45 protein-coding genes and 1 tRNA gene are annotated in these 45,453 nt (G+C 68.0%); 17 read left to right on the plus strand and 29 right to left on the minus strand.

Translation table 11 applies throughout. The features are described 5' to 3' along the window. Positions 1 to 142 precede the first annotated feature (142 nt). The 4 genes from OXK16_15115 to eno form a co-directional block, all read right to left on the minus strand. Positions 143 to 227: transfer RNA gene (locus tag OXK16_15115), tRNA-Leu, on the minus strand. Positions 228 to 321: 94 nt separating this feature from the next. After that, positions 322 to 843 (minus strand): DUF501 domain-containing protein, encoded by a 522-nt coding sequence (locus tag OXK16_15120; GenBank protein MDE0377272.1) that lies wholly within the window; start codon positions 841 to 843, stop codon positions 322 to 324. Then, positions 836 to 1,231 carry a septum formation initiator family protein gene (locus OXK16_15125; protein MDE0377273.1) on the minus strand — a complete coding sequence of 132 codons (396 nt, stop codon included), beginning with the start codon at positions 1,229 to 1,231 and terminating at the stop codon, positions 836 to 838. Before OXK16_15125 ends, OXK16_15120 begins: the two co-directional genes overlap by 8 nt. A gap of 1 nt (position 1,232) precedes the next feature. Further along, positions 1,233 to 2,507 (minus strand): phosphopyruvate hydratase, encoded by a 1,275-nt coding sequence (gene eno, locus OXK16_15130; protein MDE0377274.1) that lies wholly within the window; start codon positions 2,505 to 2,507, stop codon positions 1,233 to 1,235. A 171-nt stretch (positions 2,508 to 2,678) separates the two neighbouring features. Between eno and OXK16_15135 the strand changes: the two genes are divergently transcribed. Continuing rightward, entirely contained in the window at positions 2,679 to 4,040 is a 1,362-nt protein-coding gene (locus OXK16_15135; GenBank protein MDE0377275.1) for an HNH endonuclease signature motif containing protein, read from the plus strand. Between the two features lie 489 nt (positions 4,041 to 4,529). On the opposite strand, the gene mazG is transcribed toward OXK16_15135, so the two are convergent. The 17 genes from mazG to modA form a co-directional block, all read right to left on the minus strand. Beyond that, on the minus strand, positions 4,530 to 6,035 hold the full coding sequence (gene mazG, locus OXK16_15140; protein MDE0377276.1) for a nucleoside triphosphate pyrophosphohydrolase: 1,506 nt from the start codon (positions 6,033 to 6,035) through the stop codon (positions 4,530 to 4,532). After that, positions 5,990 to 6,937: a peptidylprolyl isomerase gene (locus OXK16_15145; protein ID MDE0377277.1), complete on the minus strand. Its 948-nt coding sequence runs from the start codon at positions 6,935 to 6,937 to the stop codon at positions 5,990 to 5,992. Before OXK16_15145 ends, mazG begins: the two co-directional genes overlap by 46 nt. A gap of 250 nt (positions 6,938 to 7,187) precedes the next feature. After that, complete coding sequence (gene mfd, locus OXK16_15150) at positions 7,188 to 10,571, minus strand: transcription-repair coupling factor (protein MDE0377278.1); 3,384 nt, start codon at positions 10,569 to 10,571, stop codon at positions 7,188 to 7,190. A 60-nt stretch (positions 10,572 to 10,631) separates the two neighbouring features. Beyond that, positions 10,632 to 11,603, minus strand: a complete 972-nt coding sequence (locus tag OXK16_15155) for an NAD-dependent epimerase/dehydratase family protein (GenBank protein ID MDE0377279.1) — start codon at positions 11,601 to 11,603, stop codon at positions 10,632 to 10,634. After that, a complete protein-coding gene (gene pgsA / locus OXK16_15160; protein ID MDE0377280.1) occupies positions 11,600 to 12,187 on the minus strand; it encodes a CDP-diacylglycerol--glycerol-3-phosphate 3-phosphatidyltransferase in 588 nt (195 codons plus the stop codon). The genes OXK16_15155 and pgsA overlap by 4 nt, the downstream gene beginning before the upstream one ends. A 109-nt stretch (positions 12,188 to 12,296) precedes the next feature. Further along, entirely contained in the window at positions 12,297 to 13,793 is a 1,497-nt protein-coding gene (glpK, locus tag OXK16_15165) for a glycerol kinase GlpK (GenBank protein MDE0377281.1), read from the minus strand. A 56-nt stretch (positions 13,794 to 13,849) separates the two neighbouring features. Next, positions 13,850 to 14,422, minus strand: coding sequence for an aminoacyl-tRNA hydrolase (gene pth, locus OXK16_15170; protein ID MDE0377282.1), 573 nt, complete (start codon positions 14,420 to 14,422; stop codon positions 13,850 to 13,852). 138 nt (positions 14,423 to 14,560) lie between these two features. Next, a complete protein-coding gene (locus OXK16_15175; protein ID MDE0377283.1) occupies positions 14,561 to 15,217 on the minus strand; it encodes a 50S ribosomal protein L25 in 657 nt (218 codons plus the stop codon). A 118-nt stretch (positions 15,218 to 15,335) separates the two neighbouring features. Further along, positions 15,336 to 16,355: an adenosine deaminase gene (locus OXK16_15180; protein ID MDE0377284.1), complete on the minus strand. Its 1,020-nt coding sequence runs from the start codon at positions 16,353 to 16,355 to the stop codon at positions 15,336 to 15,338. A gap of 67 nt (positions 16,356 to 16,422) precedes the next feature. Further along, the gene (locus OXK16_15185; protein MDE0377285.1) at positions 16,423 to 17,748 is read right to left on the minus strand and encodes an NCS2 family permease; all 1,326 of its coding nucleotides are present in this window, start codon (positions 17,746 to 17,748) and stop codon (positions 16,423 to 16,425) included. A 198-nt stretch (positions 17,749 to 17,946) separates the two neighbouring features. Next, positions 17,947 to 19,134, minus strand: a complete 1,188-nt coding sequence (ugpC, locus tag OXK16_15190; protein ID MDE0377286.1) for a sn-glycerol-3-phosphate ABC transporter ATP-binding protein UgpC — start codon at positions 19,132 to 19,134, stop codon at positions 17,947 to 17,949. Positions 19,135 to 19,310: 176 nt separating this feature from the next. Beyond that, the gene (locus OXK16_15195) at positions 19,311 to 20,528 is read right to left on the minus strand and encodes an NAD(P)/FAD-dependent oxidoreductase (GenBank protein MDE0377287.1); all 1,218 of its coding nucleotides are present in this window, start codon (positions 20,526 to 20,528) and stop codon (positions 19,311 to 19,313) included. Between the two features lie 208 nt (positions 20,529 to 20,736). After that, on the minus strand, positions 20,737 to 21,222 hold the full coding sequence (locus OXK16_15200; GenBank protein MDE0377288.1) for a DUF6036 family nucleotidyltransferase: 486 nt from the start codon (positions 21,220 to 21,222) through the stop codon (positions 20,737 to 20,739). Next, positions 21,204 to 21,614 (minus strand): hypothetical protein, encoded by a 411-nt coding sequence (locus OXK16_15205; protein ID MDE0377289.1) that lies wholly within the window; start codon positions 21,612 to 21,614, stop codon positions 21,204 to 21,206. The genes OXK16_15200 and OXK16_15205 overlap by 19 nt, the downstream gene beginning before the upstream one ends. 247 nt (positions 21,615 to 21,861) lie before the next feature. Further along, positions 21,862 to 22,917 carry an ATP-binding cassette domain-containing protein gene (locus OXK16_15210; GenBank protein MDE0377290.1) on the minus strand — a complete coding sequence of 352 codons (1,056 nt, stop codon included), beginning with the start codon at positions 22,915 to 22,917 and terminating at the stop codon, positions 21,862 to 21,864. Further along, the gene (locus tag OXK16_15215; protein ID MDE0377291.1) at positions 22,914 to 23,765 is read right to left on the minus strand and encodes an ABC transporter permease; all 852 of its coding nucleotides are present in this window, start codon (positions 23,763 to 23,765) and stop codon (positions 22,914 to 22,916) included. The genes OXK16_15210 and OXK16_15215 overlap by 4 nt, the downstream gene beginning before the upstream one ends. 48 nt (positions 23,766 to 23,813) lie before the next feature. Further along, positions 23,814 to 24,566 (minus strand): molybdate ABC transporter substrate-binding protein, encoded by a 753-nt coding sequence (modA, locus tag OXK16_15220; protein ID MDE0377292.1) that lies wholly within the window; start codon positions 24,564 to 24,566, stop codon positions 23,814 to 23,816. Between the two features lie 77 nt (positions 24,567 to 24,643). Here modA and OXK16_15225 point away from each other — a divergent pair, with 77 nt between their 5' ends. After that, on the plus strand, positions 24,644 to 25,423 hold the full coding sequence (locus OXK16_15225; protein ID MDE0377293.1) for a 5-formyltetrahydrofolate cyclo-ligase: 780 nt from the start codon (positions 24,644 to 24,646) through the stop codon (positions 25,421 to 25,423). A 22-nt stretch (positions 25,424 to 25,445) separates the two neighbouring features. Here OXK16_15225 and OXK16_15230 read toward each other — a convergent pair whose 3' ends face one another. After that, positions 25,446 to 25,736 (minus strand): hypothetical protein, encoded by a 291-nt coding sequence (locus tag OXK16_15230; GenBank protein ID MDE0377294.1) that lies wholly within the window; start codon positions 25,734 to 25,736, stop codon positions 25,446 to 25,448. On the opposite strand from OXK16_15230, the gene OXK16_15235 reads away from it, so the two are divergent. The 6 genes from OXK16_15235 (at position 25,711) to dnaB (ending at position 30,071) form a co-directional block, all read left to right on the plus strand. Continuing rightward, a complete protein-coding gene (locus tag OXK16_15235; GenBank protein MDE0377295.1) occupies positions 25,711 to 26,421 on the plus strand; it encodes a glutaminyl-peptide cyclotransferase in 711 nt (236 codons plus the stop codon). The two genes, OXK16_15230 and OXK16_15235, sit on opposite strands and share 26 nt — an antisense overlap. A 312-nt stretch (positions 26,422 to 26,733) precedes the next feature. Further along, the gene (gene rpsF / locus OXK16_15240; protein MDE0377296.1) at positions 26,734 to 27,096 is read left to right on the plus strand and encodes a 30S ribosomal protein S6; all 363 of its coding nucleotides are present in this window, start codon (positions 26,734 to 26,736) and stop codon (positions 27,094 to 27,096) included. Positions 27,097 to 27,164: 68 nt separating this feature from the next. After that, the gene (ssb, locus tag OXK16_15245) at positions 27,165 to 27,623 is read left to right on the plus strand and encodes a single-stranded DNA-binding protein (protein ID MDE0377297.1); all 459 of its coding nucleotides are present in this window, start codon (positions 27,165 to 27,167) and stop codon (positions 27,621 to 27,623) included. 16 nt (positions 27,624 to 27,639) lie between these two features. After that, positions 27,640 to 27,924, plus strand: a complete 285-nt coding sequence (rpsR, locus tag OXK16_15250; GenBank protein ID MDE0377298.1) for a 30S ribosomal protein S18 — start codon at positions 27,640 to 27,642, stop codon at positions 27,922 to 27,924. Continuing rightward, positions 27,921 to 28,373, plus strand: a complete 453-nt coding sequence (rplI, locus tag OXK16_15255; protein MDE0377299.1) for a 50S ribosomal protein L9 — start codon at positions 27,921 to 27,923, stop codon at positions 28,371 to 28,373. Before rpsR ends, rplI begins: the two co-directional genes overlap by 4 nt. 321 nt (positions 28,374 to 28,694) lie before the next feature. Further along, positions 28,695 to 30,071: a replicative DNA helicase gene (gene dnaB, locus OXK16_15260; GenBank protein MDE0377300.1), complete on the plus strand. Its 1,377-nt coding sequence runs from the start codon at positions 28,695 to 28,697 to the stop codon at positions 30,069 to 30,071. A 181-nt stretch (positions 30,072 to 30,252) separates the two neighbouring features. Here the strand turns inward: dnaB and OXK16_15265 are convergent, their stop codons facing one another. After that, entirely contained in the window at positions 30,253 to 31,257 is a 1,005-nt protein-coding gene (locus OXK16_15265; GenBank protein ID MDE0377301.1) for a 50S ribosome-binding GTPase, read from the minus strand. 65 nt (positions 31,258 to 31,322) lie between these two features. Here OXK16_15265 and OXK16_15270 point away from each other — a divergent pair, with 65 nt between their 5' ends. The 3 genes from OXK16_15270 (at position 31,323) to OXK16_15280 (ending at position 32,895) form a co-directional block, all read left to right on the plus strand. Further along, positions 31,323 to 32,123, plus strand: a complete 801-nt coding sequence (locus tag OXK16_15270) for an MBL fold metallo-hydrolase (GenBank protein ID MDE0377302.1) — start codon at positions 31,323 to 31,325, stop codon at positions 32,121 to 32,123. Positions 32,124 to 32,233: 110 nt separating this feature from the next. Next, positions 32,234 to 32,491: a hypothetical protein gene (locus OXK16_15275; GenBank protein ID MDE0377303.1), complete on the plus strand. Its 258-nt coding sequence runs from the start codon at positions 32,234 to 32,236 to the stop codon at positions 32,489 to 32,491. A 20-nt stretch (positions 32,492 to 32,511) separates the two neighbouring features. Further along, positions 32,512 to 32,895: a retroviral-like aspartic protease family protein gene (locus OXK16_15280; GenBank protein MDE0377304.1), complete on the plus strand. Its 384-nt coding sequence runs from the start codon at positions 32,512 to 32,514 to the stop codon at positions 32,893 to 32,895. Positions 32,896 to 32,971: 76 nt separating this feature from the next. On the opposite strand, the gene OXK16_15285 is transcribed toward OXK16_15280, so the two are convergent. Genes OXK16_15285 through lnt form a run of 3 tightly spaced genes read right to left on the minus strand, consistent with a single transcriptional unit; the run spans position 32,972 to position 36,097 of the window. Beyond that, complete coding sequence (locus OXK16_15285) at positions 32,972 to 33,697, minus strand: DUF5668 domain-containing protein (GenBank protein MDE0377305.1); 726 nt, start codon at positions 33,695 to 33,697, stop codon at positions 32,972 to 32,974. A gap of 10 nt (positions 33,698 to 33,707) precedes the next feature. After that, a complete protein-coding gene (locus tag OXK16_15290; protein MDE0377306.1) occupies positions 33,708 to 34,622 on the minus strand; it encodes an ROK family protein in 915 nt (304 codons plus the stop codon). Beyond that, positions 34,619 to 36,097 carry an apolipoprotein N-acyltransferase gene (lnt, locus tag OXK16_15295; GenBank protein ID MDE0377307.1) on the minus strand — a complete coding sequence of 493 codons (1,479 nt, stop codon included), beginning with the start codon at positions 36,095 to 36,097 and terminating at the stop codon, positions 34,619 to 34,621. The genes OXK16_15290 and lnt overlap by 4 nt, the downstream gene beginning before the upstream one ends. A 224-nt stretch (positions 36,098 to 36,321) precedes the next feature. Here lnt and OXK16_15300 point away from each other — a divergent pair, with 224 nt between their 5' ends. The 3 genes from OXK16_15300 to OXK16_15310 are packed head-to-tail and all read left to right on the plus strand — an operon-like array spanning position 36,322 to position 40,108. Next, the gene (locus OXK16_15300; GenBank protein ID MDE0377308.1) at positions 36,322 to 37,149 is read left to right on the plus strand and encodes an inositol monophosphatase family protein; all 828 of its coding nucleotides are present in this window, start codon (positions 36,322 to 36,324) and stop codon (positions 37,147 to 37,149) included. 28 nt (positions 37,150 to 37,177) lie between these two features. Next, positions 37,178 to 38,137, plus strand: a complete 960-nt coding sequence (locus OXK16_15305; GenBank protein ID MDE0377309.1) for a hypothetical protein — start codon at positions 37,178 to 37,180, stop codon at positions 38,135 to 38,137. Then, positions 38,138 to 40,108, plus strand: a complete 1,971-nt coding sequence (locus OXK16_15310) for a Zn-dependent oligopeptidase (GenBank protein ID MDE0377310.1) — start codon at positions 38,138 to 38,140, stop codon at positions 40,106 to 40,108. A 35-nt stretch (positions 40,109 to 40,143) separates the two neighbouring features. Here the strand turns inward: OXK16_15310 and OXK16_15315 are convergent, their stop codons facing one another. Beyond that, a complete protein-coding gene (locus OXK16_15315; protein MDE0377311.1) occupies positions 40,144 to 40,341 on the minus strand; it encodes a hypothetical protein in 198 nt (65 codons plus the stop codon). A 225-nt stretch (positions 40,342 to 40,566) separates the two neighbouring features. Between OXK16_15315 and OXK16_15320 the strand changes: the two genes are divergently transcribed. From OXK16_15320 to OXK16_15330, 3 genes are read left to right on the plus strand one after another with little or no spacing between them, the layout of a single operon-like run. Continuing rightward, the gene (locus OXK16_15320) at positions 40,567 to 40,827 is read left to right on the plus strand and encodes a cation transporter (GenBank protein MDE0377312.1); all 261 of its coding nucleotides are present in this window, start codon (positions 40,567 to 40,569) and stop codon (positions 40,825 to 40,827) included. Continuing rightward, on the plus strand, positions 40,824 to 42,998 hold the full coding sequence (locus tag OXK16_15325; protein ID MDE0377313.1) for a heavy metal translocating P-type ATPase: 2,175 nt from the start codon (positions 40,824 to 40,826) through the stop codon (positions 42,996 to 42,998). Before OXK16_15320 ends, OXK16_15325 begins: the two co-directional genes overlap by 4 nt. A 44-nt stretch (positions 42,999 to 43,042) precedes the next feature. Next, a complete protein-coding gene (locus tag OXK16_15330) occupies positions 43,043 to 43,888 on the plus strand; it encodes a PAC2 family protein (GenBank protein MDE0377314.1) in 846 nt (281 codons plus the stop codon). Between the two features lie 98 nt (positions 43,889 to 43,986). On the opposite strand, the gene OXK16_15335 is transcribed toward OXK16_15330, so the two are convergent. Both OXK16_15335 and OXK16_15340 read right to left on the minus strand, forming a co-directional pair. Further along, positions 43,987 to 44,169, minus strand: coding sequence for a hypothetical protein (locus OXK16_15335; protein MDE0377315.1), 183 nt, complete (start codon positions 44,167 to 44,169; stop codon positions 43,987 to 43,989). 135 nt (positions 44,170 to 44,304) lie between these two features. Next, complete coding sequence (locus OXK16_15340) at positions 44,305 to 44,598, minus strand: undecaprenyl-diphosphate phosphatase (GenBank protein MDE0377316.1); 294 nt, start codon at positions 44,596 to 44,598, stop codon at positions 44,305 to 44,307. Between the last annotated feature and the right edge of the window lie 855 nt (positions 44,599 to 45,453).

The following is a 45,453-nucleotide window of genomic DNA, read 5'->3' on the forward strand; positions in this document are numbered from 1 at the left end:
ACGGGACGGGTTGTCAAGGAACAACCGACGCCGTGCCAACGCACGTGACTCGGTGGGTGGAAGTTTCAGGAATTACCTGTGACCTGGTGCTTTGAGTGGTTCTGAAACAATCAGAAACCAACAGAACCACTAGGGAACCAAGTGCCCGGGGTGGGATTCGAACCCACACGCCCCTTAGGGGCAGCGGAGTTTAAGTCCGCCACGTCTACCGATTCCGTCACCCGGGCCAAGGGGGAGCGCGCTTTGTCTGTCCGTGCGCCTTCCCGGTTCCCATTCTCGCACCGATCCGGCGGCTCGGGCGGGTCCCTTTCGGTTGATCGCTCAGCGGGGCTCGATCCAGCCGGGGTTCCTGGCGGCTTTGCCCTCGGATTCGATCACGCAGGGAACGGGGCAGTCGAGCGGCTCCACCCAGGGAGATGCCAGCTCGCCCACCGGGTTGGCGTTGCCGGCTCGGGTGTCGGCGTAGTGGGCATGCAGGCACTTGACCCCGCTGGTGGCGCCGGCTACTCCTCCCCGGGGTTGCAGTTCAGTGCCCTCGGGCAATAAGGCGTCCCGCTGGGCGGCGTAACGGGCGTGGGCTGCATCCAGCGCGGCGCCGAAGGCAGCGACCCGGTCCGCCCGCCGGTCCAGCGCCTTGACCCCGCCGCCGCTCTCGAGACGGCTGATCCGCTTCACGGCCAGGGGACACGTCAACCAGTACAGGGTCGGGAAGGGTGTGCCGTCCTCCAGTACCGGGGGCACCCGGACGACAACCGGGAGGTCGAGGTGGCAACGGGAGAGGGTGGTGATCTCGGCTCTCGATGGCCGGCCGATCTGTGCCGCTACGACCTGACGCTCATCCATTGCTCATGTCGCGGCCGGTGAGGAAGTCCCAGAGCGCTTCCCAGAAGCCGCCGGACTCGGGCACCACCTCGCCCGACCCGCCCTGCAAAGGCTCGTGGTTGAGTGGCTCGTCGCTCATGATGACCACGTAGCTGGTCTCTCCGGGATTCACGTAACCGAAGTCGGCGCGGGCGATGCGCTCGATCTCGGTGGGGGAGTGCAGCAGCTCGACCTCCCGCTCCAGCTGAGCGTTTTGATCCTGGATCTCGGCCAGTTGCACGCGGAGATCCGCGGCCTCACCGTTCAGCGCCACCAACTGGCGTATCGGGAACACGTCCACGGCCGCAACCAGCACTATCCCCAGCATTATCAGGGGAAGGAGGACGCCGCGGCGCTGGCGGGCCTCCACCTCAGCCGCCTCCGTAGAGCGACAGGCCCGGGTAGCGGGCCTGGCTTCCCAGCCGCTCCTCGATACGGAGCAGCTCGTTGTACTTGGCGGTTCGTTCCGAGCGGGCCGGGGCTCCGGTCTTGATCTGTCCGGCATTGGTGGCCACGGCCAGGTGGGCGATGAAGGTGTCCTCGGTCTCTCCGGAGCGGTGCGAGACCACCCTGCCGTATCCGGCGCCCCGGGCTATCTCCATGGTGTGGAGGGTCTCGGAGAGCGACCCGATCTGGTTGACCTTGACGAGAACCGCGTTCGCCACGCCCCGGTCGATGCCCTGGCGCAGGATCAGGCGGTTGGTGACGAAGATGTCGTCCCCGACCAGTTGGCAACGGCTCCCCAGCCGCTCGGTCAGCAGGCTCCAGCCTTCCCAGTCGTCCTCGGACAGTCCATCCTCGATGGACACGATCGGGTAGGTATCCACCAGTTCCTCGTAGAAGTCGACCATACCGGTCGCGTCCAGGGAACGTCCCTCCAACTGGTAGGCGCCATCGCGGTGGAACTCGGTGGCGGCCACGTCCAGAGCCAGTGCGATCTCCTCACCCGGCCGGTACCCGGCCCGTTCGATGGAGGTCATCAGCAGGTCCAGAGCCTCCCGGCTGTCGGACAGGTTGGGCGCGAACCCTCCCTCGTCGCCCACGTTGGTGCTCAAGCCCCGGGTGGAAAGGACCTTCTTGAGCGTCTGGTAGACCTCGACGCCGGCTCGGAGAGCGGCGGAGAACGAGGGCAGGCCGGCCGGGACCACCATGAACTCCTGGACGTCCAGCGGGTTGGCGGCGTGGGCGCCTCCGTTGAGCACGTTGAGCAGGGGAACCGGTAGATCCTGGGCGGAGGGGCCGCCCAGATAACGGAACAGCGGTATCTCCAACTGGATGGCGGCGGCGCGGGCGCAGGCGAGTGACACCGCCAGGATGGCGTTGGCGCCCATCCGACCCTTGTTGGTGGTGGCGTCGAGATCGATCATGACCTGGTCGATGAGCGGCTGCTCGGTGGCGTCGTGCCCGATCACCGCCGGTCCCAGGATGTCGTTGACGTTCGATACGGCTCGGGCCACGCCCTTCCCGGCGTAGGCAGCGTCCCCGTCCCGCAGCTCGACCGCCTCGAGGGTCCCGGTGGAGGCGCCGGAGGGAACGGCGGCCCGACCCACGGCGCCACCGGTAAGGCCCACCTCGGCCTCAACGGTCGGGTTTCCGCGTGAATCGAGAATCTGCCTAGCACGGACCGTAGTGATGGTCGTGGCCACCGATGCTCCCTTGAGACTGGCCCGTTAACTTATCACGATAAGCCGCCAACTCCGTGCATCTATGGCTGGCGCCGCCTCTATATCAGAATCGCGGCAAGAAGCCACAGCTACATACTTCTTAGCATGGTTCCAGCTGGTTTATGTCACACCCATGGTGTATGATACGAACATATGTTCGATTACTTGCTCGACTACCCCGAGGCCGACCCGGCCCAAGCAAACCCCGCGGTCACCGCCGACGTCCGAGGATCGCATGCCGGCATGTTCATGACCCGCTACCAGAAGGAGCGGCAGGACGCCTATGACCGCGCTCGCCACATGGTCGAGGGCCGTGGCCATCTAACTCCCGATGTCGAGGACGCCAAGGCCGAAGCTGCGTTGGTTCGGGAGCAGGCCGCAGTCAGCCGGGCCAGAGGTGGTCAGCTGGGCTGGGTCAAGAGCATGCTGCGGCGCTACAGCGCGGCCCGACTCGGGTACGGCAACCCGGTCGATCTGGTGGCTTCACGCATGGATGTCCATCGCTCCACCGCCCGTGACCTGGTCTACCTGGCCCAGCGGCTGGACACCAGCGACATCGATCGGATACGCCGGGGCGAGGTCTCCTACGTCCGTGTCCTGGAGGAGACCCGCCTGCGGGAGGCCGGAGCATCGGCTGAGGAGATAGCCCGGACCCGGGACCTGGACCTCAACTCGGTCGGACGGATCGTCCAGCAGATGCGAAAGATCACCCGCGATGACGAGCGGCGGATCTTCGAGGGCCAGTACGTAGCGTTCCAGCCCTCCCTGGATGGCTCCCACGTACGCATGAACGGCCGCCTCGGATCCTTCGAGGCGGAGATATGCCGAGAGGCCCTCAACCGCAGGGGCGAGGCGCTCGTCCCGGCCGGTGAGGAACGGCCTGACCCAGGGCAACGCAGGGCGTTGGCCCTCACCACCCTATGCCAGGACGAACTGGACAAGCACCCCCAGGTCGCTCCGGCGGCCGTGCCCGGCACCCCATCGCCGCGCAGCCGGCGCGAACCCCTGCTCATGGTCGTGGCCAACAATCCCATCGCCGAGGCGTCGGGCTTCGAGCAAGGCGTCTCCGTCCTGGCAGGAGGCCGGGTCGGTCCCGGCACCGTGGACCTGATCCAGTGTTCCGGCCGCATCGAGAACATCACGGTGACCGGACAGGACATCAACCGTCACGGATCCACCTCGACCATCCGGCCCGGTCTGCGGCGGGCTGTCCTCGCCCGCGACGATGGATGCACCATCGACGGGTGCAGCTCCACCTACCGGCTGGATGTTCACCACATCCTCGAGCGATCCAGAGGCGGTGATAACTCTCCCGAGAACCTCACCACCCTGTGCTGGTGGCACCACCACGTGGCTGTCCATCGCCGAGGCATGCGGATCGATCCCCAATCCCCACCGCGCCGCAGGCGCCTGCTACCCGAGCGCAGGGCCTGTGGCTACCGGCCACCACCCCCCGACCCCTACACCCTCGCCGCACTTCGGGCCCTCGCCAAGATCAACCGAGCCCCACCGTGACCCCCAGACTCTCCGATTCGCATCACCCACGCGACGAATCACGATCGCCCGCGCCGAGTGGAGTCCATTCTTGTGGTGTACGGGGGCGGAGGGGGTGGAGTTATGCTTGAGGGGATTGCGGTGAGCGCAAGGTAGCGGAATCGAACCGCAACGCTAGGGTCTGCTAGCGTTCGAGGGTCCCTGAAACCCTGTCCTGTCCAACAGGCAATACCTTCCAAACGGTACGACAGGCGACGGTAAGCTCCGTCGCCTGTCGGCATTTCATTCTAGGCTCACCGCTGAGCGTGCCGTGCCTACCTGCGGTATCGGATCGTCAACACGCTATAACGGGAGTCATGCTCGTTTCCCGGGTCAGTGTGTTCGGTGGACGGTCGCGCCACGGGTGGGAGAGCCGGCCGGATTCGTAGGCCTGGCGGGAGGAATGTTCCTGACACAGGACAGAGGTGCAAACGATTCGGTCCCCCTGAGCCTCCGATGGTTACCCGACGGCTAGTGGCGTTCCTCTTGTTTGGCCTTTTCCCACAGGGCGTCGAGGCGGTTCAGGTCGGCGGCGGCTAGGTCGTCTAGTTCCTCCATGCGGCGGAAACGGGTCTCGAAGCGGTTGACGGCCTTGCGGAGTGCCAGCTCAGGTGGCACGCCTAGGTGCCGGGCCAGGTTGGTCACCGCGAACAACACGTCGCCCAGCTCGTGGTCGGCGTCCTCCGGGCGAGCTTCCTCGCCCTGGTCTATCACCTCGACCAGCTCGGCGATCTCCTCCTCCACGTCGCCTACCACCGAACGGGCGTCTGGCCAGTCGAACCCCACCCGGGCGGCTCGCTTCTGGAGCTTGACCGCCCGGTCCAATCCGGGAAGAGCGCTCGGCACGCCGTCCATCAGCGATTCACGATGCTTCTCGCCCGCCTTGATCTCCACCCAGTTGGCGATCACCTCCTCGGCGTCCTGGACCCCGAGGGTGCCGAACACGTGAGGATGGCGGCGCACCAGCTTGCGCCGGAGGGTCTCGGCCACGTCCTCGACGTCGAACGCCCCCGTCTCCGAGGCGAGGTTGGAATGGAAGATCACCTGCAGGAGGACGTCGCCTAGTTCCTCCTCCACGTCGTGGTAGGCCACGTAGTCGATCTCATCCCCGCCGGGGGCGCCGTGAGGGAGCCGGCCGATGGCCTCCAGTAGCTCGAAGGTCTCCTCCAGGGCGTATGGAGTGAGCGAGTAGTGGGTCTGCCGCCGGTCCCATGGACACTCCGTCCTCAGCCGGCGCATCGCCCGGATGGCCCCGACGAGGCCGGTCTCGGGAGGGTCGAGGAACAGGCTGGTGCGCGCACCAGCCGCATCGGCGGGGACGTCGCCGATCGGGTAGGTACGGACCAGGGCTTTCTCGGTGCCGAGGTCCGACAGCACGGTTACCGGGGTGCCTTCGGGGAGGGTGCGTCCGAGCCGGCGCAGCGCCTCGTCGAGAACCGGTCCGGTGTCCACCTGGAACACCACCGTCGGCAGGTGCAACATCAGGGGATCCGGCAGGTCCCGGCCGTCCAGTACCGTGAAGCCGCGCTCGGTTGGGTCCAGCTGAAGGGCGGAGAACACCTCGTCGAGGAACGAGGGGGCATGTAGCAATTCGACCGGCCGGCCCGCGGCCCGGCAGCGCGCTCTCAGTTCGGCGACGGTGCGTTCCCCGTAGAGCGGGCTACCCGGCGTCGCGTAGATCACGGGGCCCGTCTCCGCCGCCGCCAGCACCCTCGACACGATGGCCTCGTACACCTCGTCGAACGTCTCGCCGGCGTCATAGAGGTCGTCACAGGTGGTCACCCGGCGCCTCTGCGCCAACTGGGCGGCGGCGGGGTGCTGCCCGGTGCGGAGGATCACCCGGCGATCGGGATCCAGTAATGCCGCCCGGACCCCGGCGGGAGTCCGGGAGAGATCTCCGGCCCCGAGGCCGGCGACGAACAGGGCTTCGTTCAGGATTCCGGCGGGATGATGTTGGGGCTCGGGTCGGTCGTCCACGTTCCGTACTCGGGTTCTACGGTGACTTCTGCTTCCGTGAGGACATTGGTCAGCCACTCCACCCATCGCCGGTTACCGTCCGACAGCCGCAGGTCCTCGGCCAGCCCTTCCCGGACATCCTCGAATGCGGGAACAGTCCGCGCGTTCACCAGGATCACGTGCCAACCGAAGTTGGATTGGACCGGTCCGAACGGGATGCCCACCTCGGCCTCGAGGGTGGCGGCGGCGAACTCGGCAACGTACGTAGCAGGGGAGGAGCACCCCAGGTCGCCCCCGTTGGGGCCGCTCGGCCCGGTTGACAACTCCATCGCCAAGGCGCCGAAGTCCTCTCCTGCCACGGCGCGGTCGTAGGCGGCGTTGCCTTCCTCCTCGGTCTCGAGGAGGATATGGGCGGCGCAGACCTGGCTGAGCTCACCGAGCGACGCCTCGTAGATCGCCATCAGCTCCTCTTCGGCGGGGGGACCGGCGCCGGCCACGAGTTCCTGCGCCACCTGCTCGGCGGTGACTTCCTGTGCCGCGATGAGACGGAGCGAGGCCTCGGTCAGGCCGTAGGTCTCGTAGATCTGCTCGGCGGTGAGGCCGGTTTGCAGGAGCAGTTCTCCAAGCTTGGCGTCGATCTGCTGCTCGGTCCGGACCACGCCGAACTGTTGCTCGGCCTGCGAGGACATCACCCGGTCGGCCACCACCAGCATCAGCGAGTTGGCGAAGCGGGCGACGTCAACCGTGTCGCCCGCATCGGGGATCAAGACGGACACCTCGTCGAAGGTGATCGGTTCGCCGTCAACCGTGGCCACCTCGCCGGTGCTCCCGCACGCTACGAGGAGAGCCGCTGCCAACGACGCGAACGCGAGGAAGGCCGGACGGACCCGGGTTCCCCGGCGTCCGGTGATGAGGTTTAGCAACCTTGTCTCCTTCCTAAGGACGCAATCCGGTTCCGGCGCCCAGGCGGTTAGTAGTGGTCTGTCTGCGAAACAGCCGGGTGCTCTGGCGGTCATCGACGTCCCGTCGCTGCGTTCCGCTTCCTTGACGTACCGCTGCGGGTACGCCTTCGTCAGCGGGCCTTGCGAGGAACGCCGCTGCCATCGCCATACCACGCCGCCGTTGCGCAGACAGACCACTAACGATGGTAGCCCTGATTCTCCGGACGCATTTCTAGGACCGCCCGTCCTCGGTATCGGCGGGCGGGGGCCACATCCTCGTGAGGAAGGCCAGCAGGAAGGGCAGGGCATCCACATACCCGGGCTTGGGCAGGAACAGCTTCTCCTCGGTGGCGTTCAGGATGGCTTCCGGCGCCAGGCGGTCGAGCCGGATCTCCTGCGACTGGCTGAGGCGAACCGGGCCAAGGCGGACCTCCCTGCGGAACTGGACGATCTCGTCGATCCCCACCCTGATGGCCTCGACCCGCAGGCGGGCCATGTCGAGCAGCCGCTCCGCCTCATCGGGGAGCGGGCCGTAGCGGTCGCGCCATTCCAGCGCCACGTCGGCCACGTCCTCCTGGGACACGGCCACCGCCAGGGTGCGGTACGCCTCGAGCCTCGCATGCTGGTCGGATACGTAGTCCTCGGGTAGATGCGCGTCGACCGGCAGATCGATCCGGACTTCCTTGATGGCCTCGGTGGCGGGCTCGGTGCCCATCCTCTCGGCGACCGCCTCCGAGACCAGCTCCACGTACATGTCGAAGCCCACCGCCGCGATATGGCCCGACTGCACCTCGCCCAGGATCGAGCCCGCTCCCCGGATCTCCAGGTCGCGCAGCGCGAGTTGGAGCCCTGATCCGAGATCGCTGGATTCACCCACGGCTTCCAGGCGGCGGTAGGCGGTCTCCGAAAGCGTGGTCTCGGGATGGAACAGGTAGGCGTAGGCCCGCCTTCCCGATCGTCCCACCCGGCCTCGGAGCTGGTGGAGCTGGGCTAGGCCCAGCTGGTCGGCCCGCTCCACGATCAGGGTGTTGACCTGGGGCAGGTCGAGTCCCGACTCGATGATGGTGGTGGCGACCAGCACGTCGTAGCGGTGGTCCCAGAAGTCGAGCATCATCTGCTCGAGGGTGCCTTCGTTCATCTGGCCGTGGGCCACTCCGTAACGGGCATTGGGTACCAACTCCCGGAGCCGGGCCACGGCGTGGTCGATCGAGCGCACCCGGTTGTGGACGTAGAAGACCTGGCCGTCGCGGAGCATTTCCCGGCGGATCGCCGCCGACACCACCCGCGGGTCATAGGGGCCCACGAAGGTGAGGATCGGGTGCCGATCCTCGGGTGGGGTGCGGATGTGGCTCACGTCCCGGATCCCGGTGAGGGCCATCTCCAAGGTACGGGGAATGGGGGTGGCGGTCAGCGTGATCACGTCCACGTCCGTCCTCATGGCCTTGATGCGGTCCTTGGCCTTGACGCCGAAGCGATGCTCCTCGTCCACGACCAGGAGGCCCAGCCTGCGGAACCTCACCCGGTCGGACAGCAGCCCGTGCGTCCCGATCACGATGTCCACCTGCCCGCTCTCGAGGCCGTTCACCACCCGGCGTGCCTGGGCGGGGGTGAGGAAACGGCTCAGCATCTCGACCCGGAGGGGGTAGGCGGCGAAGCGCTCCGAGAAGGTCTGGAAATGCTGCTGGACGAGGAGCGTGGTGGGACACAGCATGGCAACCTGGTACCCGTCCGCCACCGCCTTGAAGGCGGCCCGCAGGGCGACCTCGGTCTTTCCGAAGCCTACGTCGCCGAAGATGAGGCGGTCCATGGGGAGCGGGGACTCCATGTCCCTCTTGACGTCCTCGATAGCGGTCAACTGGTCGGCCGTCTCCTCGAAGGGGAAAGCGGCCTCGATCTCGCGCTGCCAGGGAGTGTCGGCGGCGAAGGCATGGCCCTTGGCCGCGGCCCGGGCCCGGTGGACCGCCACCACGTGGTCGGCCAGGACCGAGGCTTCACGCCGCACCTTGTTCCGGGTGGCCGCCCAGTCGCGCCCTCCCATCCGGCTGAGACGGGGGGACTCCCCGCCGGTGTACTTGCGAACCGCCGTCAACTGGTCGGTGGGCACGTACAGACGGTCATCCCTGGCGTAGACGATCAGGAGGTAGTCCCGCTCCACCCCGGCGATGGTCCGGCTGATCAGCCCGTCGAAGCGCCCGATCCCGTGGTGGCGGTGGACCACGTAGTCGCCGGGCTCGAGGTCTTCATATCCGGAGGCGGTCCGGCGGCGGGCGACGGGGCGGCGATGGGCTCGGCGGCGACCCAGTATCTCCCGCTCGCCCAGCACGGCCAGCTTCAGGGATGGAAGCACGACTCCGGTGTGGATGCCCTCGGCGAGGATTCCCGAGCGGACCGGCCCGGTCACCCGCTCGATGACCGGCAGGTCCAGGCCGTTCTCCCTCAGGACGTCCGCCACCCGGTTGGCGGCCGGGGCGCCGTCCATGGCCAGTACCACGTCCGTACCGGCGAGCCGTAGGCGTAACAGCCCGGCGGTGACCGATTCCCGATCACCGGGTTGAGCCTCCCAGTGGCCCACCGTGATGCCTCGGTCAGCCGGGGAGGCGGCCAGGGGAGGGCACTCCAGCACCTTGCCGGGGAGGGAGCGGTCGAGGTCTAGGAACAGGGCCGGCCGGTCCTGGTCGACCGGGAAGCCCTCTCCCCAGGTTCCGGCAAGGGCCTCGGCCAGGTCCTGCTCCTCCTCGGCGAGGTCCGTGGCCCGGGCTCTCATCCGGACCGGGTCGAGGAGGACGGTGGTGGCCGCAGGTGGGATCTCGTCCAGGAAGCAGCGGGCTGGGGCCAGCCACGGGAGCCAGGACTCCATCCCGGCGAACCGGAGCCCCTGCGCGAACCGATCCCATATCGAGGCCGCCCACGGGAGGCGGTGGTAGAGGTCCCGGGCTGCCTCCCGAACCTCGGGGTCGGGGCGGAGCTCGCGGGCCGGATAGGCCCGTAACTCGTCGACCGAATCGGTGGAGCGCTGGGACCCGATCGAGAACACCCGGATCTCGTCGACCTGATCACCCCAGAAGTCGAGCCGGACGGGTAGTTCGGCCTGCGCCGGGAAGACGTCGAGGATGCCGCCCCGCACGGCGAACTCTCCTCGCGCCTCGACCCGGTCGGTGCGGGTGTAGCCGTTGGCGTCGAGGCGGCTGACCAGGGGCTCGAACGCCACCTCGGTCCCCGATCTCACCACGACCGGGCCGGTGGAGCACCCGCTGACCCGCTGGATGACGGATCGCACCGAGGCGACCACCACCAGGCCGCGAGGACCACCCGACAGCCGGTCCCGGACCTCCGACCGCGAGGCCATGGTGGACAGGTTGGGGGAGACGTGCTCGAAGGGCAGGGTCTCCCAGGACGGGAACAGGAGTACGTCGTCGGTAAACAGCCGGAGGTCGGACGCGAGGTTCTCGGCTTCCGGATCGGATGGAACGACCACCACGACCGGCCCCCGGGCCGATCCGGCCAGCCCGGCGACGGTGATGGCCCGGGCTGCCACCGGCACCACCAACCGGTCGGGAGGCCGGGGTAGGTGGGCGTGGCGCCAGCGATCCAGGAGCGTGGAAAGGGGTGCGCGCACGACCGACCATCGTACCCGGCCCGTGTTCCGGAGGGGAGGCCGGCTCGTTACCGGGCCGGGTCAGGCGTCGGTGAGACCGGCCTCCCGGTACGAGTCGAGCGCACCCGCGAAGGTCTGGCGGGCGGATCGATACTCCAATCCCAGCTCCCGGGCGGCGAGGGAACCGTCGTAGCTGGCGCCGTAGCGCATCAGATGCACGGTCTCCCGGCAGATGGGAACCGAACGGACCCGCCGCCCGATGAGGTCGGCCATAGGGCCCAGCGGAACCAGCAAGGGCCTGGGCAGGAACGTGACCGGGTGACGACGCCCGGTCAGCTCGCTGAGCAGATCCCAGGCCTGGCGGAGGGTGATGGTGAAACCGCTCAGCACGTAGCGCCGGCCGGCGACTCCTCGCTGCTCGGCGGCGATGTGGCCCCGGGCGCAATCCTCGGTGTCGACGATCGAGATGGGGGTGTCCACCAGGAACCTGAGGCGCCCGTTCACCGCCTGGAGCAGCAGGTTGCCGGTACCGGTCGTCCGACCCCCGCCCTGGACGGAGGATGGGTTGACCACCACCACCTCCATGTCCCCCGCCTCGGCGCGCGCCACCAACTCTCCCTGGTGCTTGGACCGGGCATAGTGGCTGGCGTAGCGACCGGTGTGCTGCGTGGACTCGTCCCCGACCGTTCCCGGTCTCTCTCCCAGGGCCGCCACCGAAGAAGTGTGGATCAGACGCCTGACTCCGGCCCGGCGGGCAGCCCTCACCACGTTCCGGGTGCCCTCGACGTTGATCCGGTAGAGGGCGGCCGGATCAGCCGGGCAGAAGGACACCAGCCCGGCGATGTCGTACACCACCTCGCAACCCGACATGGCCCGGACCAGGGAATCAGGGTCCTCGATGTCGCCCGCCGACGGTTCGGCGCCCAGTCCTTCCACAACCGACGCCGCCTTCTCCGAGCGGGCCAGACCCCTCACCTCCCGGCCGGATTCCACCAGCCGGCGGATCACCGGCTGCCCGACCACGCCGGTGCCGCCGGTGACCAGGACGGTCACGAATCCGCGGTTCGTCCGGCGTGGCGGATCGCCTGCCGGAACTTGACGGCATAGTCCCAGCCCGAAGCGAACGTCACCGTGCCGGCGAACCACATCCAGTACTCGTCGAAGTAGAGCGGTCCCCACGGGTCGGGGAATCGCATCATCGCGAACCCGAGCGCGAAGAACTGGACGGCGGCCTTGGTCTTGCCGGCCACCGACGCCGGAACCAGCGTTCCGTCGATGGCGACCACGCTCCGGATGGCCATCACCACGAACTCGCGGGTCATGATGATGACCGTCACCCACACCGATGCCCGGTCCACGGAGACCAGGGCGATCAGCACGCCGCTTACCAGGATCTTGTCGGCGGTGGTGTCCAGGAAGGCGCCGATTGTGGAGGAGATGCCCTGGCGCCGGGCGATGTAGCCGTCGAGGGCGTCACTGAGACCGGCGAGGATGACCAGCACGGTGGCGATGCCGAAGAGGTACCGACCGGTGGTGTGCTCGGTGGCCAGCACCAGGCCGATGATGGCGGGAACGCACATGACCCGGAAGAGAGCGAGCAGGTCAGGAATCGAAATAGGACTACCTCCCCGCGGCAACACTACACCGCGCCAGTGGTCTGTCTGTGGAACGGGTGTGGTATGGCGTCGGCAGCGACGGGACGCCGATGGCAGCCAGAGCACGCCTGGCTGTTTCGCAGACAGACCATTAACCCGCCCAGTCCAGCGAGCGTTCCAGCGCTTGGCGCCATCTGTCGTACAGCATCTCTCGTTCTGCGGTGGTCATGTCGGGCTGCCACCGGTTGGCCTCGCGCCAACGGGACCGCAGATCGTCGAGATCACGCCAGAAGCCCTCGGCCAGCCCGGCCCCGTAGGCGGCGCCGAGAACGGTGGTCTCGTCCGTTCCGGGACGCACCACCGGGACATCGAGCATGTCGGCCTGGAACTGCATCAGCAGGTTGTTGACCACCATGCCCCCGTCGACCCGGAGTTCCCTCAGCGTCACGCCCGAGTCGGTCTGCATCGCCTCCAGCACCTCCCGGGTCTGGTAGGCCACCGCCTCGAGGGCGGCGCGGGCTATGTGCGACCGGGTCGAGAAGCGGGTCAGGCCGGTGATCACCCCTCGGGCGTCCGAGCGCCAGTGGGGCGCGAACAGGCCCGAGAAGGCGGGCACGAAGTACACGTCGCCGTTGTCCTCCACCGAGGCGGCCAGGGTCTCCACCTCGCCCGCGGTCGAGATCATGCCGAGGTTGTCGCGTAGCCATTGCACCACCGCGCCGGCGATCGCGACGGAGCCCTCCAGCGCGTACACAGGTGCTTCCCCGGCGATCTGGTACCCGATCGTGGTGAGCAGTCCGTGGGTCGAGGGGACCATCGTCTCGCCGGTGTTCATCAGCAGGAAGCAGCCGGTCCCGTAGGTGTTCTTGGCCTCGCCCGGGAGGAAGCATGTCTGCCCGAACAGGGCGGCGTGCTGGTCGCCCAGGATGGCCGATATGGGAACCCCCTCGAGGACCCCTGTTCCGAGCCCGACCCTGCCGATGGAGGGAACGATCTCGGCCATCATGGCGCGCGGGATCCTCATGGCGGCGAGCAACTCGTCGCTCCAGGTCAGGGTGTCGAGGTCCATCAGCATGGTCCGCGAGGCGTTGGAGACGTCGGTGACGTGCCGGCCGTCGGCGACACCGCCGGTGAGGTTCCACAGCAGCCATGAGTCGATGGTTCCCATCGCCGCCCGTCCCGAGGCGGCCTGCTCCGCCAGCCCGTCCACATGGTCGAGGAGCCACCTGGCCTTGGGGCCGCTGAAGTAGGTGGCGAGAGGGAGGCCTGTGGCGGCCCGGAAGCGGTCCATGCCGTGGCCGGCCTCCAGTTCCCGGCAAAGCCGAGCTGTCCTCGTGTCCTGCCAGACGATGGCGTTGGCGAGGGGTGTGCCCGTGGAGCGGTCCCAGACCACCGTGGTCTCCCGCTGGTTGGTGATCCCGACCGCCACCAGGTCCCGGGTCGCCACGCCCGCCTGGGAGAGGGCCCGAGTGACCACGCTCTCCACGGAGGCGAGGATCTCCGCCGGGTCGTGCTCCACCCAGCCGGGCCGGGGGTAGATCTGCTCGAACTCCTCCTGGGCGGACGCCACTACCGCACCGTCGTGGTCGAAGACCATGAAGCGGGTGCTCGTGGTCCCCTGGTCGATAGCCCCCACCAATCGCACCATGTGCTTACCTCCTTACCCTGGCCCGAGTGGATGGAACCGCCAATGCCGCATCCGGGTCAGGGCCGCCTGCCGCCGGCGAGTTCCATGGCTCTTTCGGGATCGGTCATGAACTTCTCCACCACGTCGGCGGCATCGGCCACCAGATGGTCGACATCCTCGCGTTCTACGGCGGAGAACCGGCTCAGAACGTAGGCGGCCGGGTCCATGCGTCCGGGCGGGCGCCCGAGGCCGAGCTTGAGACGCCAGAAGTCGGTGGTTCCGAGCGATCCGACTATCGACCGCACCCCGTTGTGGCCGCCGTGGCTACGGCCCGGCCGTAGCCGGAGCCGGCCGAAGGGCAGATCGATGTCGTCATGGATGACCAGCAGATCCTGCGGCTTCACCTTGTAGTAGCTGAGTAATGCCCGGACAGGTGGCCCGGTCACGTTCATCGAGGCGTTCGGGAGGGCCAGCAACGCGGGCTCGGTTCCGATGCGCGCCCGGGCCACCCGGCACCGGACCCGCCGGGGTCCCCGTCGCAGCCGGCTCTCCGACCGCCGCGCCAGGACGGCGACCACCTCGGCCCCGACGTTGTGGCGCGTGCCGGAGTAGGCAGGCTCAGGGTTATGGAGCCCCACGATCACCGGCATTGCTGTCGCTCACGGCGGTACAAGGGCCTGACCGGTGGGAGGGTGCTGAAAGAGACGGGGATGGGCCGGCCCGCGATACGTCTACCTGGGATTTCGTTTCCGACTATCGGGCCAACCGGACATTCTTCAGTACCTCCGTCAGGCTTCCTGTTCGGTACCGGCCTCCGTGCCTTCGCCATCCTCGCCGACCAGCAGGAGACCCTCGTCTTCCTCCTCGTCCTCTTCCTCGGTCTGGGCGATGGCCGGGAGGCTGACCACCAGGATCGGTTGGTCCGGATCGTCCAGGTACTCGACCCCGCTCGGAGTGGGAAGGTCCGACACGCGCAGGGTGTCGCCTACTCCCAGGCCGGAGATGTCGGCATGGATCGACTCCGGGATGGCGGTCACGAGCGCCCGAACGGTCACCGTGTTGGCGATCGTCTCGAGGATGCCTCCTCCCTCCCGGATCGCGGCCTGATCCCCGATCAGCTCGATGGCCACCACGGCCTCGACCTCGTCGGTGAGGGATATCTTGAGGAAGTCCAGGTGGATGATGTCTCCCCTGGTGGGATGGCGCTGGAGCTGGCGGGCCAGGGAGGTGTGGGTCTCCTCTCCGATCTGGAGGTTGATCACCGCGTTTAGTCCGGCCTCCGTGGTCAGCGCCGAGCGGAGGTCACGGGCGCTCACCGCCACCGAGAGAGCGTCCGAGCCCCGACCGTAGAACGTGGCGGGCACCATGCCCCGGCTCCTCAACCTGCGGGAGCTTCTCGTACCGGTTTCGCGGCCGGTCTCGGCGCGCAGTTTGACGTTGGACATGGCAACTCCTCGAGAACACGGATGGGGGCGGGCAACCGCCGGACCGGGCCCGCCATGAAAACACACGCCCTGGACGGGCGGCAGGCATGCTAAGGATAGCGGTGGTGGTGGTCTGTCATCAAAGGCTCGCCGAATCGGCGCTGACGTAGGCGGTGATCTCATCCTGGAGGGTCGCCTTGCGGTCGTCCGGAAGGAAGGTTGCCTCGATCGAGTTCCTGGCCAGCCGGACCATGTCCGTCCGGGTCAACCCGAGGGCTTCGGCGATCGCGAGGTAGTTGTCGCCCACGTAGCCGCCGAAGTAGGCCGGATCGTCCGAGTTCACCGTCACCAGCACCCCTGCGTCCATGAAGCGTTTGAGGGGGTGCCTGCGGAGGTCGGGGAATACCTGGAGCCGTTGGTTCGACAGGGGGCAGATGGTCAGGGGTACCCGCTCCCGGACGAGGCGATCCACCAGTTCCGGGTCATCGCCGGCCCTCACGCCGTGGTCGATTCGCCGGGCGCCCAGGACGTCCAGGGCCGAGCGGATGTATCCGGCCGGACCTTCCTCACCGGCGTGGGCGACCGGGATGAGCCCGGCCGCGACCGCCATGCGGTAGGGCTCGGCGAACAGTTCCGGCGGGTTGCCCTTCTCGCCGGAGTCGAGGCCCACACCCTGGACGTGCTCGAGGTAGGGCCGGGCCGCCTCCAGGGCTTCGACCGCCGCCTCGGCGGGCAGGTGCCGGAGGAAGCACAGGATCAGCGTGGAGGTGATGTCCGGTGCGGCGTCCCGCTGGGCGCTCACGAATCCCCGGATCACCGTCCCCATGTCGATGCCCCGTTCGGTGTGGGTCTGGGGGTCGAAGAAGATCTCGGCGTGGCGTACCCCGTCGGCCACCGCCCGGGCCAGGTAGGCGGCCATCAGATCGGCGAAGTCGGCCTCGGTCCGGAGCACCGCGGCGGCCTCGTAGTAGATGTCGAGGAAGGACTGCAGGTCCGCGAACGCGTAGGCCGCCTCGACCTCCTCGATCGAGCCGTACGGCAAGGTCACCCCGTTGCGTCGGGCCAGGTCGAACATCATCCGCGCCTCGAGGGTGCCCTCGATGTGGATGTGCAGCTCCGACTTCGGTAGCCCCCGGACGAACCGCTCCATATCTGTCATGACCCGACCCCCGGGAACAGGGAGAGGGCGCCTGACGGCGCCCTCTCCGGAGTCAAAGGTGGGTGGATCAGAGGTAGGCGCCGAGCCAGTCCTGGAGGAAGTAGATCAGGCACGCAGCGGAGACGATCCACATCAGGACATGGACCTGGGCGGCCTTGCCCTTCACGACCTTGATCAGGGTGTGCGTCAGGAACCCTGCCGCGATTCCCACCGTGATCGAATAGGTCAGCGGCATCAGGATGACGGCCAGCAACGCCGGCAGCCCTTCTTCCATATCCGTGAAATCGATCTTCTTCAACAGCCCGACCATGAGGAATCCGATCAGGATCAGAACCGGAGCCGTGGCCTGGCTGGGTACCAGCAGTGCCAGGGGCGACAGGACGATGGCTACAAGGAACAGCACGCCCGTAACCACCGACGTCAGGCCGGTCCTTCCTCCCTCGGCTACTCCCGCAGAGCTCTCGATGTAGCTGGTGTTGGAGCTGACCCCGCACAGTCCACCGAGTGCTGCGCCCAGCGAGTCCACCAAGAGCAGCTCGCGGAGCTTGGGAATCCGGCCTTCCTTATCGGTCAGTCCGGCTTGCTCGGAGACCGCGGTGGCGGTTCCCATCGTGTCGAAGAAGTCGGTCAGCATGAAGGTGAAGATCGTGAGAATGGCCGCTAGCGCGCCCATCTCAGCGAACACGTTCCCCATGTCCACAGCACCGATCGTCGAGAAGCTGACACTGGCCGACAGGTTGGAGGGCAGGTCGATCACGTTCAGGATCAACGCCACGATGGTGGTGAGGATGATCGTGATGATCATCGCACCCTTCACCTTACGGGCCATCAACACCAAGGCGATCAGGACCCCGACCAGCGTGGTGCCGGCGGAGTACGAGTTCGGGAACACGAACTCCACGATGGCGCCGCCCTGGCGTACCAGGCCTCCGTTGACCAGGCCGATGAAGAGGATGAACAGGCCGATCCCCACCCCGATGGAGTACTTCAGGCTGTCGGGGATGGCGGCCATCACCGCCTCCCGCAGGCCGAGCACGACCAGGATGGTGACGAGGATGCCCTCCCACAGGATCACGCCCATGGCGCCTTCCGCGGTCAACCCGTCGGTCAGCACCAGGCCGAACGCCACTGCAGCGTTGATTCCCAGCCCTGCAGCCAGCGCAATCGGATGGTTGGCGATCACCCCCATTGCGATGGACAGGATTCCGGCCACCAGGGCCGTTCCGGCGGCTACCGCAACCGGATCGAGGCCGGTGGCGCCGAGAATGTCGGCGTTGACGAACAGGATGTAGGCCATTACCAGGAAAGTGGTGACTCCTGCCCGGACCTCCGTGCCTACTGAGGATCCGCGTTCGGAGACCTTGAAGTAACTGTCAAGTCCCGTTTGGGCCATTTCTCCTCCCTTCAGAGTCAGGTCGATGCTCGACCTGACCTCCTCTCCAGGTTAGTGCAAGCACTCGCAGCGCGCCGGGGAAAACGCTAATGATCCCGGCGAGGCGACACCTATCACCCGCGCGCGGGCACTGGATTATCCGGAGGAAGAAGGCCGCGAGGGAGGGCTCCGGCCAGCGGCCGGGAGTGTCCGTTCTCCCTACAGGGCGTCGCCCGTTTCCGGATCGAAGAAGTGCAGCTTGGTGGTGTCGACCACCAACTCGGCGGACTCTCCGACGCGGGGAGCGTGGTCGGGGTTGACCCGGGCGGTGAACTTGGTCTCGTCGCCCAACGCATCGGCATCCGTACCCTCTTCGGCCAGCAAGGCCTCGATGTCGGCGGTGACCACCGGCCGGACCGGCACCGCGAAGTGGACGTACGCCTCGGAGCCGAGTTGTTCCACGAGGGAAGCGGTGACGGTCATAGCGCTCCCGCCCGCCCCGGCCGCCGACCTGATCTCGAAGGCCTCGGGTCGCACCCCGACCACGATCTCGCGCCCGGACGACTGCGCCAGTCCGTCAGGAAGGTCGCCGGAGTCCACGGCCAGGCTGTGGCCGTCGAAGTCGAGCGTGGTGGCGGTCCCGTCGGAGCCCACCGTCGCGTAGACGAAGTTCATGGCGGGCGAGCCGATGAATCCGGCCACGAACAGGTTGCGGGGATGGTCGTAGAGCTCCCGCGGGGACGCTATCTGCTGGAGGTTGGTCTCGGTGCCCGTGATCGCCTTCAGCACCGCCACCCGGTCGCCCATGGTCATGGCCTCCACCTGGTCGTGGGTCACGTAGAGGGTGGTGGTGCCGAGGCGGGAGTGCAGGAGGCCGAGTTCCGAGCGCATCTGGACCCGCAGCTTGGCGTCCAGGTTGGAGAGGGGCTCGTCCATCAGGAAGGCGGCCGGCTCCCGCACGATGGCCCGGCCCATGGCCACCCGCTGCCGCTGGCCGCCGGACAGGGCCTTGGGCTTGCGGTCCAGGTAGTCGGTGATCTCGAGGATGCGGGCCGCCTCGCCGACCCGTTCCTCGATCTCCTTCTTGGGGGTCTTTCTCAGCTTCAGGCCGAAGGCCATGTTGTCCCGCACCGTCATGTGCGGGTAGAGGGCGTAGTTCTGGAAGACCATGGCTATGTCCCGGTCCTTGGGAGCCACGTCGTTGACCACCCGGTCGCCGATCAGGATCTTGCCCTCGGTTATGTCCTCGAGACCGGCCACCATCCGTAACAGGGTGGACTTGCCGCAACCGGATGGTCCCACGAGCACCACGAACTCGCCGTCGGCAATGTCGATGGACACGTCCGCAATGGCCCGCGTCTCGCCGCCATAGATCTTGCCGACCGCATCGAATGTGATTCCCGCCATCTCCGGTCCTCTCGTGAGCGCCTTCGACCATACCACCCACCCGGTCAGCAAGGTGCGGGAACAGGACTCGGAACCCGGAGTCACCCCTGAAGTGGTCAGTGGTCAGTGGCCAGTGGCCGGTGTTCTGGATTCCTGGTTGGTGGATCCCGGTTAGATCGTCTTGTCATAACTGGCAGCTAGCGCTGTGCTCGCGTTCTCCTGAGCAACGGCTCGGCCAGCGCCAGGATCCGGTCGGTGGCGCCCAGCACCCTTCCCGCCGCGCCCGGCGTCTCCGAATCCACCAGGTTGCCCATGACCCGCAAGGTGATGCGGGCGATGGCCTGGGTGCCGACCGCTACCCGCAACCCGGCGTTGAGGATGGCGGGATGCCCGATCAGCAGGGAGAACCGCCGGCCGGTGCGCAGGAAGGCGTCGAAGCGTTCGCCCACCACCCGGTCGTACCGCTCGGGCGCCGAGACCGGGTCCTCCACGAACAGGTCGGCGGCGAGGATGCCCGATTCCAGCCCGTAGTCGATGCCCTCGCCGTTCATCGGGTTGACGAGTCCGGCCGCGTCGCCCACCGCCACCCATCCCGGACCGTGCCTGCGGACGGAACTCATCGGAAGGCGCCAGGCCCGCGGGCGCTCCAGGTAGGGCCCGAGCGCCCAGGCATCCTGCACCTGCGCGTGGTAGGAGTCGAGCAGGGAGTTCAGGTTGAGGCGGCTGAAGTGCTTCATCGTGGATAGCGACCCGGCGCCGATGTTGACCGTCCCGTCTCCGGCCGGGAAGATCCAGCCGTATCCAGGCACCGCGTTGCCGTCGGGGTCGCGCATGGTCAGGCAGGCTTCGATGTAGCGCTCGGCGTGACGGGGGGAGGCCGCATAGCTGCGGATCGCCACCCCGTAGGGCTCGCCGGCCACCCGGGTGGCGCCCAGCAGCCGGGCGGCGGCGCCGGGCGCCCCGGTGGCGGCCACCACCATTCCCGCCCTCCAGAGGCGCCCGCCGGCTTCGACCCCCACCACTCCGTCACCCTCGAAAACGGGTAGGGCCTCGGTATCCCAGACCACGCGAGCGCCCGCTTCGGTGGCGGCGTCCACCAGGGCGGCGTCCAGCTTGCGGCGGGGCAGAACCGCTCCGTGAGCCGGGAAGCGGCTGGTCTCGGGCCAGCGCAGCATCCGCTCGGTCTTTCCGGCGATCATCCGCAGGCCTTCGACGGGGTGGAAGGCGCCGAGGTCGATGCCCAGCTCTTCGAGGGCGCCCACGGCCCGGGGGGTGAGCCCATCGCCGCACACCTTGTCGCGGCCGTAGGGAGCGCGGTCGAAGACCACCGTCCTGACACCTTGGCGGGCGGCCCGGATGGCCGTGGCGGCGCCTGCGGGTCCGGCCCCGATGATGACGAGATCCACCGTGTTCATGTCGGTGGAGGATGCTAGGAGGTGCCGGAGGAGGGGTGGTGCCCTGGTGTGCTGGTTCGGGTGTGTTCTGCCGTAGGGGTGCTAGCTGCCGCCAACGGCCGTCACGGTCGGGAGACTTCGCCGTGCCAGCCGGCCTGCTCGTCGGTGCGGGACCACACATTGCGGTTCCGGTGTCTGGGTCAGTGACGCTGGGACGCTATCCGCTCTATCAGATACTGGACAGATACCGGAATCCGCTGATGCGGGTACGCGTTCTGCACCAACCGCAGCAGCTCGTCCCGTGTGACAGCCCTGTTTCTCCCATAAGGAACCGGATGTCGCCCATGTCATCGTCCCGGCCGGAAACAAGTTTCATCGCCAGGATGTACTCGGCGCTAGGGCTGTACACGCTTAGGCGGTTGCCGATGAACGCCGGCTGCGATGCGGCGGGAAGGCGCGGAGCGAAACCTTTGGCGCCGTCGTTTAGCCAGTCCGCGCCCACACCGCGTCTCTCGCCGACCCGCGCCACCGCCCGCCGTACTTCAGGGGTCAGGTCGTCGGACACAGCGTCGATGTCGCTGGTGCGGCGCACGCCCCACCGTATCGCCAGGGCTGCGCCGCCTGCGATCAGGATGCTGACGGGCGTGTCCAGTTCTGCGTCGAGTTCGGCCAGCAGGTCCAGCAGTTCGGCGCCGGTCAGATCCTTGGCAGCCACTGTCGGTCAGTGCCTTTGTCGAGGAAGCGGCTGTCGAAGAACACCCTGTGGTATTCGCTTTCGGGGGGTGCGTTGGAGCGGACCCACCGACCGAAGGGGTTGTCAAGTCCGTTGTCGAGTTCATGGTCGAACATGGCGACATCTTCGACCGCTCGATGCTCATGCACCCAGTCGGGTACAGGCTCTCCGTCGCGGGCGGCTAACGCGTGGACAATCGCCGCTATGGCGGGCAGCACAATGTCGCCGCCGATGTGCGCGGGCGGGTCTTCTATCAGCCCGGCCCGGTCGGTGGAGCGGTTCCAGTCCATGACGAACTGGGCGAGCGGCACCCGGAACGGCCCCCGGGGGCATGGGACGGTCATCAGCTCGGGGAGGTCAGCGGCGGTCAGCATCGTTCCCTTCCTAGTGGACCGTCCGTAGGGCTAGGTTAGTGACACTTCCCTCGATAAAGTGTCCGCCTGTCTACGGGCACGAAGTGGTGTCGGGTTGCCTTGCGCCAGATCGACCGGTGGGCATACTTCGTCCCTACGGAATGTGGAAGTCCCCCCTCTGACGATGTGGAAGTCCTCGTGAGGATGGTCGCATAGGCGCAGGTCAGGGCCGGTGGCGAACATCCCAACATGAGGGTCCGTCAGATGGTCAGCCGGCGTCTACCTGTATCTCGGTGGCCTTGACCGACAACCACACCTCCGATCCGGGCGCGAGGTTCAAGCCCGTCTGGGCGTCAGGGGTGATCTCGGCGGTGACCGGCAGGGGAGGACCGGTCTGGACGCGGACCCGGTCGGCGTGGTGATCGATCCGCTCGATCCTGGTCCGCCAGGAGTTGCGCGGGCTTCCCCCCGGCCGGTCGAGGTGGATGGAGATGGCACGCGGATGGATGGTGGCGATGACCCGGCCCGACGCCGCTTCGGCAACCACCAGCCGGTGGTTACCGATGGTCAGGACCTTTCCCGAGGCGGCTCCGACCAACAGGTTGACCCCGGCCAGGTCGGCCGCGTAGGGGCTGGCGGGACGGAGCCGGATCTGATCGGCGCTGCCCTCCTGGGCAACCGAGCCGTTCTCGAGTATCACCAGCCGGTCGGCCAGCAGGAAGGCCTCGGTGGGGTCGTGGGTAATCAGCAGGCTCGGTCCCGGGAACCCGGCCAGGTGGTCCTGGAGGAGCCGGCGCAGTCCGGCCCGTGAGCTGACGTCGAGGGCGGAGAACGGCTCGTCCAGCAGCAGCATGGCGGGCTCGGTTATCAACGCCCGGGCCAGGGCCACCCGCTGCCGCTGGCCTCCCGACAGCCGATCGGGGCGCCGGCCCGAGAGCGCGCCGAGGCCCACCGCTTCCAGCCATCCGGCCGCGCGCCGGCGCGCCTCGCGGCGGGGCACCCGGCGGGAGCGGAGCCCGAACGCCACGTTCTCCAGAGCGCTCAGGTGGGGGAAGAGCACCCCGTCCTGGAACATGACGCCGATCCGGCGCTCCGCCGGTCCCACGAGGGTGCCGGTGGCCGCATCCTCGAGGACCCGGTCACCGAGCCGTACGTAACCCCCGTCGAGCGGTAGCAGGCCGGCCAGCGCCCCTACCACGGTGGTCTTGCCCGCTCCGTTCGGGCCCAGCAGGGCGACCGTCTGTCCGGGATCGATGCCCAGAGCCACATCCAGATGGAAGCCCTCTCGCCGCATCACCAGGCGTGAGTCGAGACCGGTTCTCATCTGCTGCGCCACCAGTGGTCCCTGAGAGCCACGAGTACGGCCAGCGAGACGATCACCATCACCAGGCTGAGCGCCAGGGCCGCGTCCCGGTCGCTCTCCAGGGCGACGAACACCGCCAAGGGCAGCGTCTGCGTACGTCCCTCGAGGTTGCCGGCGAAGGTCAGGGTCGCTCCGAACTCACCGAGCGCGCGAGCCCAGGTGAGGGCGGTGCCGGCAACGACCGACGGGGCGATCATGGGGATCGTCACCCGGCGGAGCACGGTCCACCGTCCGGCGCCGAGCGTCTCGGCCGCCCGCTCGAAGCGGTGATCCAGGCTCCGGAGCCCGCCTTCGACGGTGAGCACCATCAGGGGCATCGCCACGAACACCCCCGCCAGGATCACCCCGCCGGTCGAGAACGGCAGGACGAGCCCGGTGGCCTCGTACAGGGGGGATCCCACCAGGCCGCGGCGGCCCAGGGCGAACAGCAGGGCCGCCCCTCCCACCACGGGCGGCAGGACCATCGGAAGCAGCACGAGGCCTCGCAGGAGGGAGCGCCCCGGGAAGTCGTAGCGGCACAGCGTCCAGGCCACGGGCACGCCGAGCAGCAAGGAGATGACCGCCGCGCTGGCAGAGGAGATCGCCGACAGCCGGAGGGCCTCCAGCGCCAGATCGGAGCCGAGCAGGGTCGGGAGCCGCCTCCATGGAGCGCGGCCCAGGAGCCCCAGCACCGGCAGCGCGAACAGCGCCAGCCCGATGATGGCGGGGATGGCGATGAACGCGGGCGGCCGGCGCGGCCGGTGGACCGTCCTGGACCGGCCACTACTCAGGCGGGAGGCCTTCCGGATGCTGTCCTCGTCTTCAGTCATCAACCCTGATTATGCACGTTCCCCGGGTCCGGTGGTTGCTCGGCACCGTCAGGGGAGATGGAACCCGTGCCGGTTCAGGAGCGTCCGTCCCTCGTCCGACAGTACGAAGGCGACGAACGCAGCCGCGGCTTCCGGGTGGGACGTGGCGGACATTATCGCGATCGGGTAGTCGGTCGTGACGTTGTGCTCCTCAGGGATGGTGATGGCGACCGCGCCGTTCGCTTCCCGGACATCGGTGGCATAGACGATCCCGGTGTCGAGCTCCCCCTGCTCGACCTTGGTGAGCAGGGCGCGCACGTTGGGTTCCTCGGTGTCGGGTTGGGCCGTGACCCCGGCTCTCCGGAGGACCTGGCGGGTGAGTCGGCCGCAGGGAACCGTCTCGGCGCACAATCCCACCAGCAGCTCAGGCCGGGCCAGGTCGTCGAGGCCGGTCACCCCGCCCGGGTTCCCGGCGGGAACTGCGATGGCCATGGTGTTGCGGGCGAAGACGCGAGCCCTGCCGCTGACGAGGCCGGCGGCGCGGACCTCTTCCATGATGGCCACGTCTGCCGGAGCGAAGGCGTCCACCGGCGCATTCGCCAGGATCTGCTCTCTCAGGAGCGAGCTGCCTCCCAGGTTCAGGACCACGTCGACGCCGGGGTGCGCATCCTCGAAGGCCGTCTCGATGTCCCCGAAAGCGTCGGTGAGGGAAGCAGCCGCCGCCACCAGCAGCTCGACCCGGTCGGTGTCCGGGGCGCCGGCTCCCCCGCAGGAGGCGACGAGCAGGATGGCAATGGATCCGGCGATGAGCCGTCGGGTCATCGGGTTGAAGCCTTCCGGGGTGGGGGCGGGCCGGTCGGGCCGGTTTTGCGGGATCGGGGCAGGGTAACGTGACCGGGATGGTACGGACGGCGGCCCGCCACGATCGTGATGCCGGAGGGGACCCCGCCCTCCTCGCCGCCAAGGCTTCGCTGCGGGAGATGGTGTGGGACCGCCTCTCGACCGCAGGGATAGCCCGGTTTCCGGGCGCTCGGAACCGGATCTCCAACTTCGTGGGCGCGGAAGCGGCCGCCGAGCGGCTGCGCGGTACGCGGGCCTGGCGCCAGGCCGGCACCCTGAAGTCCAACCCGGACTCGCCCCAGTGGCCGGTCCGCCAGCGGGCACTCGAGGACGGCAAGCTGGTCTTCATGGCGGTACCCCGGCTGGCCGAGCCGGAGCCGTTCTTCTGCCTGGATCCCGATCGCCTGACCGATCCTCCCCGGGCGGCGTCATCCATCAAGGGCGCCTCCCGCTCGGCTCGCACCGTCCGGATCGAGGACATGGCTCCGGTTGACCTGGTGATCACCGGGTGCGTGGCCGTGGACCCGACCGGCGCACGGCTCGGGAAGGGCGGGGGCTTCAGCGATCTCGAGTACGCCCTGGCCTGGGAGGCGGGCCTCATCGGACCGGAGACCCTGGTGGCTACCACCGTTCACGAGATCCAGGTTCTGGAGGCCGACCGGATCCCGATGGCGGGCCATGACCTCCGTCTCGACCTGATCGTCACCCCTGATCGGGTGATCGCCTGTGACGGTCCGCGCCCGGCACCCGGGCTGAGGTGGGAAAAGTTGACCGAGGAGAAGATAGCGGCCATCCCCCTGCTGGCCGCCCTCCGCTCCGCCGGTTCCCACCGCCCCTGAGGGGGGAGGGACCGCTCGTGCATCAGGGGAGACGGTCCAACTGGCGGGCGGCGGTGGCTCTGCTCGGGTGCCTGCTCCTCTGGTCCTGCGCCGGCGCCTCACCCACCGGGAGTCCCGCCTCCACCGCCAGCACCTCTCCCGCGACCACCGTGCCGGTAACGGCCGCACCCACAGCCGTGACCACGACCGCAGCGATCACGACCGTCGCGACCACGACCGTCGCGACCACCACCGCCGTTACCACCACCGTCGTGACCACGACCGCTCCGCCGGCGCCGGTGGAGCCGATGGTTCCGGCCGATCCGGTATCCATCGAGCTGGTTGTCGTAGAGACGCTTCCCCACGACCCGCAGGCCTTCACCCAGGGCCTGGTGATGGGAGACGGGGTCCTCTACGAGAGCACCGGGCTCTACGGCGAGTCGACCGTGCGGATCGTGGATCCCGCCACCGGTCATGTGATCCGCTCCACGAGCCTCGAAGACGGGTTCTTCGGCGAGGGCCTGGAGCTGGTGGGCGATCGGCTCATCCAGCTGACCTGGAGAGAGGGGACCGCCTTCGTCTGGGATGCGGAGACGCTCGCCCCGCTGGGCGCCTACTCCTACGAAGGCGAAGGGTGGGGGTTGTGCGCACAGGAGGACCGGCTGGTCATGAGCGACGGATCGTCATGGCTGACCTTCCGGGACCGGACGACCTTCGAGCCCCTGGGCGGGGTGGAGGTTCTGAGGGCCGGTGTGCCCGTGGAGCGGATCAACGAGCTGGAGTGCGTGGAGGATCTCGTCTACGCCAACGTGTGGCAGACCGAGGAGATCGTGGTCATCGACCCCGGCACCGGGAGGGTGGTCGGCCACATCGACGCATCGTCGCTGCGCGATCGCCTCGGATCGACCGACGGGATAGATGTGCTCAACGGCATCGCCTATGACCCCGAGGACCGGTCGTTCTACCTGACCGGCAAGCTCTGGCCGGAGATCTTCCAGGTGCGCCTTGGCTGGAACTAGCAACCACCGAACAGGCCAGTGGTCTGCCTGGGGAATAGCTAGGCGTATTCTGCTTGCCGTCGGCGTCCCTCGCTGCGTTCCGCTTCCTCAACGTACCGCTGCGGGTACGCCTTCGTCAGCGGGCCTTGCGAGGAACACCGCCGGCTGGCGCATAACCCGCCGCCACTCCCCAGACAGACCACTAGACTTTCCCCCGCCGTTCATGCAAGATGCCCGGCATGCGGTTCCCACAATCGAAGTTCCTGCGCCCGAGAGGGCGCCTTCCGGGGGGCTTGTACCAACCCGGATGTCCGAAGGAGGTGATGCGTCCCCATGCGCACGTACGAGTTGATGACCATTCATAGGCCCGAGTTGGCCGAGGCCGATGCCAGGCGTGAGTCACAGGTTCTCAAGAACTTTCTCCAAGAAGCCGATGCGTCGGTCATGGAGATCGACTTCTGGGGCAAGCGGCGGCTCGCCTACGAGATCGACAAGGTCCGTGAGGGCTACTACACGGTGATCACGTTCGAGGGTGAGCCCCACCATGTCGCCGCCCTGGACCGCGCCCTATCCCTTTCCGACGCGGTGATCCGGCACAAGATCATCCGGCCGGGTGCTCGTCCCGGTCGCACGAAGACCACCAAAGAGTCATCGGATCAGCCTGACAGGAGCGCTGCGGACGTATCCGGTGCATGAGGGAGTGTCACAGGGTCTTGATGTAATGGGTAGGAACCGAGTGAGCAGCACACACAGATAGGAATGGCATGCCTGACAACACAGTAACCATCGTAGGCAACCTGACCCAGGACCCCGAGATGAGGTTCACGCCCAACGGGGTGGCCATGGTCAGTCTCAGCATCGCCGTGAACCGCCGGCGCTTCAACCGCGACACCAACACGTGGGAGGATGGCGAGGCGAGCTTCTTCAACGCCACGTGTTGGCGCGACCTGGCCGAGAACGTCTCCGAGTCGTTGCGCAAGGGGACCCGGGTGTTGATCACCGGCCGGCTGCAGCAGCGCCGCTGGGAGACGCAGGAGGGCGACCCGCGCTCCGTGGTCGAGATCCAGGTCGACGAGATCGGCCCCAGCCTCAAGTGGGCCACCGCCTCGGTGACCCGCATCCCGCGCGGCGGCGGCTGGAGCGGCGGCGGCCAGCAGCAGGGCAACGTACCCCCTGCCCCCGTGGCGCGGAACAACCCGCCGCCTGACGAAGCACCCTTCTGACAAGGAGTTATGACTCATGGCGAGACGAATCCCGAACCGCCGCCGCCGGCGGCCCAGAGGACCCAAGACGATCCGCAAGCGGGCCTGTCCGGGTTGCGGGCAGATGAAGTGCGACAACACCAGGGTGCCTTACGTGGACTACAAGGACCTGGACATCCTGGGCCGCTTCATCTCCGAACGCGGCAAGATCCGTTCCCGGCGGGTAACCGGCGCCTGCGCCCAGTACCAGCGGCGGGTGGCGATCGCCATCAAGAACGCTCGCGAGATGGCGTTGTTGCCGTACACGAAGAGCCCGCGATGAGGCTGGTGCTCAAGTCCGACGTGGCCGGTCTGGGCACGAAGGGAGACATCGTGGAGGTGTCCACCGGCTACGGACGCAACTACCTCCTGCCCCAGGGGCTGGCCGCCAATGCCACCACCGGCATGATCCGCCAGATCCAGGAGGCCGCGCGGGTCCGCCGGGAGGCTCGCCGTCGCGAACTGGAAGCCGCCGAGAACATCCGCTCGCACCTGGCCGAGACCCGGGTCGTGATCGCCGCCCGGGTGAATGACGAGGGTCAGCTGTTCGGGTCGATCGGGATCGCCGAGATCGTCGACGCGGTGAGGAGCCTGTCGTCGGTGGTCCTGGAGCGGCGTATGGTCCTGCTGGCGGAACCCATCAAGACCATCGGCTACCACGAGGTGTCCATCACCCTGCATCCTGAGGTGCAGTGCGTCCTGACTCTGGATGTGATCCCGGCTCACCGGTGACGCCCGGGCGTTGCTCCGGCGAGTGGTCCGCGTCCCGGGCAGAAACCTGAAGAGCGGCAAAATCTGGCCCCGGAACCGGGGCCTGCCGGCCTTCCGGTTGCCTATGCTGACTGGCGGTTGGGATCCGGTCGGACGGCGCGACTACCGGTTACCTCCCCGGCCACTTCCCTCTTCCCCCTGTGACTTTCCCGCACGTCGCCGCGTAGCCGGGGGACCGCGCGGTGGGGAATGTCACACCCTCGCGCCATCCTGGTAGTGACGATGTAGGACAGAGGGAGGGCGCAGTATGGGCCGGGCCATCTTCCCCGCAGGGGCAACACCGTGACGGTGGCCGAGCGGGTCTCCGACCCCGTTGCCTTCACCCAGGCCATGGCTCCGCCCCACAGCGGCGAAGCGGAGGAGTCCGTGCTGGGCGCGGTCCTCCGGTCGCAGCCGGCGGCCGATGAGGTGATCGGACGCCTGAAGGAGTCGGACTTCTACGTTCCGGCCTACCGGATGATCTTCGGCGCCATGGTGCGCCTCTACGACGACAACCAACCCATCGACACGCTGACGGTGGCCGACCGTCTGACCAGGATGGGCAATCTCGACAAGGTGGGCGGCGTCGGCAGGGTCGCCGTGCTCTGGGACAAGGTGCCCAGTGCCGCCAACGTGGGCTACTACACGGAGGTGGTCGCCGAACATGCCGTCCGGCGCGGGATGCTGGAGGCGACCCGGCGGATCGGTGACCTGGCCATGAACCTGGACATGGAGATCGAAACGGTCCTGGACCAGGCCGAACAGGCCGTCCTGCGGGTGGCGCAGGACCGGATGGACGGCGGCCTGGAGCAGATGGGAGGCCTGCTCGAGCAGATCCTGCAGAAGCTGGAGAAGGCGGAGAGAGGCGAGCAGGACGTCACCGGACTCTCCACCGGCCTGACGGATCTGGACCGCAAGCTGGGGGGCCTCCAGCCCGGCACGCTGATAGTGGTGGCCGGCCGTCCCGGTATGGGCAAGAGCGCCCTGGCCATGAACATAGCCAGCCATGTGGCCCTCAGTAACGGGCCGGTGGCGTTGTTCAGCCTGGAGATGTCGCCGATGGAGATCGCCTACCGCTGGTTGGGATCCTACGCCCGGGTCAACTCCATGAAGCTGCGTTCCGGCCTGGATCAGGGCGAGTCGGCCAGGTTATGGCCCCGGCTCGTGTCCGCCTCGGCCAGCCTGTACGGGGCGCCGCTGCACGCCGACGAGGGGTCGCGCACGGTTACCGACATCCGGGCCAAGTGCCGGCGGATGAAGCGCCAGAGAGGGCTGGATCTGGTGGTGGTGGACTACATGCAGCTGATGCAGGCCCGTACCAGGGAGAACAGGCAGCAGGAGATCGCCGAGATCAGCCTCAACCTCAAGGGGCTGGCCAGGGAACTGGACGTGCCGGTGATTGCGGTCTCGCAGCTCAACCGCGCCCTGGAGAGCAGGGGAGACCGGCGCCCGCAGCTCGGAGACCTCCGCGAGTCGGGGGCGATCGAGCAGGACGCGGACGTGGTGCTCATGATCTACCGCGACGAGTACTACAACCCGCAGTCCGACCAGAAGGGTTTGGCCGACATCATCATCGCCAAGCAGAGGGCCGGTCCCACCGGCGTGGTCAAGGCCACCTTCGCCGCTGAGTACACCCGCTTCGACAACCTGCCGCACGGCTACACCAACCAGGGGAGGTAGTGGTCTGTCTGCGAAACAACCGGGTGATCTGGAGGTCATCGGCGTCCCGTCGCTGCGTTCCGCTTCCTCAACGTACCGCTGCGGGTACGCCTTCGTCAGCGGGCCTTGCGAGGAACACCGCTGCCGACGCCATACCACACCGCCATTCCACAGACAGACCACTAGACGGCCGGGGCGCCGCTCAGATGTGAATCTCGATGCGGTCTCCGTCCTCGAGGGGGAACGCCTTCCCGATGCGGCGGTCGGGCCGGCCGGGCCGGATCAGCCGGGCGTACTTGAGATCGCGGGCGAAGTCCTTGTGGATCAGGGTGGCCACATCCAGCACCGTCTGGCCGCGGCGGATCGTGTAGGGCCGGTCGTCCTTTCGCGCGGCGGCCGAGACGGTGTAGACCCGCACCACCCCCAAGGCGTCGAAGAGCCAGTCACCCAGGTGGCCTACCTCGTCCCCGGGAATCGAGGACCTGAGGATGGGGAGGTCGAGGTCGACCAACTCCATCAGCACCTCGATCTCCTCCTCGACCTGTTCGGTCAGGTCGGCCTTGGACGCCACCACCGCGGCGGGCAGGATCTTGGCGAACGGATCATCGGGATCCGTGGGCGCCCCCGCGCCGCTGGGCCACTCCCCGGTCAGGAACACCTTGCGTTCCTCCAGCAACCCCACCAACTCCTCCACGGCCGCTACGCAGCCGGGCTCCGACACGTCAACCACTAAGAGCGCCCCGTCCGCGGGCTGCAGGGCATTCCCGATCCAGGGCAAGGTGTGCTCGGCGGTGATCGGCGGGAGGTCGATCAGCTGGATCCCGATGTCACCCACGGGCGCCATTCCGGGCTGGGGATGCTGGGTGGTGAAGGGGTACGCCCCGACCGGGGCGCCTGAACCGGTGAGGGCGTGGTGGAGCGAGGACTTGCCGCTGTTGGGAGGTCCGAGCAGGACGATCTGGCCCGCCCCTTCCGGCCGGACGGTGTAGACCGGCCCGGCCCGCGCACCCGCCTTCCTGGGAGCGGCCAGCTCCTCGGTCAACTCCTTGATCTTGGTCTTGATCCCGGCCTGGAGGTGTTCGGTTCCCTTGTGCTTGGGGATGGTGCGCAGCATCTCCCGCAGTGCCGTCAGGCGGTCCCGGGACTCCCGGGCCGCCTTGTAGTCGGCTTCGGCCTTCTTGTACTCGGGGGAGACGTTGGTGGGCATTGCCTCACAATGATGGCGCAACGGCGGCGGGAACGCCGATCGGGCGGCGGTAATCTCGCGAAGCCATGTTCGAAGAGCTCGCCGATGGCGTCTTCCGGCGTCCCTATCCCTTCCTGCGGATCAACATCGGGGTCGTGATCGGCGCCGACGGCGTCCTGCTGGTCGACACCCGCGAGAGTGAGGATGCCGCCCGCGAACTGTCCGGCGAGCTTCGCACGCTGACGGCCAAGCCGGTGAGGTGGGTGGTCAACACCCACTGGCACTGGGACCACGTGTTCGGGAACGCCCTCTTCCCCGGCGCGGCCATCTGGGGACACCGGTCCTGCCGGCGGATGCTGCGGGGGAATACGGAACCCCACTTCGACGATGCCCGGCGCTGGGTGCCCAGGGAGCGGAGAGACGAGATCGAGCGGGTGAGGGTGGTGCCGCCGCAGCACACCTTCGAGGCGGTGACCGCCATCGACATCGGTGGGCACCGGGTCGAGGCCACGTACCACGGGCGTGGCCACACCGACGCTGATGTGGTGGTCCGCTGCGGCGGCGTGACCTTCATGGGGGACCTGGTGGAACAGGGCAAGAGCCCCGAAATGGGCGATTCCTACCCCCTGGAGTGGCCCGCCACGCTGGCCGCGGCGCGCCCCGGAGTGGGGCCCACGGTGGTGCCCGGCCACGGTGACCTGCTCTCTCCCGCCGACGTGGACGACCAGGCGGAGCGGCTCGAGAGGGTGGCAGCGTTGTTACGCCAGGTGCTCTACGAGGGGCGTCCGGCGGAGGAGGCGGTCCGGCGAGGGCCCATCCCCGAGCTGCACATGCGCAAGGCCCTGGCCAGGGCTCGGTCGGCGGCCGGGTTGAGCCCACAACCGTGAGCTCTGCCGAAACCCGGCTCAATATAGCGACCTCACCGCTGAGCCGCGGTCCGTGGACCGAAACCAACGCCGGCGCGCTAGCCTTCGAAAACCGGGAGAAGGAGACCCAGGTGTCGGTTCCGCTTGGTGCGTCCCAGGCAGAAATCAACCACGCCGCATACCCCAAGTACCGGGAAGCGTTGGAAAGGGAACACGCTGGACGCGTGGTTCTCATGCGAGATGGCGAAGTCGTGCGTATCTTCAACGACAAGGGCGACGCCTACGAGTATGGACACGAGACATTCGGGTTCGGCAATTTCTCGATGAAACGGATCGGTGAACGACCGGCACAACTCGGCATCATGGCCCAGGTCATGAGCCGACCCTGATGCCCACTTGCCACATTCCTATGGTTGACAACCGGTTCCTGCCGGTGGCTGCGGTATCCCTGCCCGCACCTGCTCATCCGGTCGCTCGTCGTTACACAGCCCTGGTTGACACAGGAGCAACGAGGACCATGATTTCGGAGAGAGTAACGCAAGAGGTTGGCCTCCCGCAGGTTGATGTTGGAAGGTATTGGGACGTGAACCAGAACGAGGAAGAAACCGGTGTGTACAGATTGCGGATGGACATACCGATAGTGCAGGGCGGCGGAGCGGACCTGCGCGGCACGGACCTCGACGCTCTACTGATGAAGGTCTCGCCTACCCGCTACGACATCATCTGGGGTATGGACTTTCTCTCTTTCTTCCATATCACCATGGTCGGCGGGATGATGTATCTCAGCAGTTGAACAGGAGGGTGAGGACAGCGAACCCTGCCGGCTCTGCCGCCTTTCCTTGTTGAACGCACTGGCCACTGGCCACCCGTCAGGCCGACCGTTTTCCGGCCGGGCCGGATTCGATGGTGATCCCGCCGAACAGGCAGGTTCCGGTGATCGTCAGGGTCGGACCCGTGCGGGGTGAGGTCTCGCCTCGCTGATCGTTGACTCCGCCGAAGATGTTGGTGGTGCGGAGGTCGACCACCCAGTCGTCGGGCACCACGAAGACGACCCCTCCGAATACCGCTGAGACGTCCACTTTGGGTGCGCTGATCGCCAGCCCGGCATCGACCAGGTCGATCTTGGCGGATCCGAAGACAGCGCTGACTGCTCCTCCGGAGAAGTTCCGGCTGGTGATCCGCTGCTCGGTCGTTCCGAACCCGCACGACACGTTCACATCGGTCGTCTCGATGGCCTCGGAGTCCCGGTCCTGCTTGCGGCGCCTGGTCCGGGGCCGGCGGCCCAGCAGGATGAACCTGGCGCCCACCCAGACCAGGACGAGCGGCCACAGCCTCCACACGTCTCCGTAGTCGATGCCCCAGATACCAAGGGAGTCCACCAGCATCAACCCGCCGAACAGGGTGACCGCAGCCCAGAACCACCGGCCCGAGCGCCGCCGCACCAGGTTGCCGACTCCGATCACCACCAGGATCGCCGGCCACCAGTCGCTCAACGTGTAGCTCCAGTCGGTGAGGTTCTCGACGAGCAACAACGCGCCGATCACCACCAGCAGGAGTCCGGTCACTATCCGGGAGCTTCGCTTGCCTTCCATCATGCCTCGCCTTTCATCGCGCCGCCTCGTCGGGGACCGGCCACAGCCAGGCCGCCCCCAGGACGCCCCCGGAGTCGCCGTGCCGGTTCCTTGCCAGGCGGGTGGCCACGCCATCGGAGAATATCCACTTTCCCCACCTTTGCGGCACCTCCTCGTAGAGTTGATCCGCGTTCGACAAGCCGCCGCCCAGGACCACGACCTCGGGATCGAGGACGTTGATCACCACCGCCAGGGCCCTCGCCAGGCGGGTGGCGTAGTGATCGAACACCGCGGTGGCTACCGCGTCGCCATCGATACGGTCCATGACCTGCTCAGCCGTCAGTTCCATCCCGCCGGATCGCCGGTACTCACGGGCCACCGCCGGACCGGACAGGTAGACCTCCACGCAGTCGGTCCTCCCGCAGTAGCAGGCCCGCCCGCCCGTCTCGGCCGGTTGGGGGTTGTGACCCCATTCCCCGGCGATGCGGTTGGGGCCGGCCTGGAGGGTTCGGTCGATCACCAGGCCGCCGCCCACGCCGGTTCCCAGGATCACGCCGAACACGGTCTGGGCCCCCACGCCTGCTCCCGTTACCGCCTCGGCCAGTGCGAAACAGTCGGCGTCGTTGGCCAGCCGCACCGGCCTTCCCAGCGCCGTTTCCAGGTCGCGATCAAGGGGTCGGCCGTTCAGCGCCACCGAGTTGGAGTTGCGCAGCAGCCCCGAGAAAGGGGAGATGGCCCCGGGCGTTCCGATCCCGACGGTGCCCTGCCCACCGGCGCCGGCCTCCACCTCGCGGATCAGCTCCACCACCGCCCGGACGGTGCCCTCGTAGTCCCCGGCCGGCGTCGGAACCCGCTTCCTGACCAGCACCCGCCCGCCGGGGTCGAGCACGGCGCCCTCGATCTTGGTGCCACCCAGGTCGATCCCGACCCGGAGCCCACCCCCGCTCATGCCCGTTCTTCCCTCCTGATGAGGCCGGCGACCCGCAGCCCCAGATAGGCGAGCATCGCCCCGACCTGGAGCCAATCGCCCCAGCGGACGTAGAGGGTGGGGCCGGCCGTCCGGGCCGCGGGGACGCCGGCGGCGGTGGTGGTCTCGAAGAGCTCGGTCCGGCTCTCCACCCGCCCGTCGGCGTGGACGAAGGCGGACTTGCCGGTAACCGCGGCGTGCACCAGGTCCACTCCCAGCTCCGCCGCTCTCATCCGGCTGATGGCGATCATCTGGTCGCTGGCCGGCGTCCTGCCGAAGGAGGCCTCGTTGGTCGCCAGCACCAGGAACGCCGCTCCCGCCCTCACCGCCTCCCGCTCGTAGCGGGCGTAGGCCCCTTCGTAACTGATGACGGATCCGAACCGGACTCCGTCGAGGTCGAACAGCACCTGCTCCCGGCCCCGGACCATGTCCCGGGGCACCCGGTCGAGGGCCGGCACCACCTGGAAGAGGGGGCGGAGGGGCACGTACTCGCCGAACGGCACCGGGTGCCGTTTGCGGTAGGTGCCGACGATGGCGCCGCTGGGCCCGAAGACCATGTTGAGGTTGTCGAAGTGACCGGGTCCCGCGTCCAGGTCTCCCCCCACCAGGAGCGTCGCGTCAAGCCGGACGGCTTCGGCGCCGATGGCCCCGGCCACCGCGGGATCCCGGAGCGGGTCGGCGCTGCCTCCGGTGGAGCTCTCGGGCCAGACCACCAGGTCGGGACCGGGTTCCAGGGCGCGGGTCAGCGCCAGGTGGCTCTCGTAGATGAGCCGGCGCTCGCCCAGGCACCGCGTCCCGGGGCAGGGGGAGTTCCCCTGCACGATCGTCACCGACCGGGTTTCGCCCTCCGGTATTGCCGGCCAGACGTTCCCGGCCAGCCCCAGGATCACCACACCCCCGGACACGGCCGCCAGGACCTTCCAGGACAGGCGGCGGCGAAGCACCAGAACGGCCACCGCCGCCACCGCCGCCAGCAGGACTCCCCAGCCGGTGGCTCCAATCCACTGGGCGGAGGGCCGCAGGGGCGTGGCGCCGGCCATGACGCCGATCGATCCCCAGGGAAAGCCGCCGAAGGGCCACCGCACCCGCAGGAACTCCGCCAGCGCCCCCGCTCCCGCCGTCGCCAGCACGAACGTCCAGGGGGCGGCGTCCCGGTAGCGGAATATTCCGCCGGCGGCGATGAGGAAGGCCAGGGCCTGCACCATCGCCAGCGGGTAGTAGGCGATCAGCTCCACCTCGATGAGCCAGGAGAGGATGACTGCGAAGTAGGCCAGCCCGAACAGGTAGCCGGACCACAGGGCGACCGCTCGGGTGCCGGCCGTCGCCACCAGCCAGACGAATCCCACCAGGCCCAACCAGGCGAGGGAGGTCCACTCGTACGGTGGGTAGCCGAGAGCCAGCATGATGCCCGCCAGCAACGCGCCGACCAGCCGCAGGGTTGTCACCGTCCGTGCCACCGGCGGGATTGTACGGCGCGTCCGGCGCTCTTCTATTACCCGGAATCCGGCGTGCCTGGCCGTAAGATGATGCGCTATCACGCACCGGATGGCAACGGCGGGGCGGCGCGCCCCCGAACCGCCATTCACAGTTCATAGTCCAAGGAGGCCTGTCTGCGAGACAACCAGGGGTGTTCCGGCGGCCGCGGGCGGATCGTCCGGCATCCTACGCCGGGACTATTCGGGTGACCACCGGAGCCTTGAACGTGGAGTTGCGGACCGACCTGGACGTGGCGATCGCCGCGGCGCGGGCCGGCGCCCGAGTGGTGCGCCGGTCGTTCGGGCGGGACTTCGACCCGGACCTCAAGAGCGTGGTCGATCCGGTGACAGAGGTGGACCGGGCCGCCGAGGCGGCCATCCGGGACGTCCTGAGCACCATGCGCCCCGAGGATGAGGTGCTGGGCGAGGAAGGGGGCGGCCAGACCGAGGCGGTAGGGCGGCGGTGGATCGTGGATCCCCTTGACGGCACCGTCAACTTCCTGCACGGCCACCCGCACGTGTCCACTTCCGTGGGGCTCTGGGACGCGGACGAGCCGGTGGCGGGCGTAGTAGTCGATGTGATGCGGGGAGAGTTGTTCACCGCAGCCCGGGGGCAGGGCGCCTACCTGGACGGCCGGCCCATCCGCGTCTCCTCCAAGACCAGGCTCCAGGAGTGCCTGGTCGGAACCGGATTCCCCTACGACCGCCACCTCCACGGCCCGGCCTACACCGCCGCGGCGGGGGAGGTGATGAAGCGGGTGCGGGACATACGCCGGCTCGGGTCGGCCGCTCTGGACTTCGCCTGGGTGGCCTGCGGGCGCTTCGACGGGTTCTGGGAGTTCGGCATCTATCCGTGGGATGTGGCGGCGGGGTTGTTGCTGGTCGAGGAAGCAGGCGGTTTGACGGCCGACATGACGACAAGCCCGGCCGGGGTGGACTCCACCCACTTCATCATCGCCGGGCCCGGAATACACGAACCGCTGGTGAACCTGATCCGCTCCCTCGCCCCACCCCATGTTCGGGCCGGTACTTGAGCGGCCCGACCGGGTTGGCTCCCTCCCGGTGACGGCCGGCGATGCCATCGCGGCGTTCTGGCGGGAGTGGCCGGTGCTGCGGGACCTGCTGGAACAGGAACTGGCTCAGGGCGAGTATGGGGACGGCACCGAGCAGCTGACGGACCTGACGGAGGCGATCGATCCCGGACTCGAGTGGGATCTGCTGCCCGGACTCGAAGCCCGGCACGCGCTGTGCCTGAGCGCCGCCTCGGACCCTGCCCTGCGCCCGCTCACCGAACGGTGGGTCCGGGCTGCGCCCGAACCCGATGGGGGTTGGGAGTACCACCCGGCCAGGATCCCCGTCACGCCGGTCGCGCTCGCGGTGGCGAACCTCCGGATACACCCGCGCGATGTCCTGGTGGTGATCGAGCCCGACCAGAGCCGCGAGGAGCTGAACCTGACCGTAGGCCATCCCGACTTCGGCGGCCTGGATGAAGTCCTGCAGCTCCAGGTGGTGTTCCGCCTCCTGGACGACCTCCTGGGCGAGGACCTCATGGAGAGCTGGGTCGGGTCGGTGGACGTGGTCCCCCATCCGCTCTCCTGGGGGGTGCCGCTACTCGACCTGGCGGACGAGGTCGACCGCCACTCGGGCCTGGCCACGGGCCGGAGGTGGGAGTTCATCGAGGAGGAGGACGAGGAGCTGGGGGACAGCCGGCTCTTCATCAACCGGGCCCTCAAGAGGCTCGACCACCTGGACCTGGACTTCGTGGTGACGGTCAGCATCGAGGTCCAGTCGTTCGACCCGGTGCTGGTCAGGGAGGTGGAGAAGGACCTGGCCGAGTCCCTGGGCACCGAGGGCGTGATCTACGCCCATCGAGCCTTCGATGACTTCACCGTGCTCTACGCCTACGTGGGGGAGGGAGTGGCCGACGACGTCCGGCGGCTGGCCGACCGGTGGTCACCCCAGGTCTACGAGGTGATGGTGGAGCCCGATCCCGCGTGGGACACCTACGAGGACATGCGTTAGATGAACGCGCCACAGACGCTCTTCGACTACCCGTCCGTGACAGCCGAGTCGGTGGCCACCGCCGTGGAAGCGGCCATCGCCCGCGGTGAGGATCTGGTCGAGGAGATCCTCTCGGTGCAGGGTCCGCGCACGTTCGCCAACACCCTGCGGCCCTTCGAGGAGGTGGCTCGCCTGGGCTCCGTCGCGTACGGCAGGGGACCCTTCCTGGGCCAGGTGGCCACGGACGAGGCGGTCCGGACGGCCGCCCGGGAGGGCGAGGAGCGCTTGGAGAAGTGGGCCCTCGACCTGATCTCGCGGCGTGATCTGTACCGGGCCATCCGTGACTACGCGGGCACCGAAGACGCCGGGGCGCTGGCAGGCGAGCCGGCGCGAGCCCTCGATCACGTCCTGCGCGACTTCCGCATGGCCGGTCACGAGCTGGGCGAGGAGGACCGGTCCCGCGTACGGGAGCTGCTCACCCGCCTGGTCAGCTGCCAGGTCGCGTTCTCCGCCGCCCTGGCCGAGTACGAGGACCACCTCGAGGTCACCGAGGACGACCTCGAGGGCATGCCCGACTCGTACGTGGCACAGCTGGCGCCGGGAGAGTCCGAGGGTTCCTACCGCATCACGATGGCCTATCCAGATGTGATCCCGTTCATGGAGAACTCCCCGCGCCGCGACCTGAGGCAGGCGCTGGCCCACAAGTTCGGCAACCGGGCCAGGGATGCGAACACGCCGGTTCTCGAAGAGGCCCTGGCGATCCGGGCCCGGCTGGCCTCCATCTTCGGCGCCGGTTCCTGGGCGCACCACAGCATGGTGAAGAAGATGGCACGGCGGCCCGAGGCGGTGACCGACTTCTACGGGTCGATCCTCGGCCGCCTGACCGAGGCGGGCCTCCGGGAGCGGGCCGCCATGGAGCGGCTGCTCGAGGCACAGGGCTATGAGCTGCCTGTCCAGCCCTGGGACCGCGCCTACTGCCAGAACGAGCAGATGAAGCGGGACTACGGGGTGGACCCTCTGGAGGTGGCCCCCTACTTCCCCAAGGACCGGGTGATCGAAGGGATGTTCGAGATCACCCAGCGGGTGTTCGGTCTCACCTACCGGCAGGTCGATGCGCCGGTCTGGCACGAGGAGGTGCTGGCGTACCGGATCACCGATACCGCCTCGGGCGAGCTGGTGGCCCACTTCTACATGGACCTGCATCCCCGCGACGGCAAGTTCGGGCACGCCGCCGCCTTCCCGCTGGCGCCCGGCGGGATGGACATCGAGGGCGGCCTCCGCCGGCCGGTGAGCGCCATGGTGGCGAACCTGACCCGGCCCACTCCGGACGGTCCCTCGTTGCTCCTGCACCACGAGGTGGTCACCCTGTTCCACGAGTTCGGCCACATCCTCCACATATCGCTCTCGAGGGCCGAGATGGCGCGGTTCAGCGGCGCCCGGACCGAATGGGATTTCGTGGAGGCGCCGTCCCAGATCATGGAGAACTGGTGCTGGATTCCCGACGTGCTCCGGACCTTCGCCCGCCACCACGCCACCGGGCTGCCGATCCCACCGGACCTGGTGGCCCGCCTCACCGATGCCAGGAACCTGAACGTCGCCCTCTTCAACCTGCGCCAGGTGATGCTCGGCCAGATGGACATGGATCTCCACACCACCCTCGATCCGGTCGATCTGGAGGCGGTGTTACGGAGCCGGGCCCGGACGGGACTCCTCCCGCACCACGAGGGCACCTTCATGCTCTCGTCTTTCGGCCACCTGCTGGGCGGGTACGACGCCGGCTACTACGGATACCTGTGGGCCGAGGTGTTCGGCCAGGACATGTTCAGCCGCTTCGCCGAAGAGGGGGTGCTCTCCACCGAGGTGGGGATGGCCTACCGCCGCAAGGTGCTGGAGCCCGGCGGGACCAGGGACGCCATCGACCTGTTGGAGGACTTCCTCGGGCGGGAGCCCCGCAGCGATGCCTTCTTCCGCAAGCTGGGCCTCGAGGGCTGAGCCTCCGGGCAGGAAGCCCAGCCCTCCTCTGGTTCTCAGGCTTGGGTAAGGATGTGGCCTCGGACCCGGGGGAAGTTGACGGGAGCGTGGGCGTTGCAGTAGTCCCGGCGGTTGTAGATGGATATCTTGGTGGAGCACCCATCGAGGCGGCAGACCCGACCACTCTGGTAGGAACGGGACGGCCGCACGCCGCCTTGCAGTCGGAGGCCGGCTAGAGCTTCAGACACGATCACTCACTTTCCTCAGTCCCCCTGGCGTATCCGGTATAACGCCCCGCCCGGCGGCGTTGTTCCGTGTTCTTTCTCCGACTTCTAGGAACCGGGGCGCCTGCTCCGGATGCGCGAACAGTCGTGTGCTCAAGCCGGCAGGTCGCTGTCCGCGCTGTGCTCACTGCGTGAGGATCCGGGCTACGCTGGGACCAGCCTTCCCGTCACCCCCGCTAGTCCCAGGAGACCCACATGAGAGCAACAGACGCCGCTTCCACCGCCGATGCCGCCGAGGTGGTGTTCGAGGTATCCGGGATGACCTGTGGTTCGTGTGCGGCCCGTATCAAGGACGTGCTGGTCGAACAGGCCGGAGTGGAGGAGGCGGCGGTGGACGTCGCCTCGAACCGGGCCACGGTCGTGCTGGCCGCGCCGGGGACGGTTGACGGCCTGACCGCGGCGGTGGAGGGGATCGGCTACGGCCTCACCCCCGTCCCATCCGGGAGACCCGCATGAGCGCAACGGACGTCGCCGTTGCCGCCGATGCCGCCGAGGTGGTGTTCGACGTGTCCGGGATGACCTGTGGTTCGTGTGCGGCCCGTATCGAGAAGGTGCTGGTCGAACAGGTCGGTGTGGAGGGAGCGGCGGTGGATGTCGCTTCGAACCGGGCCATGGTCATGCTGGCCGCGCCGGGGACGGTTGACGGCCTGACCGCGGCGGTGGAGGAGATCGGCTACGGCCTGGCGCCCGTCCCCGCCAGGGAGGAGACCCGAGACGTCGAGCGCGAGGATGCGCTGGAGCGCCGGATCGGGTGGCGGCGCTTCGTGGTGGCGGCAGTGCTGGCCGTTCCCACCATCGTCCTGGCCATGGGGGGTTTCGATGCCGTCTGGTCGGATTGGCTCCAGGGTGTTCTCGCCTCCGGAGCGGTTCTCTGGGCGGGGCGCACCTTCCATGTGGTGGCCTGGAAGCGGCTCCGCCACGGCGCGGCCAGCATGGACACGCTCATCAGCCTCGGCACGCTGGCCTCCTGGGGTTACTCGGTGTGGGCCCTCTTCTCCGGGGGAGCGCTCTTCTTCGAGACCGGCGCCGCCATAGTGATGTTCGTGCTGCTCGGCCGCTACCTGGAGGCGCGCGCCAAGGGCCGGGCCTCCCAGGCCGTGTCCCGGCTCCTCGAGCTCCGGGGCAACGACGCCCGGGTGCTCCGCGGCGGGTCCTGGGTCACCGTTCCCATCGAGGAAGTGGTGGTGGGGGATCAGGTCGAGATCGTCCCCGGAGGCCGTGTCCCGGTCGACGGGACGGTGGTGGAAGGGGTCGGCGAGGTCGACGAGTCGATGCTGACCGGCGAGCCCATGCCGGTGGCGCGCCGGCCGGGAGACCGTGTCGTCGGGGGAACGGTCAACCAGACGGGTCGCCTGGTCATCGAGGTAACGGAGGTGGGCGAGGACACCGTTCTGGCCGAGGTGGTACGGATAGTCGAACGGTCCCGGGCCACCAAGGCCCCGATCCAGCGCCTGGCGGATCGGGTGTCGGGCGTCTTCGTCCCGGCGGTGGTGGTGGTGGCGGTGGCCACGCTGGTGGGCTGGCTGGTGGCGACCGGCGACTGGGCCGACGCCCTGCGCAGCGCGGTGGCGGTCCTGATCATCGCCTGTCCCTGCGCGCTCGGCCTGGCCACGCCCACGGCCATCGCGGTCGGAGCGGGGCGGGGCGCCGAGCTCGGCGTGATATTCCGCTCGGCCGAGGTGTTCGAGCGGATGGAGAAGCTGGAACGGGTGGCGCTCGACAAGACCGGCACGCTGACCACCGGGCAGATGACCCTCCACTCGGTGGAGTCCGACCATCCCGACTTCCTGGCGCGGGTGGCGGGCGTGGAGGCCGGCACCGGGCATCCGCTGGGCCGGGCGGTGGAGGCCGGGGCGATCGAGCGAGGTGTCCAGCCCTCGAAGGCCCGCGACGTCAGCGTGTTCCCCGGCTTGGGAGCGGAGGGCACCGTCGACGGCACGGTCGTGACGGTGGGAACGTCCGATCTGATGGAGAGCCGCGGGATGGCGGTGGGCACCCGCTGGACCGAGGTGCTGGACCGGGCCGGAGGCCGGGGCCGGACCGCCTTCCTGGCCGGCTGGGACGGCGCCGTCCACGGGGTGATGACGGTGAGCGACACCCCCCGAGCGTCATCGGCCGGCGCCATCGCCGCATTGGGTGAGCGGCAGTTCACCACAGCCATGCTCACCGGGGACGCCGCCACCGCCGCCCGGGTGGTGGCGGACCAGGTGGGCATCGCGGAGGTGCATGCCCGCCTCTCACCGCAGCAGAAGGCCAACCTCATAGAGTCCTGGCAGGGCGAGGGCCAGGCCGTGGCGTTCGTCGGGGACGGGGTCAACGACGCTCCGGCGCTGGCGGTGGCCTCGGTCGGGATGGGGATCGGCACCGGCAGCGACCTGGCCATCGAGACCGCCGACGTGAGCCTGATGTCGGGCAATCCGGCGCTGGCGGTGACCGCCATCGACCTGGCCCGACGCATCCTGCGCGGCATCCGGCAGAACCTCTGGTGGGCCTTCGCCTACAACGTGGCGGCCATCCCCCTGGCCGCGGCCGGGCTGCTCGACCCGATGGTCGCCTCCGTCGCCATGGCGCTGTCCAGCGTCTCGGTGGTGGCCAACAGCCTCCGCATGAGGAACTGGTCCCCCTAGCCGGGGCTTCCGCTTGATGGCTCCCCTCGCTACGATTCCTTAGCGTGGCGACCGATGTCGAATGGCTTGAGGAGAACTCGCTACGTGATCCCGTAGCGGTACTGGCCTTCGAGGGCTGGAATGACGCCTCCGACGCCGCCACCCGGGTGCTCTACTACCTCATGGAGCACCACGACGTCACTCCGCTGGCCCGGCTGGATCTCGAGGACTACGTCAACTACCAGGAGTCCCGGCCGCTGGTCACGCTGGAGGGGCGGTTACGGAGCATCCGCTGGCCCACGGTCGGCTTCTTCGGTCTCGCCATTCCCGATCACTCCCATGACCTGGTGCTGATCCTCGGAGAGGAGCCGCACCTGCGGTGGCGCCGGTTCTGTATCGATGTCGCTTCCGTGCTCCGGCAGCTGGGAGTCCACCAGGCCGTGGCCCTCGGAGCGTTCGTCGGCGAGATCGCCCATACGCTCCCGGTGCCGATCTTCGGGAGCTCCTCGGATCCCAACTTCGCCGACCGGTTCGGATTGCACGCCTCCGCCTACGAGGGGCCGACCGGCATCACCGGGGTCATCACCAAGGCGCTCGAGGACGAGGGCATCGAGGCGGCGAGCATGTGGGCCGGCATACCCCATTACCTGGCGGCCAACCCCAGCCCGACCGGCACCCGGGCGCTCCTGTACGCGCTCGGCGACGTGATCGGCCAACGCTTCGACGTCACGGAGCTGGACGAGGAGGTGGCCGACTACGAGGCGCGGGTGCAGGAGGCGATCGCCGGTTCCAGCGAGCTGGTCGGGTACGTCCGGGGCCTGGAGGAGGAGAGCGAGAAGCGCGCCATATCGCTGACCGGCAGCCGCCGGCTGGTGGAGGAGATCGAGCGCTTCCTGCGCAACCCCAACTAGTGGAGTCACCTTGTCAGGGGGTGAGAATCCCGCCGAAGGGGGTCACCTGCCGTGCTGTGGCGGTAGCCGGTCACCAGTTCGATCGACAGTGTGGACGGTCACCGCAGCACCGCGATTATCGCACCGCCGACCACAGTCACCCAGCCGACGATCCATAGCGTCTGGCTGTGGATGTCCTTGCGGAGGTCGGCGACGGCCTGGGCGATCCTCGAGACCATCCGGGCTTCAACGGCTTCGTCCTTGGTATCCACTAGCGACTCGGTAACTGTCTGGTTGGTCACGTTCTTCCCTTCCAGTGCTGACTTACCTACTGTAACGTTACACGTCGTGGAAGGCTAGGGGTGTGCTGACCGGGTTCATTCGCATCGGGCGATCTCGATACCGCAGGCCATGTCCACAGCGGTTCCGGCGTCGCGTTAGAGCCAGATCAGGGTGACGAGGCCGATTCCCACGCAGTAGAGGGCGAACGGCATGAGGCTCCGGCGGGCGAGGCGATCGATCAGGAACTTGATGGCCCAGTATCCGCGTACGCCCGCCACCAGCGTCCCGATCACCAGCTCGATCGACATGCTCGAGGCCGAGCCCAGGTTGATGAACTCCCGCAGGCCGGCGCCGAGGATCGCCGGGATGGCGATGATGAAGCCGAACCGCCCGGATTCCTCGGGCGACAGTCCCCTCAGGAGCCGCGGTTTACATCTAGTGAGTTCCATCTACCGTATGGGTTAGCCAGCCGGTCCGGCTAGTAGGCGTGAGCCGAATGCAGCCGACATACCGCTGGCGACGGGACCCCGGAACGCACGGGGTCCCATTTGTTTACCAGCAGCCGCTCGCTAGTCGTCTGAGCACGAGCCAGCGGTGGGCCGAGGTATCTGTGCCGGTTCGGCCCTGACAAGCGGCTTCGTCTATCCGAGCTCCACCCCCGCACGGCCTTCAGGCTGTACGTCCGAACCGTCAGGTATCTTCGCGCCCGTCCGCCGAGGCCTCGAAGGCTAACTCGGCCATGAGGTGGCGCGTCCCCACAGCGCACGCTGAGGACTTCGACGGCCGTTCGAGATGGACCGGATCCACCCCCTTGTCGACGGCGGCGATCCGGCGCGTGTTAGCCGGCCGACGTGGAACGGACTCTCGGACTTCGCGGCCGGTTTCGGGCCGGTCTCGACATCGACCCGTCCGAGGCGGCGGGGGCGCGCATACGTATCGTTCCGACATAGCGGACCAGCAACTGTCTGCTGTTCCGTGATGGGTGGTAGCGGTGCCCAAGACATTGCTGGACATAGTCGCGCTGAGAGCGGTGTCGTCGTCGGCCAGAGTCTCTCAACTTCCCGCTATGTGCGGTTGCTGGAGCCTGGTATAGTTTCTCCATCATATCGCCGTGGTTGGAGTTTCCATCCACGAATGAAGCCGCCGGTGGCGTGTTTAAGCGTCACCGTATGTCTTCGCCGGGGGGCCCCCCAACCCCCCCCCCCCCCCGTTTGGGGGGGGGGGCCCGCGGGTGGTGGGGGGCACCCCGGTCTTTATTTTAATTTGTGAGATTTAAAAAAAAATGAAATTTTGGATTAAAAAGG

It is taken from the genome of bacterium, from assembly GCA_028821235.1.
Taxonomy (GTDB): Bacteria; Actinomycetota; Acidimicrobiia; order Spongiisociales; family Spongiisociaceae; genus Spongiisocius.

Bases quoted from the DNA above. Each gene is read 5' to 3' on its own strand.
- pth (MDE0377282.1), bottom strand. From the start codon at position 14,422: ATGCCGGTGATCGTGGGGCTCCATAACCCTGAGCCTGCCTACTCCGGC.
- OXK16_15290 (MDE0377306.1), bottom strand. From the start codon at position 34,622: ATGAGCGGGGGTGGGCTCCGGGTCGGGATCGACCTGGGTGGCACCAAG.
- OXK16_15215 (MDE0377291.1), bottom strand. From the start codon at position 23,765: ATGACTGAAGACGAGGACAGCATCCGGAAGGCCTCCCGCCTGAGTAGT.
- rplI (MDE0377299.1), top strand. From the start codon at position 27,921: ATGAGGCTGGTGCTCAAGTCCGACGTGGCCGGTCTGGGCACGAAGGGA.
- OXK16_15205 (MDE0377289.1), bottom strand. From the start codon at position 21,614: ATGCTGACCGCCGCTGACCTCCCCGAGCTGATGACCGTCCCATGCCCC.
- OXK16_15180 (MDE0377284.1), bottom strand. From the start codon at position 16,355: ATGACAGATATGGAGCGGTTCGTCCGGGGGCTACCGAAGTCGGAGCTG.
- rpsF (MDE0377296.1), top strand. From the start codon at position 26,734: ATGCGCACGTACGAGTTGATGACCATTCATAGGCCCGAGTTGGCCGAG.
- OXK16_15285 (MDE0377305.1), bottom strand. From the start codon at position 33,697: ATGATGGAAGGCAAGCGAAGCTCCCGGATAGTGACCGGACTCCTGCTG.
- rpsR (MDE0377298.1), top strand. From the start codon at position 27,640: ATGGCGAGACGAATCCCGAACCGCCGCCGCCGGCGGCCCAGAGGACCC.
- OXK16_15265 (MDE0377301.1), bottom strand. From the start codon at position 31,257: ATGCCCACCAACGTCTCCCCCGAGTACAAGAAGGCCGAAGCCGACTAC.
- OXK16_15120 (MDE0377272.1), bottom strand. From the start codon at position 843: ATGGATGAGCGTCAGGTCGTAGCGGCACAGATCGGCCGGCCATCGAGA.
- OXK16_15320 (MDE0377312.1), top strand. From the start codon at position 40,567: ATGAGAGCAACAGACGCCGCTTCCACCGCCGATGCCGCCGAGGTGGTG.
- OXK16_15185 (MDE0377285.1), bottom strand. From the start codon at position 17,748: ATGGCCCAAACGGGACTTGACAGTTACTTCAAGGTCTCCGAACGCGGA.
- ugpC (MDE0377286.1), bottom strand. From the start codon at position 19,134: ATGGCGGGAATCACATTCGATGCGGTCGGCAAGATCTATGGCGGCGAG.
- OXK16_15175 (MDE0377283.1), bottom strand. From the start codon at position 15,217: ATGTCCAACGTCAAACTGCGCGCCGAGACCGGCCGCGAAACCGGTACG.
- OXK16_15280 (MDE0377304.1), top strand. From the start codon at position 32,512: ATGGTTGACAACCGGTTCCTGCCGGTGGCTGCGGTATCCCTGCCCGCA.
- OXK16_15210 (MDE0377290.1), bottom strand. From the start codon at position 22,917: ATGAGAACCGGTCTCGACTCACGCCTGGTGATGCGGCGAGAGGGCTTC.
- OXK16_15225 (MDE0377293.1), top strand. From the start codon at position 24,644: ATGGTACGGACGGCGGCCCGCCACGATCGTGATGCCGGAGGGGACCCC.
- OXK16_15325 (MDE0377313.1), top strand. From the start codon at position 40,824: ATGAGCGCAACGGACGTCGCCGTTGCCGCCGATGCCGCCGAGGTGGTG.
- OXK16_15135 (MDE0377275.1), top strand. From the start codon at position 2,679: ATGTTCGATTACTTGCTCGACTACCCCGAGGCCGACCCGGCCCAAGCA.
- OXK16_15310 (MDE0377310.1), top strand. From the start codon at position 38,138: ATGAACGCGCCACAGACGCTCTTCGACTACCCGTCCGTGACAGCCGAG.
- modA (MDE0377292.1), bottom strand. From the start codon at position 24,566: ATGACCCGACGGCTCATCGCCGGATCCATTGCCATCCTGCTCGTCGCC.
- OXK16_15340 (MDE0377316.1), bottom strand. From the start codon at position 44,598: ATGGAACTCACTAGATGTAAACCGCGGCTCCTGAGGGGACTGTCGCCC.
- OXK16_15235 (MDE0377295.1), top strand. From the start codon at position 25,711: ATGGTTCCGGCCGATCCGGTATCCATCGAGCTGGTTGTCGTAGAGACG.
- OXK16_15270 (MDE0377302.1), top strand. From the start codon at position 31,323: ATGTTCGAAGAGCTCGCCGATGGCGTCTTCCGGCGTCCCTATCCCTTC.
- ssb (MDE0377297.1), top strand. From the start codon at position 27,165: ATGCCTGACAACACAGTAACCATCGTAGGCAACCTGACCCAGGACCCC.
- glpK (MDE0377281.1), bottom strand. From the start codon at position 13,793: ATGGTGCGATTGGTGGGGGCTATCGACCAGGGGACCACGAGCACCCGC.
- OXK16_15230 (MDE0377294.1), bottom strand. From the start codon at position 25,736: ATGGATACCGGATCGGCCGGAACCATCGGCTCCACCGGCGCCGGCGGA.
- OXK16_15195 (MDE0377287.1), bottom strand. From the start codon at position 20,528: ATGAACACGGTGGATCTCGTCATCATCGGGGCCGGACCCGCAGGCGCC.